The organism is Pontibacter akesuensis (assembly GCF_001611675.1).
GTDB lineage: Bacteria > Bacteroidota > Bacteroidia > Cytophagales > Hymenobacteraceae > Pontibacter > Pontibacter akesuensis.
In genome coordinates, this window is the sequence record NZ_CP014766.1 from 2,939,555 (window position 1) to 2,994,964 (window position 55,410).

The following is a 55,410-nucleotide window of genomic DNA, read 5'->3' on the forward strand; positions in this document are numbered from 1 at the left end:
TCGCTCTCCCTGAAGCAGAATCAGATGTGCGTCTAGCTTAAAATGATTACCTTATGCCTGCATTAAGCTTGTCTTTCTAACGCTGCTACTATGGTTCTTTTTGTATCTTACCTGTTCACCTTCCTGCTGGCCTTTTCGCCGGCTACCAAAGAGCAGAAACAGTTCTTCAAAGCGCTTCGCGCGAAGGAAGGCCAATCCTATACTGGTACGGCCACTGTGCATCCGCCGGGTAACACCTCCATCGCCGGAAAGGAGCTTAAGCTCTTTATCCAAAAAGTATCTGGTGATTCCATACGGGTGCCGTTCTGGGTGGGTGACAACAAATCCCGCACGTTGCTTCTGACGCTGCACAAAAAGCAGGGCCTCTCGCTCAAGCACGACCACCGCCATGCCGACGGCTCTCCGGAAACGATGACGATGTATGGCGGATTTGCAGACACGAGCGGTAACGCGCTCAGGCAAAGCTTTCCGGCCGATGCGCATACTTCGCAGCTTAGCCCCCGCAATGCCACAAGTGTGTGGACGATAGAATTCTCACCAGACAAGACGCACCTGACTTATACTTTGAGGACCAACAATGAGCTCGTATACCAGCTGGATTTTGAGCAGGATTAGTGACTTGTTTTTAAGGCTATTCTGGGTGATTGGTTACGAAATGAGTAATAAGAGGTGGGCGAGGCCATCGGCCGAACCTGATGTTTAGGTTCTGTTAGTTCTATTTTTTCATTGCATTTATCGCAAACATGGATCTAGTTTACTTTCAGTAGAAGAGATAGAAAGCTGTTTGCTCTGTGCGCCTTCTACCTTTTTACTATTTCAACTTTCCCTTCAAACTTTTCCTCAAAGAGATTAGAACTGGATATAATTATGTAGTATTCAGGTGTTACTTCAGTGATTGTATTTGTTATAATTTGGTTTGTGGGGTATCCAAAATTGTTTTCGTCCTTTATTGTTTCCAGCCAAACAAGTTTATAGGTGCAGTCATTAACCCACTCAACCTTATATTTTATTTCAAGCCCTAGTTCTTTAACCCGTTCGTACTGAAACTCTCCAGTTCTTTCAATTACTGATGTAATTGGAGCAGAGCCTTCCACTTCATTTGTCATCTTAAAAACCCCTGTTTTTAAGGAATTACATTCATCTAACCCTAATAGCCAGCTGAATGTCATGAAAACTAAAATTAATAACTTCATTAGTTAGTTATTTAGAATTGGACCTAACGGCTAGTATAAAAGGCGAACGAGGCGTAGCCAAAGTATGACTTATGTGCCTTGTTGTAGCTAGATGTCTTTCCGTTTACAGATGTCCATTATCAGTATCTGGAGACACCTCTGTTGTATGAAGTGATTACTTTGTCTTGGATACTAAATATTCGGACTTCAAATTTTTTGTCCTTGTCCCTCCAATAATTATCCCCAATCTTATCGTACAGCTTATCTGCAGTTTTTATAGCTGAATCAAAGGACTCCTTAGCCGAAAAGCATTCTACTTGATAGCTTTTGCCTCCAAAGAAGTTAAGCCGAAGTTGTACTTCATTGTTTTTGTCCTTAAAAATCAGAGTAGTTGCAAATTCATGTTCAGAGGAGTCTCTGATAACAGAATGATAGTTTCTTACTTCATCTCTTACCTGTTTTTCGGATAAGTTCAGAAGTTTATAATGTTGTCCATTAGCACTTATAGTAATGCAAAAGAACAGTACCACAAGTAATATAGCGTACTTGATATCAAAGTAAATTGATGCTGTTTTAGCAATGCCTCTGATGTTCATATAGAATATCCTATAGCAAATTTTTTGTAATGGTTTATTTACTGCTAACTACAGTATAGCAGGAGTACTACTCCTGCTATACACTATGTATGGAGTTTGCTTTGGTTCTAACTACTACTATACTCTTAAGCTAACCTATGGCTAATATAGTGACTATTCAACACGCTAAGAAAAAAATGAAATAAGTCTTATAGAAAGCAGCATTATAGAATATAAAGCTATAGCCCTGATCTTTGAGATCTAAATATCACCATTATCTGTAGCACACAAAAAAACGCCTGCCACATTGCTGCGGCAGGCGTTTCTGTAAGTATAGCTTAGCGCTGTTTATACTTAGTCAGCACGCGACATGCGGTTACGCTCGTTTTCGTCGAGGTAAATCTTGCGCATGCGGATGCTTTTCGGCGTTACTTCCAGCAATTCGTCTTTCTGGATGTATTCCATGGCTTCTTCCAGCGAGAAGTTCTTAGCCGGCGCGATCTTCACGTTGTTGTCAGAACCGGAAGCACGCATGTTCGTCAGCTTCTTGCCTTTCTGAATGTTTACCGTGATGTCGTTCTGGCGGCTGTGCTCACCAATTACCTGACCCATGTATACTTCCACACCCGGATCAACGAAGAAGAAACCACGGTCCTGCAGCTTATCGATAGAATAAGCAGTGCCTGGGCCCGTCTCCATAGAGATGATAGAACCGTTGTTACGGCCTGGGATGTTGCCCTTAAACGGCTCATAACGGCTGAAGCGGTGGTTCATGATCGCCTCACCAGCTGTTGCTGTCAACACGTTGTTACGCAGACCAATCAAACCACGCGCCGGAATGTTGAACTCCAGGTGCTGCAGGTCGCCCTTAGGCTCCATGATGGTCAGTTCACCTTTACGCTGCGTTACCAGTTCAATTACCTTACCGGCAGTTTCCTCAGGAACGTCTACTACCATGTGCTCGATTGGCTCGCAACGAACACCATCAATTTCTTTGAAAATTACCTGTGGCTGACCCACCTGTAACTCATATCCTTCGCGGCGCATTGTCTCAATCAGTACAGACAAGTGCAGGATACCACGACCGAATACCAGGAAGGTATCTTCACGATCAGTTTCCTGTACGCGCAGTGCCAGGTTTTTCTCAGTCTCTTTGAACAGACGGTCACGCAGGTGGCGTGATGTCACGAACTTACCCTCTTTACCGAAGAAAGGAGAGTTGTTGATCGTGAACAGCATGTTCATGGTTGGCTCATCGATAGAGATACGGGCCAGTGGCTCCGGGTTTTCGGCATCAGCGATGGTGTCACCGATATCGAATCCTTCAATACCCGTTACGGCGCAAATCTCACCGGCTGATACTTCAGAAACGCTCTTTCTGCCAAGTCCTTCAAACACCTGGATTTCTCCGATCTTGCCTTTCTTGGTGCTGCCATCGGCTTTGCACAAGCTGATCGGCATGCCTTCCTTCAATGTTCCACGGTGAACGCGACCAATCGCGATACGGCCCACGAAAGAAGAGTAGTCAAGCGAAGTGATCTGCATCTGCGGCGTGCCTTCACGGAACGGGGCAGCAGGAATCACGTCGATGATGGCATCCAGCAGGGGCGTGATATTATCCGTTGGCTGCTTCCAGTCGGTGCTCATCCAGCCGTGCTTCGAAGAACCGTACAGGGTCACGAAGTCAAGCTGCTCTTCGGTGGCGTCCAGGTTGAACATCAAATCGAACACCTGCTCGTGCACCTCGTCTGGGCGGCAGTTTTCTTTATCTACTTTATTTACAACAACAATCGGCTTCAGGCCAAGTTGGATGGCTTTGCCCAGTACGAAGCGTGTCTGTGGCATGGCACCTTCAAAGGCATCCACGAGCAGCAGTACGCCGTCGGCCATTTTAAGTACGCGCTCTACCTCACCGCCAAAGTCGGCGTGACCAGGGGTGTCGATGATGTTGATTTTAACGTCTTTGTAACGTACCGACACGTTTTTAGAAACGATCGTGATGCCACGCTCGCGCTCCAGGTCGTTGTTGTCCAAAATGAGGTCATCAAAGTGCTGGTGATCTGCGAACAGCTTAGAAGCATGAATGATCTTGTCCACGAGGGTTGTCTTGCCGTGGTCAACGTGTGCGATAATCGCAATATTCCGAATATTTTGCATTGAATTGAGTTTTCGAGCCGCAAAAGTACTAAAAAGCCTTCACAGTTATACTAGTTCGCTCGAAATAAACAGGTTAGGGTACTATTAATTTATTAAAAACCAAGCCTATGCCTAGTTAAGGGGCAAACATTGGGGGAGCAAAGAATGTTCAATAGGGACAAGAATTTGCATAAACCCAAAGGCCAGAGGCTTTTTAACCCGTAGGTAGAAGTATGAAGACACTATTTTTGATAGCATTTGCAAGTATAATGAGCCTGATGGGCTGCGCACAGCAGGAAACGGCCACGGATGCCGCGACCTCTACTGCGCTGGCCGGAGATGAGCCTTTAGACGACGGAACAGTATTAGAACTCAATGACCAGACGTTGCAGGACACGGTGGTGAAGACCGAGGAAGAGTGGCGACAGGTACTCACGCAAGAACAGTATTACGTACTGCGCGAGGAAGGCACCGAGCGTCCTTTCGACAACAAGTATAACAGCAACGAAAGAAAAGGTGTCTACGGCTGTGCCGCCTGTGGCAACCCGATGTTCACATCCGAAACTAAGTTTGAGTCGGGCACCGGCTGGCCAAGCTTTTACGCGCCCATCTCTGAAAAAAGAGTGAAAGAAGTGGAGGATGTAGCCCTTGGCATGGTGCGTACCGAAGTAGAGTGCGCCCGTTGCGGCTCGCATATCGGGCATGTTTTCCCGGATGGCCCGGAGCCGACAGGCCTGCGCTATTGCCTGAACTCTGCCGCGCTTAGCTTTAAGGCCAAATAAATAAGGCAAAGGAGCAGAAATAGCATGCGTAATCTGGTTAGCAGCTTTAACTATTAAAAGCAGGCTGCCGTACGTTATGTTTAAACCAAAAAGAATAAAACCATGGTAGAGCTACATTCAGAAGCAGATAATATAGAAAACACCGCACAATGCATTATAGAGGCTTTCAAACAGTTTGAGGTCCGCGAGGGAAGCACACTACATTACCAGCAGTTGTATCCCTACTTGCAGGAGCGCTACCCGCACTACAAAGACGTGCAGAAGGAGGCGGAGCATCACCTGTCAAAAGAAGGCTACGTTAACCCAGCCCCGGATGGACTGATGCTCACGCAGGTGGGCCACCAGCATGTATGGGGTAACCAGTAAGCCCTGACGCTAGCACCGGATATTTTGCGAGACGCAGGTTACTGCGTCTCTTTTTTTGTGCTTCTCACCTCCTCAACTAAATATGTTGTGCTACTTAGAACAAGGTTCGGGAGGAACAGGAAGTATAGCGCGCCGCCATTTTGAATTGTACCCGTATACTATAGTATAAGCCTTAAAGCTAAGGCAATGTACAAGTTAGAAATTTGATAAGATGAAGAAGTTTAAATATATTTTGATGGCGGAGATGGTGGCCCTGCTGGCACTGCTGGGTGCCTGTACTTCGCTGTCGGAGGGGCAGGCAAATATGCCGCCGCCGGCACGGGTAAACGAGCGGGTAACGCTCCATACCAACCACACCGAGACCCTGCGCGACCGTATGGGTGAGCAGTCCAGCGAGATAAACCGTAAGCGAAACATAGAGCAGTTCGACCGCAACAAGCCAGCCATGACACCGAATGCCCTGCGCCCACGGCAGTTGCCTTACGCTCCGATAGACTCGACCAGGCATAACATCTATTGGCCAATTTACCCGTTTGTTCAGCCCCTGCCTACAAGGCAGTAAAAAGCACGAAGGCCAGCGCTATACTTTAGCGCTGGCCTTCGTGTATAAATTAGAAGCAGTTATTTATCCTCCTTCTTCTTTTTGCCCTTGCTCACATTTATAGCTTTCTCCTCGTCGCTCAGGTGCAGTTCATCCGGCTCCAGGTTCACGTACACCTCGTTTTCTGGAGGTGTGTTTTCAGATTCACGGCCCGTTCCGCGCTGCGAAGGGTTGTCCGATACTTTCTTCTTGCTGTCCTGGTTGCCAAGGCTGTCACCGTCGCGCTTGGTGGTTCTTGCGCCATCTTTGTTTTTCATAGGAAGTATAGTTTAGTTAACGGGTGTTGAGCAAAGCAGCACAAGTATAAACGGCTGCTTTACCAAGTTTGTGCACCATCTTACGCAAAACGTAAGTATGCAGCTATACTTCCTCTTACGGGATTAGCGGCACTTAGCGGCACTTTCCGCGGGGTATTTGTATATTTGTTTTTTTTAAGACGAGACATGACGACAACACCAAAACGCTATACTGTTACGGCAGCGCTACCCTATGCCAACGGCCCGGTTCATATCGGTCACTTGGCGGGGGTATACTTGCCAGCCGATATATACGTGCGCTACCTGCGCCTGCAAAACCGCGATGTAAAATTTATCTGCGGCTCCGATGAGCATGGGGTGCCGATCACCATACGCGCCAAGAAAGAGGGCATTACGCCGCAGCAGGCCGTTGATAAGTACCATGAGCTGATCAAGCAGTCGTTCGCCGATTTCAACGTTTCGTTTGATATCTACGACCGCACATCCTCTAAAATACACGCCGAAACAGCCGGTGATTTCTTTAAGAAGCTGTACAGCGAGGGCAAGTTCATCGAGCAGACCACGCAGCAGTACTTCGATGAGCAGGCACAGCAGTTCCTGGCCGATCGCTACATTGTGGGCACCTGCCCGAAGTGCGGCAACGAGAATGCCTACGGCGACCAGTGTGAGAACTGCGGCACTTCCCTGAACGCAACAGACCTGATCAACCCAAAGAGCACCCTGAGCGGCGCCGTGCCGGTTATGCGCGAAACGAAGCACTGGTACCTGCCCCTGAACGAGTATGAGCCCTGGTTGCGCGAGTGGATTGTGGAAGGCCACAAAGCCGACTGGAAATCGAACGTGTACGGCCAGTGCAAAAGCTGGATAGACCAGGGCCTGCAGCCGCGCGCCGTAACCCGCGACCTGGACTGGGGCGTTCCGGTGCCTGTTGAAGGCGCAGAGGGCAAGGTGCTCTACGTTTGGTTCGATGCCCCGATCGGGTACATCTCGGCCACCAAAGCGCTGACGGACGATTGGGAGAAGTACTGGAAAGACGAGGAAACAAAGCTGGTGCATTTCATTGGCAAAGACAACATCGTGTTCCACTGCATCATTTTCCCAAGTATGCTGAAGGCGCACAGCGACTATATTCTGCCGGACAACGTGCCTGCCAACGAGTTCCTCAACCTGGAAGGCGACAAGATCTCCACGTCCCGCAACTGGGCCGTGTGGCTGCACGAGTACCTGCAGGAGTTCCCGGGCAAAGCCGACGTGCTCCGCTACTCCCTGGCTGCCAACATGCCGGAAACAAAAGACAATGACTTCACCTGGAGAGATTACCAGGCCCGCAACAACAACGAGCTGCTGGCCATACTTGGTAACTTCATCAACCGGGCGGTGGTGCTTACCCAAAAGTATTATGAGGGCGCTGTTCCCTCCCGCGGGGAGCTAATGGATTACGACAAAGAGGTGCTGGGGGTGCTGGAAGGCATGCCGCTGGTGATCGGTACGTATGTGGAGCGCTACCGCTTCCGCGATGCGCTGGGCGAGCTGATGAACCTGGCCCGCTTAGGCAACAAGTATCTGGCCGATACCGAGCCTTGGAAGCTGATTAAGACAGATGCAGAGCGCGTGAAAACCATCATGAACATTGCATTGCAGATTTCCGGAAGCCTGGCTATACTTATGGAGCCGTTCCTGCCGGAGTCTGCAGGTAAGCTGCGCGACATGCTGAGTATGAGCCCGGGCATGTGGGCTGATGCCGGCGCTGCAGAACTGCTGCCTGCCGGCCATGTGATCGGCACACCAGCGCTGCTGTTCGAGCGCGTGGAGGATGCTGCCGTGGATGCGCAGGTGCAGAAGCTGCTGGATACCAAGAAAGCAAACGAGGCCGCCAATGCCGTGGTAGCACCCGCTAAAGACGACATCACGTTTGATGATTTCACCAAGCTGGATATAAGAGTGGGCACCATCCTTGAAGCCGAGAAAGTTGCCAAAACCAAGAAGCTGCTGAAGCTGAAGATTGATACCGGGATCGATCAGCGCACTGTTGTGAGCGGTATTGCCGAGTTCTTCAATCCGGAGGAAATCATTGGGCAGCAGGTGAGCATACTTGTTAACCTGGCCCCGCGCGATATCAAAGGCATCACCAGCCAGGGCATGATCCTGATGGCCGAGAACGCCGATGGTTCATTAGCCTTCGTGCAGCCAAGCAAAGAAGTAAAGAACGGCGGCACGGTTTCGTAAGGAAAAGCGCTGCCTGTTAGTTTAAAGTGTTCAAAAGCCTCACCCGCCACTTAGGCGGGTGAGGCTTTTTGGTGTCGTGGTTTTAATAAAGGAGGAGTTTAAGGAAGTATAAATTATCAGTTTTAGGTAAATTCTCCAAGTAGAGGAATAGTCCGTAGATGCACCTACACCCCTGTAGTCCCCTCAAGGGGACAGTTCCCGCTGTTGCATGGCGATGGCAGTTGTGAATTGAACTGATTCCAGTCCTTGGGTGGGGGTAGGGCCCCGCTCACATAGGGCCCCTACCCCAGCCGTGAGCGCTCCAAAGCTAAAAGTGAAACATGAGGTGTTTGGGAGCTGGAGGATGGACAGTGGCTAGGAAAGATAGCCTAGTCAGATTTGCAGTAAGCAGTGGCTATGGAAGTATGGCTGAAGCAGTTTAAGGCACAAGCCGACGCTTACGCCAGAAAGTGTGACAAGTATAACCACTATGCAAGTATGGCTTTGCAAGCCAGTGAAGTTACAAACTCGGCATCATCAAAAGACGCAAGTTTGAAAACTTTCGCCAGAGTAAGTATTGAAGGTGAATTCCCTTCTCGGAGGGGCAGGGGTGGGTTAACTCCTACAGGAAAAACCCTTAGCCCCTGTCAAAAAACAGCCAGGCAACCAGGTAGCTGGCCAGCACGAGCGCAAAACCCACGGCAAACACCGTGTAGGAAAGCTTCAGCAGCCGGTACTTTCTTGATAACACCTTTCCCTGGAGGTAAATATTGTCGGCCATACTGTTGTAAAGCAGGTTGTGGTCGCGCATGATGTTTCGGATGCCCTCACGGTAGGTATCAGAGTTCAGCTGCACAAAGTCTCCGAAGAAAAGGAAGTCTATTTTGTCCTCAGGGCGGGTGGTATTTTTGATATTAGGGCGCGTGGAAAGCAGCGCGCAGATAACAGTTACCACGCACACAATCGTCAGCAGGATAGACGGCACAATCAGGTGCGGCACGCCCTCAAACTCACTGAAAAAGGAGGAAATCATAATAGAGGCGATGATGGCGTTTACCGAGATCATCATGTTGGCTTTGCTGTCGGCGATAACGCTTAGCTGCAGGTGGCTTGCCATGGTGGTTCGGAACATGGTTTCGATGCCCTTGCTTACCTTCTGCTCCTTCTCCTTCTTCAGGTCCTTTTTCAGGTCCACGTTCTCCTCCCAAAGCGCCTCCAGTTCTACGTTGTCCTTTTTCAGGTCCTTTCGCTTTTGCTTCAGTAGGTTCAGGTTGGCTTCCTTGCCGTTCGAGAAAGCGCGTTTGGCATATTTGGTAAAGTAGTAGTGCTTCTTCAGCAATGCCCGCTGTCGGTCAATCCAGTCGAACTGCCCTATTTTGGTGGGCGCAACATCCTTTGCTCTCTTCTCGGCCTGCTCCAGGTAATCGTCGGAAGCAAAAAAGCTTGATACAGCGTCACAGAGCGCCTCCTCCAGCGCATCCTTTGGTTGCTGCGGGTACTGTGTCGCAGCGATGCTCTGCTTTATTTTAGTTATCTCAGGCTTTGACAGGCCGCTGCTCTCTAAAAACTCCGTCACGGGCAGAATCTTGCTGTCGTCCAGCAATTCTCCAGACTCGCCGTAGCACAGGTCGTGGAGCCAGGCCGCCAGCAGCAGGATGCGCATGTCGTCCTCATTGAAATCGCAGAACCGGCCGATTACCTCAGCCACGGCCACCAGCGTGCGCGTGTGCTCCAGATCAAATCCGGCAGTCTCACTAACGCCGTCCATAGGTAACTGGCGCTCTACGTAAACGTGCGCCCTTTGCAGTATATCATCTTCCATCATGGCTAACCAGGCTTAAACTTTCCGAAGATCGCTCTCTTGAACATTCCAGTCATTATTAAGAATTGGTTTATGCCCCAAAGAATGAACTGATGCATGAAAATAATGTATAAAACAATAAATTCCTACTATATTTATAGTATTGAACAGGTTGTAAGGAGGCGAAAGTGTCAGGTTTTTAGGTACTTGTGGGGATTATAGGGTAAACGGAGGTATTGAAGGTGTGGGGGCCGCCCTATCGGAGCTAAAAAATATTGCCCTTCTAGCTGTTTTTCAAATTCAGGGCAACTTGCCAATTGCGGCCCAGGCATTACCAGGCAAAGCTCAAAACCTGCTAAAACAATGTATAACACCAGATTATTCGTTTTTTTTCCGTTACCGTAAATGTAAAAGATAACGTATTGCTATTGAATTAATTTAAATATTTCGTCTTAAGCTCATATCATGAGTCATCACCGACAGCTTGCAGCCATCATGTTCACCGATATTGAGGGGTACAGTGCTACCATGCAGTACAGTGAACAGCAGGCTATATTTCTGAAGAACCGGCACCGCGAAGTGCTGCAACAAGAGCATGAGCGGTACAATGGGCGCATCGTGCAGTATTATGGCGACGGCACTCTCAGTATTTTCCAGAGTGCCGTGGAGGCGGTGGAGTGCGCGCTAGCCATGCAGCTCGCTTTCCGGCAGGAGCCCCATGTACCTGTGCGGATGGGCCTGCATATGGGCGATGTGATCTTTGACGACGACCAGCTGTTCGGGGATGGCGTTAACCTGGCCTCCCGCATCGAGACGCTTGGCGTGGCTGGCAGCGTGCTCATTTCTGATAAGATCAACGATGAGATACTGAATCATCCTGAATTTAAGACAAGATCGGTTGGAACCTACCAATTCAAGAACATTGAGCGGAAGGTGGAGGTATTTGCGCTGGACCATGAGGGGCTGGTGAAGCCGGAGCCCAATACACTGCACGGAAAAACGGCGGAACCAAAGAAGAAGGGGTTACGGACTTCTAAAAAAGTACCTTCCAAAAGTATAGCCGTGCTGCCCCTTGTCAACATGAGCAACGATCCGGAGCAGCAGTACTTCGGCGACGGCGTGGCAGAGGAAATCATCAACTCCCTGTCTAGCCTGAAGGACCTGAAGGTGGCTGGGCGCACCTCTTCGTTTAAGTTTGACAGGAAAAATGTGGACCTGCGTGAGGTAGGGGAGAAACTGGGCGTGAGCACCGTGCTGGAGGGCAGCGTGCGCAAGCAGGGCAACCGCCTGCGCATTACGGTGCAGCTGATAAAGGTGGATGATGGCTTCCACATCTGGTCGCAGCGGTACGATAGAAGCATGGATGATATTTTTGCCATTCAGGATGAGATTGCGCTGGCCATTACCGAGAAAATGAAGGTGACGCTGTTGGAAAAGGGGCGCAGCAAAATCAGCAAGAACACCACCCAAAACACAGAAGCGTACGAGCTGTACCTGAAAGGCCGCTTTTATGTGAACAGGCGCGGTGCCTCCATCCTCACCGGCATCGACTACTTTCAGAAGGCCATTGAGCTGGACCCGAACTTTGCCCTGGCGCACACCGGCTACGCAGATGCGAACCTGATGGCCGGCCTCTACGGCTTGCTGCCCCCCAGGAAAGTGATGCTAAAGGCAAAAAACTCGGCTGAGAAGGCGCTGCAGCTTGACCCGACGCTGTGTGAGCCTTATTGCTCGCTGGGGCTATACCACTGCTATGAGTGGAACAAGAAGGAAGCGGAGAAGTATTTCCGAAAATCGCTGGAGATTAACCCGCGGTATGCGCAGACGCATGTGTGGTACGGCCTTAACTACCTGACCTGGATGAAAGGTGATTTCGCGAAGGCAGAAGAGCACGGTAGAATCGCCATCAAACTGGAGCCGCTCAGCGCCATCTGCTTTGGGATTTACGCCCAGATATTGCACGCGGGTGGCAAGTATAAGGAAGCCTTGGCCGCCTGCGAAACGGGCTTGGAACTGGATTCAGGGTCGTTCCTGTGCCACCTGTACCTAGCCTACTCCTACCTTTTCCTGGGCAGGCTCGAGGAGGCACACACGGTATTGGAGCGGCTGATGAAGTTCTCTAACAAGCATAGCCTGGTGCAGGGCGCGCTGATCATGACGCTGTGCAAAATGGAGAAGTATGACGAGGCAAAAGCGCTGCTCAACGACCTGAAGGAAAGGGCGAAGCGGGAGTTTATCATCTGTACCGTTATCGGGGTGGCCGCCGGCTGGCTGAGCCAGGATCTGGACGATGCCTTCTATTACTTTGAGAAAGGCTACGAGGAGCACGACCCGCTGCTGCTTTCGCTAAAGCACGAAAGCTGGGTGGCACCCGCAGTCCGCAACGACCCCCGCTACCAAAAACTGCTTGACAAAATGAGCACCCCGAACAAACTGACAGTGTAGTAGGCATATGCCAGTTGAAAGTACAGGCGTTAAGCTGCTTTATACTTCCGCGGGCAGTTGGCACTGTTTTCTTGTTCTAATGCAGCGGCAAGTTTCCAGCCTGTACTTCAACTTTAAGCAGCCGCTACGGTAACTTTTTGCATTCGCTCCCGCTCCATGTGCTGCACCACGAAATAAATGCCTACCGCCGTAACAGCCGACAAGCCGCCAGTGCACCACCAGAGCGTGTTAAAACCATACTTGGCGGCCAGGGTGGTGCCTAAGTAAGGGGCAATTACATGGGCAGCGGCATACGAGATGGTATACAAACCCATGTACGCGCCGCGATTAGTAGGGCCGGAGCGTTCTGCGGTGATGGTGGCCATAAAGGGCATGGCCAGAATTTCGGCTATGCTTAGCAGCAGCATGGCTGCGTACAGCACGCTTAGGTGCTGTGTCAGGTTGAGCAGAACAAAGGAGAGGCCCAGCACCAGCGTACCGCCCACAATCAGCAACGACTTCCGCGCGCGCTCGCCCAGCAGGTAAACCACAATCATCTCCAGCAGAAACACGATCAAACCGTTCAGGGCCAGCAAACCACCGATCTTACTTTCGGGCAGTGCATATACCTGGCGATAGTATAGGGGCAACGTGGAAATAAGCTGAAAAAACATCACGGCAAAAAAGCAGCAAAACACAGCGAACAACAGAAAGTAGCCGTCGCGGTACGGAGATCGCGCGTTGGCTGGCGGCGCGGCATCCGTCGTTTCTTGCTGCTGGTGCCCCTGCTTGTTGCGAAAGTAGAAAAAGAAGAACAGCCCCGCCATGATACAGGTAGTGCCATCAGCAATAAAAAGCCATTGGTAGGAAACAGCGGCCAGCAAGCCACCAAGCGCCGGGCCAATGGAGAAGCCCAGGTTAATGGCCATGCGGTTAAGGGAGAAGGCACGCGTCACGTTTTCGGGGCGGGCGTAAGAGGCGATGGAGGAGGAGTTGGCCGGGCGAAGCGTGTCATTCACCAGGCTAAGTATAAACACGCCGGCTGCCAGCGCCTCAAAACTCCGCAGGCTCAGCAGCACAAAGTATAAACTGCCGCCTATCGTCAGGCTAAAGAACTGCACCTTGAAGTGCCCCACCTTATCGGTCAGCCAGCCGCCCAGAAAAGAGCCGCAAACGGAGCCAAGGCCATAGGTGCTAAGGATGATCCCGGCATCGCGTAAAGTATAACCCAGCACCTCCGTCAAGTACACGCCCAGAAACGGCGTTACCATGGCCCCGCTGCGGTTTATCAGCATCACCAGCGACATCATCCAGGCAGGGCGGGAGAGGCCTCCAAAGGCGTTGCGGTAGAGCAGCAGTACTTTTTTCATAGCCGTGGCAGGTGCGTTGTGGCAAATGTAAGTTTTTGGCCTGAAAATTTAGCGCTGACTATCAAAAAGCCTCACCCATTTATACTTGGGTGAGGCTTTATAGTGGATTGGAACGAACATAGCGTCGCCGGCACTACTTCGTGTTAAACTGGTTCATGGTGCGCTCCAGGCCAATGGTTCCGAAGGCGATGGCTGATTCGGCGGCCTTCTCAATCAGCGTCTGCAGTTCGGCCTGCTCGTCGGCGCTGAACTTGCTGAGCACGTAGTCTACCTGCTTGCCCTTGGAGTAGTCGTCGCCCACACCGAAGCGCAGGCGCGGGTAGTTTCCGTGGCCCAGCGTTTGCTCAATGTGTTTGAGTCCATTGTGTCCACCCGGGCTGCCTTTGGCGCGTATGCGCAGCTTGCCAAACGGAATGGAGATGTCGTCGGTGATCACCATCATCTGCTCGGGCGGCAGTTTCAGGCTGTTGAGGTAGTGCCCCACGGCTTTGCCGCTCAGGTTCATGTAAGTTGTCGGCTTTACCAGCACATAGGTGCGGCCTTTCGTTTTGATCTCTGTCACAAAAGAATGGCGGCTCACCTCAAAATTGCCCTCGTACTTTTTAGCCAGGTAATCCAACACCATAAAACCGATGTTGTGTCGGGTTTCAGCATATTCCGGGCCAATGTTTCCGAGACCCACGATCAGGTATTTCATACTTGTATCTTCATCAGGAGCGGCTTCAGGCGATAGCCCCAGCCACTGTTTTATACTTTTGAATGAGATGTTAGACATAAGACGCTAGATGTAAGACTTTCAGTGAAAGCAGGAATACGGTTTAAATACGTCGGCAACCACAAATACGGATGGTTAGAGGCCTCCATATGTAAAATCCTTGTGTCTTACGCTTTTCTACAGCATTCGTAGTTAAAAAAAATCCTGCCCCGCTTGGAAGCAGGGCAGGATTTGAATGTATTCCGAGCCTTGGCTCAAATTACTTTTTGCCACGAGACTCTTCAGCCTGTGCGCTCTTAAGAGCACGCGGAATAGTTACTGTAGCGATTGGAGCGCTTGGGTTAGTCAGGATTTCGTAGTTATCAGGTGTGATCTTCGAAACCTTGATAGACTTGCCAAGCTCCAGACCAGAGATGTCTACCATCACGTAGTCAGGTAGGTTAGCAGGAAGCGCCTTCAACTTGATCGTGCGCAGCTTAGTTACCAACTTACCACCAGCCATTACACCAGGAGAGTTGCCAACGTACTTAACAGGCACGTCTACTTTTACCACCTTGTTATCGTTCAGCTCCAAGAAGTCAACGTGCAGCAGCATGTCGTTTACCGGGTGGAACTGAGAGGCCTGCAATACAGCTCTGTAGTGTGTGCCTTCGATGTTCAGGTCTACCTCGTGTACTTCTGGCGTGTAGATAAGCTCACGGAAAAGGATAGCAGGGGCATAGAAATGAACTTGCTCCTGGCCACCGTAAAGTACGCCCGGTACAAAAGACTCATTACGCAGTTCTTTCGACTGCTGCTTGCCGAGATTTGCTCTTTTAAACCCTATAATCTCTAACGTTTTCATAAAAATGTTTTGTTAAAATATATATCGCTACAAAAGTATAGCCGTTTTCGTTGATCGTTAGTCGTCTATCGTTGTTCGTCATTCACCAGGCGAATAACGGGCAACGGAAAACGAATAACTAAATAAAAAGTGAGCTGATCGATTCGTGTGTGACCACGTTGTTGATCGCCCGGGCAAAAAGGTCTGCAAAAGACAGCACCTTGATTTTAGAACTCTCATGCTTCAGCGGTATCGTGTCAGACACCACCAGTTCTTCCAGCACAGAGTTCTCGATGCGCTCGTAAGCCGGCCCCGAAAGCACTGGGTGCGTGGCAATGGCGCGAACTGTTTTCGCTCCTTTTGCTTTCAGCAGTTCAGCGGCTTTGGTAATGGTACCGGCGGTATCCACCATGTCATCCACCAACACCACGTCCATTCCTTCCACATCACCGATCACCTGCATGGATGCGATCTCGTTGGCGCGTTTACGGTGTTTGTCGCAAACAACCATTTCGGCGCCAAAGTTCTTGGCAAACGCCCTTGTCCGAACCACACCGCCTACATCTGGCGATGCGAAGATCAGATCGGCGCCCAGTTCCAGCTTGCGCAGGTAAGGGACAAAGATGGCGGAGCCATCCAGGTGGTCCACCGGGATATCAAAGAATCCCTGTATCTGTCCGGCATGCAGGTCGCAGGTCATCAGGCGGTCTGCGCCGCAAGACTGTATGGCGTTGGCCACCACCTTGGAGCCAATGGCCACGCGAGGCTTGTCTTTGCGGTCTTGGCGGGCATAGCCGTAGTACGGCATCACCACGATCACTTTGTGGGCCGATGCGCGCTTGGCTGCATCCACCAGCAGCATCAGTTCCATCAGGTTATCAGCCGGCGGAAACGTAGACAAAACGATGAACACCTCTGCGCCACGCACTGACTCATTGTAGTGCACACCAATCTCGCCGTCGCTAAAGCGGGAGATGGTCAGGTCGCCGAGGTTAGTGCCATAAGCGGCAGCTATTTTCTCGGCCAGGTAACGGGATGCTGAACCAGAGAATATTTTAACGTGTGGCATAATGGTGCTAAAAAACTAACGTGTTTGGGTTGTAGGTTTTTTGATTATGCCAGCAAAGCTACCAAAATTACTGATGGCAGGCATCAAATATTTCTGATTTTTAATTAGTTACGTTCCCCTGAAAGCAAAAAAGAACAACACTTAAAGCAAGTGTTGTTCTTTTTCCTGTGTTGTCCGACCAGGGCTCGAACCTGGACTCTTCTGAACCAAAATCAGACGTGTTGCCGGTTACACCATCGGACAAGTTACCTCCCAGCTAAGGGTGGAAGCCCCGTCGCTGTTTGGTGATGCAAAGATAGAGAGACGATTTTAAACTGCAAACATTTGCTGCAAAATATTTCAGAAAATTTTAGTCTAAAATCTGCTCCAGCGCCGTGTCATAGTGCTTTTTGGCTACGGTAATGCCACCAAAAAGCTCACCGTCGATATGGCAGTCGTGGGCTGTTACGGTTCCTAATTTCGTGAAATTCACGCCTTTATTTTGCAGTGCCTGCTCAAACGCCTGCTGTTTCTCCGGGTTAACCGAAACTACCACGCGGCTCTGGCTCTCGCCGAATAAATAAGCGTCTTTTCTGAAATCTTTATTTGTCTCGATGTCGAAGCCCAGCTCCTTCGGCATAGCAGACTCCAGTAGCGCAATGTATAAACCACCGTCTGCCACGTCGTGCGCCGACTGGATAAGCTTCTGCTCGATTACTTCCTTCACGGCCGCCTGCAGCTTCAGTTCCTCGTCCAGGTTGAAGTATGGGGCAGGGGAGAGCTTCACTTTATGATAGGAGTACACATACTCAGAAGAGGCAATGTCATTCTGCGCATCGCCCAGCATATAGATAGCGTCGCCTGCGTTCTGGAAGGCCAGTGTCATCTTGTTGGCCTTGTTCTCCAGGATGCCCAACATACCGATGGTAGGCGTAGGGAACACCGGACCCTCATCAGACGATTGATTGTAGAAACTCACGTTGCCACCCGTTACCGGTGTGCCAAGCGCCTCACAGGCCGTGCTCATGCCTTTGATGGCACCCACGAAGTGCCAGTACACTTCCGGCACGTAGGGGTTGCCAAAGTTCAGGCAGTTGGTGATGGCCACCGGCTCTGCCCCGGAGCACACAATATTGCGGGCTGCCTCGGCTACGGCAATGGATGTTCCCACTTCCGGATCAGCGTACACGTAGCGGCTGTTGCAGTCTACAGTTACAGCAATTGACTTATCTGTGCCTTTTACTTTAACAATCGCTGCGTCAGATGGCGAATTAGTCGTCATGGTGGCGGTGCCTACCATGGAGTCGTACTGGCGGTACACCCAGCGCTTAGAGGCGATGTTCGGGTGCGTAGTCAGGAAGCCGGCCACAGCCTGATAATCCTCTGGCTCCTGCACCTGGTCTATGTTGAATTTCTTGGCTTCCTGGAAATAGGCAGGTTCGCGGTACTCACGGTGGTACACCGGCGCGCCGCCACCCAATACGAGGTCTTCGGCAGGTACTTCGGCTGCCAGTTCACCGTGCATGTAGTAGCGCAGTGTGCCGCCTTCGGTTACCACCCCAATCTGCTCGCAATACAGGTCCCACTTATCGCAGATGGCGTTGATCGTCTCCTCCGAGCCCTTCTTCATCACGATCAGCATACGCTCTTGGCTCTCTGACAGCAAAATCTCAAACGGCACCATGTTCTTCTGGCGCATCGGCACTTTTTCGAGCCAGATGTCCATGCCGTGCTCGCCTTTGGCGCTCATTTCCGAGGTGGAGCAGGTAATACCGGCAGCACCCATGTCCTGCATGCCAATTACCTCACCCGACTGTATGATCTCCAGCGTCGCCTCCAGCAGTAGCTTTTCCTGGAAAGGATCTCCTACCTGAACTGATGGCAAGTCGTTAGCCGAGTCTTCGGTAATGTCTTTAGAGGCGAAAGCCGCGCCGCCCATACCGTCTTTGCCGGTGGCAGAGCCCACAATGAATACCGGGTTGCCTACGCCGTAAGAAGTGGCAGAGGCTGTTTCGCCCACTTTCACGATACCTGCCGAGAAGGCGTTTACCAGTGGGTTAATGTTGTAGCACTCGTCAAAGAACAATTCGCCACCCACGGTAGGTATACCAAAGGCATTGCCGTAGTCGCCGATGCCTTTCACCACACCGCGCAACAGGCGCTGCGTTTTCTCTGATTTCGGGTTGCCGAAGCGAAGCGAGTTCAGCTGCGCAATCGGGCGGGCACCCATCGTGAAAATATCTCTGTTGATACCGCCCACGCCTGTAGCTGCGCCCTGATAAGGCTCAATGGCGGATGGGTGGTTGTGTGATTCAATCTTGAAGCTGCAGGCGTAGCCGTCGCCGATATCCACTAGTCCGGCGTTCTCCTCGCCGGCCTTGGCCAGCATGCGCGGAGAGTCTTTCGGTAGTTTCTTGAGCCAGACAATGGAGTTTTTGTATGAGCAGTGCTCCGACCACATCACCGAAAATATACTTAGCTCAGTGAAGTTAGGCGTGCGGCCCAGAATCTCCTTTATGCGCTCATATTCCTCTTCCAGAAGGCCAAGCTTCTGTGCTGTTTCTACTGTTGTGAGTTGTTGTTCCACGTTTTGTCTGGCTTATGTAACGGATTAACAAAAGTAGGAAACTATACTTTAACACCACAGCAGAACATGCGGCTTTTTGCAAACCCGCCCTGAGGGAGGGTGAATTTTAAGAGTGTTTTGTATTAAAGAGGTATGATTTTGCAACCTCTCCGGATCGCGAAAAATACTTAGTTTTTTCTATGTTGAATCTGTCACCCGCCGGAAGTTTATGCGTACAAAAAATTCGCCGTACATCTTACCGTATTCCAACCTATGACAGTAACGAATCCCGACCTGATTGTGACAACCTGTGGCCGCGCCCTCGACCTAAGCAACACCGAACTGGTTATAGAGCGGTCCAACAGCCTTTTCAGCTACAACATACACAAGCTAAAGTCGGGGGAGTATGTGATTGCTGAGAAGTTTTACGCCAACCCCTTCAACAACCGCTACATTCTGCTGAACGACGACCAGATAGAGCTGCTGAAAAACCTGTAAGTAAGTGTTATCCTGCAATTGTATTGGTTGCTAGTGTGTTATGTTGTACCTTGATGCCTTGTGCTGCTTATACCGGGTATAAGCAGCACGTCATACTTCAACCAAATAAGGCAGAAAGACTGCTGCGGTGCCTGCACAACGAAATATAGCATCACTTGTTCAGGCAAAAGAGTGGCCCCTCTGCTTTGTCAAATCCGGAAGGCCTACGCTTTTTTAGTTTTAAGCTGGTATACTATAAGGAAAAGAGCTGAAACTTTTTGGGGTCCTTGCATGGATTTCAGAGTTTTATCCATTAGTTTTGCAGCCTGAAATAACACCGTACACTAGTTAATCCATATAATAAAGTCAAATGGCGAATATTGGCAGAATTACCCAGGTTATCGGTCCAGTTGTGGACGTTAGCTTTGTTGGGGAAAACAATAAGCTACCAAATATTTTGGATGCCCTTCAGGTGACGAAAGACAACGGCCAGATTATCGTGCTGGAAGTGCAGAACCACCTTGGTGAGGATCGTGTTCGTACCATCGCGATGGACTCGACAGAAGGTCTTTCCCGTGGCATTGAAGTGACCGATTTGGGCGGCCCAATCAAAATGCCGACAGGCGAAAGCATCAAAGGCCGTCTTTTCAACGTGATCGGCGAAGCCATTGACGGTATCCCTCAGCCTATCAGCACGGGTGGTCTGCCAATTCACAGAGCCGCTCCGCGCTTCGAAGACCTGGCTACCTCTTCCGAAATCCTTTACACAGGTATCAAAGTAATCGACCTGATCGAGCCTTATGCAAAAGGTGGTAAGATCGGATTGTTCGGTGGTGCCGGTGTGGGTAAAACGGTATTGATTCAGGAACTGATCAACAACATCGCGAAGGCACACGGTGGTCTTTCTGTATTTGCCGGTGTAGGTGAGCGTACGCGTGAGGGTAACGACTTACTTCGTGAAATGATTGAGGCAGGTATCGTGCGTTACGGCGCCGAATTCCTGGAGTCGCTGGAGCACGGCGGCTGGGACCTTTCTAAAGTAGACTTAGAGGAACTGAAGGAGTCTAAGGCTACCTTCGTGTTCGGACAGATGAACGAGCCTCCTGGGGCGCGTGCACGTGTGGCCCTTTCTGGACTTACGATGGCGGAGTACTACCGCGATGGTGAGCCGGGTTCAAGCGATGCCGGTCGTGACATCCTGTTCTTCGTAGATAACATTTTCCGTTTCACTCAGGCGGGTTCAGAAGTGTCAGCACTTCTTGGTCGTATGCCATCAGCAGTAGGTTACCAGCCAACGCTGGCCACTGAAATGGGTGCCATGCAAGAGCGTATCACGTCTACTAAGCGTGGTTCCATTACATCGGTACAGGCCGTTTACGTACCTGCGGATGACTTGACTGACCCGGCCCCGGCAACAACGTTTGCCCACCTGGACGCAACAACCGTACTTTCCCGTAAGATCTCCGAGCTTGGTATTTACCCTGCCGTGGATCCACTGGATTCTACATCGCGTATCCTGACGCCGGATGTAGTAGGTGCAGAGCACTACGATACCGCGCAGCGCGTGAAAGAGATTCTGCAGCGTTACAAGGAACTTCAGGATATCATCGCCATCCTTGGTATGGACGAACTTTCTGACGAGGATAAATTGGTTGTACACAGAGCGCGCCGTGTGCAGCGTTTCCTGTCGCAGCCGTTCCACGTGGCAGAGCAGTTCACAGGCCTGAAGGGTGTGTTGGTTGATATCAAAGACACCATCCGTGGCTTTAACGAGATTATGGACGGCAAGCATGACCACCTTCCTGAATCAGCCTTCAACCTGGTAGGAACTATTGAAGACGCTGTTGCCAAAGGTGAGAAAATGATGGCCGAAGCAAAATAATTTGAATTAGTTACGAGTTACGAATTCCGGGTTACGAGTTAGCTTACTGCTACTTTTAACTCGGAACTCGGAACTCAAGACTCATAACTAATAAAGATGTATTTAGAGATAATCACACCTGATAAAAAGGTATACGCCGGCGAGGTAGTGTCTGCCAAGTTCCCGGGAGCCAATGGCTCTTTCGAGGTGCTGGACCTGCACGCTCCCCTTATCAGTACGCTGGAGAAAGGAAGCATCCGTATCACTACCAACACAGGGCAAGAGTTCTTTACGGTAGACGGTGGTGTGGTAGAAGTGCTAAACAACAAGATCATCGTACTCGCTGAATCTGTGATAGCGTAACCTTCGCTTCTAAACAAGTATAAAACAACGCCTCCTGTTCTTCGTGAGCAGGAGGCGTTGTTGTTTTTGAAGATTGTCTAGCAACAGCAGGGGCAGCACAAGCAAGGGTTGGAGCAAGTGTGGATGCTTCTTAAACCTGATAATAAATTATTGCTGCTGATTGATTCCGGCTCCTCCTAAAATCTCCAGTTCCTGCCCCTTCTCCGGCATGCCAGCAAGCAAGGGCATAGCTTGGGCAATAAGCTCTCTCACGCCTGCCACTGCTAACGAATTGTCGTGGTCTTCTTTGCTGTCCCATACTTCCGTTACCCAAACCGCGTCAGGCGTGTTTTTATCCTTGCTGACCAAGTATAAATGACATCCTTTGGCTGTAGAAACAAGTTTCGAGGCTTTCAGTAGAATGGCAGCTAGTTTGTCTCCGTTACCAGCTGTTGCGCTTAGTTTGCCGTGTAGGCCGTACTTTTTCATGTCAAGAGTTGTGCTGTTGAAGGCAGTGTTGATTACACAAAATCTTTAAAGCCAATTAATCTTTGTTTAAAACATTGCTGCATCAAATCTTTCAGATAGCAGACTGTCAAGTTGCTTGATGTCCGACATCAAGTCCATATGGAGTTGCATGAATGACGGTTCAGACTTGTTTTTCTGCAACCACGTATTCAACTCGACCATTTTAAAGTAAAATGATTTGGATTGCAGCGTAAGCTGTAGTAGCGCTAGCTTTTCCTCAATAGCGGCTTTCTTTTGTTTTACCGCATGAATGGTTTCAACAGCCGAATCAAACTCTATTTCCCTTTGCTCGACGGACTTTAAAAGACCGCACTTGTAAAGCCCGCATTGTTTAGGTCTTTGAGAGTAAATGCCACACCCATCACAGTAGTTAATGCAAGGTTGAAGGAAAAAACCATCACCATTTGCCTCCTCAATCGCCAACACGTCTCTCAATGCAGGCAGTTCTTCCCGTTCGAGCTGTACAAAACCGATCAGGGTACCGTCACAACACAACCCACAAGCCAAACAGATATTCCCCGGATCATGCATGTATTTCTTAATTTATATATTTCTTTGGCGTACTCTTCAAAAGTACATACTTCAATTGGCGCTAACGTCTCTGCTATAAGGTGGCGCAGCTACCTTATAGCTTTTGTTGTGTGGTCGACTTTCTTTTTTAGTCTATTGGTATCCATTTTCCTTTTCTGAAAAATACATTATAAAATTCTGGCGAACTGAATACCAAATAAAAACTCCAGGCACTTCTGTATGTTGTCGGATTACTTGTCATGATATGGTGTGTCGGTTTATCCATTTGGATAATCAGTCTGTCCGAGCGGTAGTTTCCAGGGTCGGTCGTTTTGATCGTTCCACGATAAGTATTCAATATTTTCTCTTTGTCCGTGACGTGAAAAAAGATTGAGTCTTGGTCAGTTATTTCAAAACGAAAATGATTGTATTGCCAATCTGTTTGTCTTCCCTTGAAGTAGTCTCTGTTTACCACATATTCTCCGTAGTAATCGTCTTTTTCTAATTCTGTTTTTGAAGTCAACCAACGTAAAATGCCTGACAACAAGACTAGTCCAAAAACCCCGAGCCAAATAATTCCAAGTATTTTTCCTATTAAGAGCTTTCTCGATAAGAGCCAAGCAATCAAAAGTATTCCTGTGGATGGGACAAGAATCAAAATGAAGAATAAGTTAAACCCAAATCCCATTTTTATTGCTTGGTTGTTCTTTTAGCTGCCGTACAACTTTCGTGTAGCAGGAGTAATACTCCAGCTTTCTGCACTAGGTGTGAAGCTATCCTGCCTTAGGGTACAAAAAACCGTACCTCTTCCCCCACATCTTTACAATATACCAAAAACCTCCTTAACTTGAGGCAAACTTTAAACTACCCATGCCGCACATACATCCCAAAACCACGCCTATCTACCAAACTTCCGTTTTTGCCTTTGAGGACCTGAATGCGCTAGAGCAATATTTTGGGCAACCGGGGCAAAGCTACATGTACACCCGTTACGGAAACCCCAACACGGATGAACTGGCGCAGCAGGTGAACAAGTTGGAAGGTGGGGCAGGAGCAGTGGCAACCTCTTCGGGTATGTCCGCGATTCTGGCGGCTGTTTTGGCAGTATGTAAGGCAGGAGACCATGTGCTGTGTGCCGAGGATATTTACGGCGGCTCGTCGGCGCTGCTCTCGCAGGAACTGACGCGCATCGGCATCAGCGTTTCGTTTGTGCCCTCAGCAGACATTTACACTTTAAAAGACTACCTGCAGCCAAACACGCGTCTGCTGTTGCTCGAAACCATGAGCAACCCGCTGCTGGAGGTGTTTGACATGGCAAGGCTGGCGCAGGAAACAAAGCAGCACAACATCCTGCTGGTGGTAGACAACACCTTTGCCACGCCCGTACTTACCAAACCATTGGAACTGGGCGCAGATATAGTAATGCACAGCGTCACGAAGTACCTATCAGGCCACAGCGACGTGACAGCCGGTGTGGTAGTATGCAAAGAGGAAGCCGTGCTGCAGCGGGTGCAGAAGGTAATGATGGTCTATGGCCTGAACCTAAGCCCGTTTGAGGCCTGGCTGGCAGCCCGGGGCCTGAAAACACTGCGCCTGCGCATGCGACAGCACTGCAGTAATGCCGTGGCCGTAGCTAAATACCTGCAGCAGCACCCGAAGGTAGAGAAAGTATGGTATCCGGGCCTGGAGGAACACCCGCAGTATGCGCTGGCAAAGCAGCAGGGGCAGGGCCTGTTCGGGGGCATGATGAGCTTCAAGATACAGGACGACAAAGAGGCTGTAAACCGCTTTATGCAGGCTTTGCCTACTATTCCGTTTGCGCCCTCACTGGCAGGTGTGACTACGTCCATCTCTTACCCCTTGGGCGCATCGCACCGCTCCTTAACATCGGAGCAACAGCAGGAGATGAGCATCACGGCAGGCGTTATTCGCCTGTCGGTGGGGATAGAGGAACCGGAGGAACTGATTGCAGAACTGGAAGCAGGTTTGGCGGCAGTGTAAGTATAAGCATAAATCTGGCGTCAGATCAGCTAGGCTCCAGCAGGCGCTTCAGCACTTTGCTCACCTTCTCCAGTTCCTCTTCATAGAGGCTGCTGCCGCTGGGCAGGCACAGGCCCCGGTTGTAGAGCCTTTCACTTAGGCCATCGCCAAAGTAGGGGCTGTTCTGGAACAGCGGCTGCAGGTGCAGAGGCTTGCAGAGCAAACGGGTTTCAATGTTTTCTTCCTCCAGCGCCTGCTTTATACTTGCTGGCTGGTGCTCTCCCGGGAGCAGGATAATGGTAAGCCAGCGGTTAGAAAAGCACACTTTTGATTCTGCCTGAAACGCCAGGTTTTCGATGGGTGCCAGCTGCTGCTCGTAGTACGCAAAAATATTCCGGCGCTGCTTTACACGCATTTCCAGCAACTCCATTTGGCCGCGGCCAATGCCAGCGCTGATGTTGCTCAAACGATAATTATAGCCCACCTGGTCGTACTGTGGATTTTCGGCTGCATCGTTTGCCTGTGCCGCTAAGGTGCGCGCTTCATTAGCCAGGTGCTCATATCCGGTAATCAGAGCGCCGCCGCCGGAGGTAGTTACAATCTTGTTTCCATCAAAGGAAAAGACACCCGCCTGCCCGAACGTACCAACCTGATGGCCACTGTAGCGGGAACCCAATGCGTGCGCCGCATCCTCTACCACCGGAATTTCAAATTCCTCTGCCACCTGCATAATTTCCTTTAGGTTGGCAGGCATGCCGAAGAGGTGCACTAACATTATGGCCGCTATCTTTTTACCTTGCTTTTGCCGCGTGGTAATGGCCTCACGCAAAGCACCCGGGCACATGTTCCAGGTTTCAGGCTCACTGTCTATCAACACGGGCGTGGCTCCCACATATAAGATGGGGTTAGCTGTGGCAACGTGCGTAAGCGTAGGGCACAGCACGTCATCACCCGCCTTCACCCCGAGCGTGCGCAGCGCCAGGTGCAGGCCGGCCGTTCCCGACGAAAGGGCAACAGCATGACGTGCGTTGGTGTGCTGGCAGATATCGTGCTCCAGGCCCGCCAGGTTCGGTCCAGCAGTGGTTACCCAGTTATCCTCAATCGCCTTGAGTACATAGTTTTTCTCGTGCCCGCCCATGTGCGGTGCTGAAAGGAAGATCCGTCCTGGCCTGTAGTTCATACTGTGTGGTCAAGTGGCTGATGGGTGAAACCAACAAAACTGGTTGTGAATTTGTTAAACGGCGCAGGCAGTTTTTGGCTGCGTAGCACCGGTAAAGATACGTGGCTGGCAGGCGCCGTGGTTTTAGCGCCCACCGTTGCAGTTACAGTACGTACAAGGCAGAGAAAGGAGACAGTGATGGCCACCTTTTCAGCACATTTTCATAGCTTGCAACCCTAACAAAGTATAGTGCACACCATGCTCGACTTCCCGAACGCGAAAATCAACCTTGGCCTTTACCTTACCGAAAAGCGGCCTGACGGCTTTCATAACCTGCAGTCGTGCTTTTACCCGGTGCAGTGGAGTGATGCGTTGGAGATATTGCCCTCTGAGCGGGAACAGTTTGATATGAGTGGATTACCGGTGCCTGGAAGCGCCGAGAGCAACCTGTGCCTAAAGGCATATAAACTGCTGCAGCAGGATTACAGTCTGCCGCCCGTGCACATGCACCTGCACAAGGTAATCCCGATGGGAGCCGGTTTAGGCGGTGGCTCTGCCGACGCGGCCTTCACGCTGCGTATTCTGAACAAGCTGTTTGAGCTGAACCTGAGCGCAGATACGCTGGAGAACTATGCCCGCCAACTGGGCTCCGACTGCGCTTTCTTTGTGCGGAACAAGCCGGTGGTCGCCACCCAGCGGGGCGATGTGTTTGAGCCGGCAACGGTAGACCTGAAAGGCTATACTTGTGTGGTGGTGTATCCGGGCATCCACATCACCACAGCCGAGGCCTACGGCAGCATCAAACCAAAGCTACCCACCTGCGACATGCACATGCTGCTGAAGCAGGACGTAGAAGTATGGCGCAGTGTGCTGCACAACGATTTTGAGGAAGCGCTGTTTCCCAAATACCCGGAGCTGCAGCAGGTAAAAAACAAGCTCTACGAGGCAGGCGCCACCTATGCTTCTATGACGGGTTCCGGCTCGGCAGTTTACGGCCTTTTTAAGGAGAAGGCGCCTGGTGAGTTAGTCTTTCCGGGACACTACGCTGTCTGGAAAGGCCTGCTTTAATTTTCGCTTGCGGCGCTTGTCGATAGAGTCGAGCACGGGGTAAATAAACACGCTGAGCAGAATAACCGACGCGCCCAGGTAAAAGCCTGATGAAAGTTTCTCGGTCTCCGGGAAAATAATCAGCGCCAGTATAATACCGTACACCGGCTCCAGGTTCACCGTCAGGTTCATGGTGTAGGCAGAGAAAAGCTGCATCAGGCGCACACCCGCTGTATAGGCATACACGGTACACGCCAGCGTCAGCACCATCAGATACACCCAATCCATCATCTCCAGACCAAAGTTCAGGGTACCATCCGCTGCAAAATACGCCTCATAAATTGGCAGGAACAGCACGGTGCCGAGGCAGGCGCCTGCCATCTCGTAGCATGTAATGGTGGTGGAAGGGATTTTCTTTACAAGGTTGGCATTGATGATGGTGAAGATGGAGGCCAGGAAGGCAGAGCCCACCGCCATACTTATCCCCAGTATGCTATCAAAGCTGGTTTCGTGCTGAAAGATAATGTAAAGGCCCAGAATAATGAGCAGCGCCAGCAGAATCTCGTGCGGCTTCACCTTGCTTTTGGATACAAGCGGCTCCAGGAAAGCCGTCCAGAGGCTGGCGGTGGCCATTCCCACCAGGCAGATTGAAACCGACGATACCCGCGCCGCAGCGAAAAAGAGGATCCAGTGCGCCGCGATAATGAAGCCTACGCCCAGAATCTTCAGCGCCATGGCCCGGCCCATCCAGAACGGCGTGCCGCGCTGGTAGATGATGGCTCCCAGGGCAAGTGCTGTAATAAACGTGCGCAGCGCCACCAGTTCAACGGCGGGTATGCTGATGAGCTTGCCAAGTATGGCCGTGAAGCCCCACAGGAAAATGACGAAGTGAAGCTCCAGGTAATTCTTTAAACGTGGCATTTAACGCGGAACGTAACGGTACAACAGCAGGCCGATGCCTGTAAAAATAACACTCGGAATCCAGGCGGCTATTTGCGGGGCAATATCGCCGACCTGAGCCAGACTACGGCTCGTAATCACGAAGACAATAAATATAAAGGCGAGCAGAAATCCCAGCGCTATTTGGAAGCCCACGCCGCCACGTGCCTTTCTGGCACTCACAATCACCCCGATTATGGTAAGTATAATGATGGCAAACGGGTAGCTGAAGCGCTCATACTTCTCGATCAGGTAAATCTCAATGTCATCTGCGCCACGATCTCTCTTCTCCTGGATGTAATCGTTCAGTTGGGGGAGGGTAAGGGTTTGTTCCAGCTTGTAGGTGCTCTCAAAGTCCTTGGGCCTTAAGTTCAGGGTGGTGTCCAGGTTTTCGCCTTTGTAGATGGTTTCTTTTTCGCCGTTGAAGGTGCGCAACGTGTAGCGGTCTATGTGCCACTTTTCTTTTTCCGCGTTCCAGGAGATGCTGTTGGTCGAAAGCTTCTGCTTCAGTATGGTGCCTTCCACATTCTCCATTGCAAAGTTGTAGCCCACATGCGCATTAACGTTGTAGCTCTCCATGTACACATAGGTTTCGGGGCCTATCTTGATGTGGATGTTGCGGCTGTCGTAGGTAAAGGGGCTCTTGATGTATTTTACCTGGAACGCCACGCTTTCCTTATTGGCATTCGGAATTACCCAGCCGATCAGCACAAAAATAGTTGCTGCAATAAGTGTAGCGCCCATTATGTAAGGCACCAGCAAACGCCTGAAGCTAACCCCGCTGCTCAGGATAGCCACAATCTCGGTATGTGAGGCCAGTTTCGCCGTCACAAACACAGTGGCGATAAACACAGTGATGGGGCTGAGGGTGTTCGCCCAGAATGGGATCAGGTTAAGGTAATAATCGAAGATGATCTCCTTAATGCTCGGGTTGGTCTTGATAAAATCGTCGTTCTTCTCGGTGAAGTCAATCACCAGAATCACCGCCACCAGTATCAGCACCGTGAACACATACGTGGTCAGGAACTTCTTAAGTATGTATTTGTCGAGGAGCTTCATCTACCTTCAATTATGAATTAGAAATTATAAATTATGAATTATGTGTTCGTTCAGCGACAGCCTCTAGTCATTCATAATTCAGCATTCATAATTCATAACTCTTACAATCGTGTCATTAATTTCTTTACCATCACATCTTTCCAGTCTCGGAAAGTTCCATCTATAATGCGTTGCCGGGCCTGCTTTACCAACCACAGGTAAAAAGTAAGGTTCTGGATGCTCGCTATCTGGCCGGCCAGGTACTCAGTGCTATGGATCAGGTGGCGCAGGTACGCTTTGGAGTAAAAGGTGCTCACGTAGCCGCCCAGCTCGGCATCAATCGGGCTGAAGTCGTCGGCCCATTTCTTGTTGCGGATGTTGATGATGCCCTGCGTGGTGAAAAGCATGCCGTTGCGGGCATTGCGGGTGGGCAGTACGCAATCGAACATATCCACGCCCAGTGCAATGTTCTCGAGGATGTTGGCTGGCGTGCCCACACCCATCAGGTAACGCGGCTTGTCCTTGGGAAGTATGTCGCACACCAGGTCCGTCATCTCATACATCATCTCGGCTGGCTCACCCACCGATAAACCACCAATGGCATTGCCCTCGCGGCCAAAGCTGGCAATGGTATCCGCAGACTGCACGCGCAGGTCTTTGTAGGTGCTGCCCTGCACAATCGGGAAGAGGGTTTGGCTGTAGCCATACTTGGGCTCGGTGCTGTCGAAGCGGTCGACGCAGCGCTGCAGCCAGCGGTGCGTGCGCTCCATGGAATTGCGGGCATAGCCGTAATCGCACGGGTAAGGAGTGCACTCATCAAAGGCCATGATAATGTCGGCACCAATGATGCGCTGCGTGTCCATCACGTTCTCGGGGGTAAAATCAAGCGAAGAGCCGTCGATGTGAGATCGAAACTTAACGCCCTCTTCCTTGATCTTGCGGGTGCCGGCCAGCGAGAAAACCTGGTAGCCGCCGCTATCAGTGAGCAGGGGGCGGTCCCAGCCGTTGAACTTGTGCAGGCCGCCTGCCTGCTCCAGCACATCAAGGCCCGGGCGCAAGTATAAATGGTAGGTGTTGCCAAGTATAATTTCGGCTTTTATGTCTTCTTTCAGCTCGCGCTGGTGCACGGCCTTCACGGTGCCTGCTGTGCCTACGGGCATAAAGATCGGTGTCTCGATGGTGCCGTGGTCAGTTTGGATTACACCGGCGCGTGCTTTTGATTGCGCGTCTGTCGCTACTAAGTTAAACTGCATGGTTGTATCGGTGCTGGCGCCTTGTCTTGCAAAAGCAATGCGCAAAGCCAGCCTGCCCAAGGGCTTCTATTTCTTTAAGTTCCGGTAATTTTATCAACCGGCAAAGATACAAACTACCGCTGCACAAACCATAGCCCACTTTAAAATTAGAACCCGTTTCGGAAATGCCCATACTTTGCCTACTTTTGAAGAAGAATGGTGCGGGGAAACACGAATCACTCTGCCATCAATCCTGATCCGTCATTCTTAATTCGTAATTCATACTTGATCACTCTTATACTTCTCGGAGCACTGGCCCTCTGTGTGCTGGTGCAGCTATGGTTTGTTTTATTCAGGTTTCTGCCGCTCTCCAAGCACCAGGACCCGGAGCCGGATGTGCAGCGGCCGGTGTCGGTGATTGTGGCGGCCCACGACGAGCTGGAGAACCTGGTGGAGTTGCTGCCGCAGCTGCTGGACCAGGACTACCCCGAGTTTGAAGTGCTGCTGGTGAATGACCGCTCCGAAGACGACACCGAGTTCTACACCTTTGAGCTGGAGCGGCAGTTTCCGAACTTCCGGGTGGTGACCATCAAGAAAACGCCCGATTACCTGAACCCGAAGAAGTACGCGCTCGCGCTCGGCATTCGCGCGGCTAAGTACGAGCACCTGCTTTTTACCGATGCCGACTGCCGCCCCTGCAGCAAAAACTGGATACAAAAGATGCAAAGCGGCTACAGCACGGGAGCCGAAGTGGTACTGGGCTATGCTCCGTATGCACAATTAAAAGGATTTCTGAATCGCCTGATCCGATATGAAACCTTGCTGACCGGAATCCAGTATTTGTCTCAGGCAAACCGGGGTCGGGCCTACATGGGCGTGGGCCGAAACTTATCGTACACCAAAGCGTGTTTCTTTAAGAACAAAGGCTTTGCTTCACATATCAAGCAAATGGGCGGCGACGATGACCTCTTTGTCCGCGATGCCGCCCGAAATAGTAAAGTTAGTGTTGTTATCGACAAGGAAGCACAGACGCTCAGCGTGCCCAAAAACAATTACCGGGAATGGGTTGTTCAAAAGCGTAGGCACCTGTCGGTTGGGGGCCAGTACAAAGCAGCGGACAGAAGAAGAATCGGAGTATTTGTTGTATCGAACATACTTTTTTACCTACTTTTCGTTATTCTTGTGGTTTCAAATAGCCATTTCGCTATATTAAGCGTATTGGTTATAGTCCGTTACCTGGCAGTATTTCCTGTTTACCTTGCGGTGGCCCGCAGACTGGATGATGAAATTCCCTTGTTGCTGATGCCTGTGCTGGATGTGGTTTACTTTGTAAACTACCTGTTCCTTGGGATATCTGTGTTACTGTATAAAAAATTCAGATGGAAGTAAATAAGCAATTCTCTGCTAAAGCTAAGCATGACTTTAAGTTAATTCAGGCGGCAGTTGAAGAAAAAGATGAGAAGGCGTATGCCGAGCTCATGAGTATCTACAAAAAGCCGGTTTACCACGTGGTGCTGAAAATGGTGCGAAACGCCGACGACGCAGAGGACCTCACCATAGAGGCTTTCGCAAAGGCCTTCCGCAACCTGCACAAGTTCAACCCCGAGTACGCTTTCAGTACCTGGTTGTTCCGCATCGCCACCAACAACTGCATCGACTTTATCCGCAAGAACAGGATAAAGACCATGAGCATCGACTCGGCGATCAAAATCGACAACGGCGATGAGATCACGATCGATTTCAAGGACAAGAACCTGAACCCGCAGGAAGAGGCGATCAAAAACCAGAAAATCGAAATCATGCAGTACGTGGTGGCCAAGCTACCCGAAAAATACCAGCGCCTGGTTACACTGCGCTACTTTAACGAGCTGAGCTACGAGGAGATCGCCACTGAGCTGAATGCGCCGCTTGGCACTGTGAAAGCCCAGTTGCACCGCGCCCGCGAGTTGCTCTACGACATGGTGAAAAACAAAAAGCACCTCATTTAAGCGAATAAATTAAGGTTAATATATTGATTACGTTGAAAGCCCCTGTTGCCTTGTGCAGCCGGGGCTTTTTACTTTCAAGTTATTTCCATACTTGTTTCGTACTTTTGTTTTGAGACACAAGTAGCAAGACACACGACCTGTACTTGTGCAAGTATACCGATGATGCCCACTACTATCGATATCATACTTTCAAGTATAGGAAAGCAGTATTTATACTTGCGCTTGCGCAGCCAAGAGCGGGTAGTGCGCGAGCTTGAGCTGAAGTATGAGGGCAAGTATAAAAATGCCGGACTCTCACTACTCTTCGACCTGCTGATGGCCCTAGCCGTGGTAGTCGTAGTAAGTGTAGTTGCAGCCATACTTTACTTCTTTGTCTCCTAAAACCAATTCATAATTCTTAATTCCTCATTCCTAATTAAAATGACCGCCATCCGTATTTTGCTTTCCGGCTACTTTCCGGAACTCACCGAAGACCAGCTGCAGAAGTATGAGCAGATGGGAGAGCTGTACCAGGAGTGGAACCAGAAGATAAACGTGATTTCGCGCAAGGACATGGACATGCTGGGCGTGCACCATATCCTGCACTCGCTGGGCATTGCCAAGGTGGTTGCTTTTCCGGAGCATACGGCGGTGCTGGATGTGGGTACCGGCGGCGGCTTGCCCGGTTTACCGCTGGCTGTGATGTTTCCGGAGGTGCGCTTCCACCTGGTAGATTCAATCGGTAAAAAGATACACGTAGTGAATGAGATTGCCCGCGAGTTGCACCTGCACAACGTGACCGCCACCCACACCCGTGCCGAGCAGGTGCGCGACAAGTATGACTTTGTGGTGAGCCGCGCCGTTACGCGCCTTGCCTCGTTCTGGCCCTGGATTATGAACAGCTTTAAGAAAACCGGCCTGGAAACGGAGGGCCTATACTACCTGAAAGGCGGCGACCTGCAGGAGGAGCTGGCAGAATCCGGCCTCATTACCCGCACGTTCGAGCTGAAGGATTATTTCAACGAGGAGTTTTTTGAGACGAAGAAAGTGGTGTACGTGCCGCTGAAGTAGGGGTAGGAAAATTTAATCTACAGAATTGGCTCAAGCGTCCGCTTGTGCCTCACGATGGCAGAACTATACTTGTCTTGCTTAATCTCCTTTGACATCAACCATACTACTCCTAATATTGTCATCTCGACGGAAGGAGAGATCTCTACGCTTTCCAGATAGATTTCTCACGCTGTTCGAAATGACAGTAGTGGAGCAATGTGCTTTAGCAGGCTTGTTCCTGCGCGTCGGCACAAGCGGACGCTTGTGCCAGGTAGTTCTGTTTTTGGATTAGACCTAGCCTTCCAGCAGAAACTGCACGGCCCGTTCTTCGGCATAGTTACGCTTCCGGCGGAAGCCTACGGCAAAGCCCACATGGCCCCCCTGCTCGGGCATTTCGAGGTAAAAGTTCGGATTCGCCTCGGCCTCCTGTATTGGGTAGCAGCTCGGCGAAAGGAAGGGATCGTTTTTAGCGTTTACCAGCAGCGTCGGGATGCGGATGTTCTTCAGAAACTGCTTTGAGCTGACGCGGGCGTAGTAATCTTCGGCGTTCTTGAAACCATGGATAGGCGCCGTGTAGCGATCGTCGAACTCGGGAAACGACCACTGCAGGCTGTACCCGCTCAGGTCCAGCTGGTCGGGGTACATCTGCTGTTTCTGCTCCAGCTTCTTGCCCAGCGTTCGAAGGAAGCGCTGCGTGTAAATACGCGATATCTTCTGCGCAGAGCCTTTCAGGTCAACCGGAGTGGAGAAAACAGCCACACGTTTCACCTGCGCCGGTACCTGCTCCGCGGCTTCTCCCAGGTACTTCAGGGTGATATTGCCTCCGGCGCTGAAGCCAGTCAGGAACACGGTGGAATACTGCTTTTTTGCCAGCGCGTGGTGCAGGACCGTGTGCAGATCTTCGGTGGCGCCGAGGTGGTAGGAACGGAGCAGTTTGTTCGGCTCCCCGCTGCAGCTGCGGTAGTTCCAGGCCAACGCATCTACCCCGCGGGCATTAAAGGCTTTCACCATGCCCATCATGTACGGCCGCGCCGTGTCTCCCTCCAGGCCGTGCGAGAGCACGATCAGGGAATCTGAACCCACGCAGGACCAGTCGATGTCTAGGAAGTCCTGGTCAGGCGTTAACAGGCGCTCCCGCTTGTACTGCACCCCCTCCACCTGCCGGAATAAGCTGGGGACAACGGTTTGCAGGTGTCCGTTAAAAAGATAAAAAGGGGCTTTGTGGGAGGATGGAACAAGTGGCATGAGGGTACGCTGTAAGTATGAATTGTGCTCTAGTACAGCAAAAATAGCATAGAAAGCACTAAGAGCAGATCATTATAAGGGTATTTGTCGTATGTAACAGGCAACAACATACTCTAGAACTATGAAATTGATAGCAAAGTTTAAAACGATAGCATTAGCGGTTACCATGGGAAGTTTCCTGGTGGCCTGCGACCAAAATACAGGAACTGAAACACCAATTGGCGTGCCAGAGGAAGAGAGAGGCCTGGTACAGGAAGGGGGAGAAGTACAAAACGCAAGCACAACAACTTACGACGACACCCGAAATTGGGTAACCACCAACACCGCCCGTGCCGATGAAGTGACAGAGGACGAGTTCAAGCGAATGCGTTCTGAGTACCAGCGCCGTGAAGCCGAGTTGGATCAGCAAAAAGTAAACTGGGATGACGATACCCGCGAGAAATGGGAGAGAACGAAGCAGGAGTGGAGTGGTTTCGAAAACAGCGTGCAGCAGCGACTGGGGAACATTGATGTGGATGCGGATATAGATGTACAGCGCGAGAATAACTAATATTCCACTCGTAACTCTACCAGATAATTATACAGCAAGAGCCGCTGCAATATTCTTTGCAGCGGCTCTTGCCATTTAGGCAGTTCTAGCTAAACTTACCTGAATGTTTCCTTGAAGAGATTATAGAGCATAGTTTATACTTGCTAAAAGGGCAGGGGCAGACGCGATTGGTAGGAGAGGATATTCCTTGCGAGCAGCGTTGGTTGTGGAGCAGCCGTAGGTTAAGCGGACTTATTTCCCTATCTTTGTGAAAGAGGAGCGCTTCACATATTTTTGTGAGGAGTGCTTTGGAAATTAATTGTAAAGGATATACCTTTGCAGACTAATTCAGGAAACGGAATCAAAAGATTTAATATTATAGAATAACATGGCTAACCATAAGTCGGCATTAAAAAGAATCAGAGCGAACAACGCTAAACGTCTTCGTAACAAGTACCAGGCGAAAACTACCCGTACTTTTATCAAGAAGCTAAGAAGCACTACTGACCAGACCGAGGCGCAGGAACTGTACAAAACTGTTTCTTCAATGCTTGACCGTCTGGCTAAGAAAAACATCATCCACAAAAACAAAGCAGCGAACAACAAGTCTAAACTGGCTAAGTTCGTAAATAGCCTGGCAACAGCAGCTTAATTTTTGCTGGTATCTTATCAGAAGCCTTACACGCCATGTGTAAGGCTTTTTGTGTTTAAGGTGAATAAGTGGAATCTATACCTTCCGTTGTAAACCCACCCCTGCCCCTCAGAGGAGGGGAATAGTCAGCAGTAGAAGCGTCAATGTTTCGTAATAGTAGAACACCCCTATAGTCCCCTCAAGGGGACAGCTATACTTGTTGCATGGCTACTGCTGTAGCTATATGAAATGATTCCAATCCTTGGGTTGAGCGCCTTGTGCATGTTGCGGTGCCCTGCAGGGGCAGCCCGCAGCGGAGCGAGGAGCAGCTTCAATACACAGCGCGATGCCCGAGGACGGGGCCTCGCGGCCGTGAGCGCTCCAAAGCTTGAAGCGAAGCGTTTAGGGTTTGGGAGCTGGAGGATAAGCGGCAGCTAGAAAGAATAGCTTGGCTGAAGTTGCGTTAATCACTTGATCTCTACAGAATTTTAGATAGATCTCTCATTACATTCGAGATGACAATAGCGGCAACCGGAATGATAAGCCAAAAACAAAGAGGGCCTGAAGCTACTGCTTCAGGCCCTCTCTTATAAAGTATAAAAGAGTATACTTACGCTACACTCAGCTTAATCATGTTCGTGCGCTTCTGCTCGTTGATCGGCATACTGGCCGTGTTGATGAACACATCGCCTTTCTTGATGAAGCCGCTGTCCAGCAGCGTCTGCTTGATGTCCTGAATGGTGCCGTCAGTTGACTCAAATTTATCGTAGTAGAAGCCGCGAACGCCCCACACCAGGTTCAGCGTGTTCAGGAGCTGCTTGTTCTCAGTAAAGATAAAAATGTTGGCCTTCGGGCGGTACTTTGCCAGTTGGAAAGCCGTGTATCCTGACTTGGTCATGCCGATAACGGCGCTGGCTTTGGTGTCGCGGGCTAAGTAGCAGGCGCTGGCCACCAGGCTGTCGTTGAAGAAGGTGGATGACGTAGGATCTAACTGAAAGTTGCTTCTGTAAAAGATGCCTTCGTGCTGCTCCTCCACCATCTGGATGGTAAGGTTCATGCTGCGGATTGTCTCGAGTGGCCACGCGCCAACAGCAGTTTCGGCACTAAGCATCAGGCAGTGGGCCCCGTCAATTACCGCGTTGGCTACGTCGTTGGTTTCTGCGCGGGTAGGGCGTGGGTTCACGATCATACTTTCCATCATCTGGGTAGCCACAATCACCGGCTTGCCCGCTTGGTTAGCCTTATCGATGAGCATCTTCTGCATCATCGGTACTTTCTCCATACCTACTTCCACACCCAAATCGCCACGGGCCACCATCAGGGCGTCCGCTTCGCGCAGAATGTCATCAATATTCTCGATGGCCTCGGGCTTTTCGATCTTGGCAATAACGCGGGTGTCCTTTCCGCGCTCTTTTATGATGCGTTTGATCTCCAGTATGTCTTTGCCTGTGCGCACAAAAGAAAGCGCCACCCACTCCACATCGTTGTCGAGGCCGAAGAGGAGGTCTTCCATGTCTTTCTCGGTAAGCGACGGAGCCGATACCTTTGTGTTAGGCAGGTTAATGCCTTTGCGGGGCTTCACGATGCCGCCATACTTTACTTTCGCCTCTACCTCCTGGTCCTTGTCGGTTTTCGTAACGATCACCTCCAACTTGCCATCGTCGATAAGTATAGAGTCGCCCACGTTCACGTCTCTGGCCAGTTCGGTGTAGCTGGTGGCCAAATGGTCGCTGCTGCTCACCGAGCCGTCGCTCCTTAGTTTGATGATCTCTCCCTCACGTATCTCCACACCGCCGTTCTCTATCTCGCCCATGCGGATCTTCGGGCCCTGCAAGTCCTGCACCAGGGCAATGTAGGTGCCGTGCTCTTTGTTGATGCGGCGCACGTGGTCAATCACCTTCTGATGCTCCGCATGCTCGCCGTGCGAGAAGTTCAGGCGAAACGCATCCACACCCTCCTTTACAAGCTCAACCAAGCGCTCGTAGGAGTTACTGGCTGGGCCTACGGTGGCCAGCACTTTTGTCTTATTAAATGAAATGTCCATACTTTAGAAGATCAGGTTCTCTTTGAATTTAAGTGTGAGAGGGTCAAAACGTTTAACATACTGCACCAGCGGAACCCGCAGCAGGTTTTTCAGCAGCTCCTGCGGGTACAGTTGCTGCATTGCCCCGCTTATTTGCAGCACGTAATCATACTCTTTTATATCGGGCAGCAGAAACGGCTTTTTAAAGCCTGTGCCGCCTAAAGCTCTGTTCCTGAACAAACGCACCTCGCTGTGTTCTGTTTCATACTGAAAATTGGAGATCAGCATACTTGCCTCGCCCGTGTGGTCGTAGCAAATGTCTTTTCGCCGGGTCAGGTGCAGTTGCAGCACCTTGTTCAGCACCCACGCCAGCTTGTAGTCCTTTACAGGCGAGGCAAGCCCGTACAGGTCGAAGCTATAATCGTACGCTATCTGCAGGCGGTGAACTTTCATGGGTGGCTTTGAAATGCTAAAGTAAGAACCTCTGCCTGTAAATCGGAATATTAGCCCATAAAACTTTTGCTACTTCTCCACATCCCGTAATTTTTTTTGACATTGTAAGTGTATTTCCATTTCTTTGCACAGTGTTTTAATTAACTATAAAATAAAATGTCAGAAATCGCAGAAAAAGTAAAAGCTATCATCATCGATAAGCTTGGTGTTGAAGAGGCAGAGGTTACACCAGAGGCAAGCTTCACAAATGACCTGGGTGCCGATTCACTAGATACTGTTGAGCTTATCATGGAATTCGAAAAAGAATTCAATGTGTCTATTCCGGATGATCAGGCTGAAAACATCTCTACTGTAGGTCAGGCGGTAAGCTACCTGGAAGAGCACGCGAAGTAATACATCCTCCCCTTTCTATAAAAGTTTTTTCTACTGTCTATCCTCTACTAACAGCTTATGGAGCTTAAGAGAGTCGTAGTTACTGGGTTAGGCGCACTCACGCCAATTGGTAATACTGTTTCAGAGTACTGGAACGGCCTGATCAATGGCGTGAGTGGCGCTGCGCCCATTACACGTTTCGACGCAAGTAAGTTTAAAACGCAGTTCGCCTGCGAAATTAAAGGATACGATCCGGAGAAATACTTTGATCGTAAGGAAGCCCGCAAAATGGACTTGTTTACGCAGTTTGCACTTGTGGTGGCCGAGGAGGCCGTGCAGGATGCTAAACTGATGGAGGGGAACATTGACCCTGACCGTATCGGGGTAATCTGGGGCTCTGGAATTGGCGGCCTGCGCACGTTTCAGGAAGAGTGCGTGAACTTTGCCAACGGCGACGGAACACCACGCTTCAACCCGTTTTTCATACCGAAGATGATCGCCGACATCAGTGCCGGCCACATCTCCATCAAGTATGGCTTCCGTGGGCCAAACTTCGTTACTGTTTCTGCCTGCGCCTCGGCAACAAACGCCCTGATCGACTCCTTCAACTACATCCGTTTGGGTATGGCTGATGTGATCGTGAGTGGTGGCTCAGAGGCCGCTGTAACAGAGGCTGGTATCGGTGGTTTTAATGCCATGAAAGCTCTTTCTGAGCGAAACGACTCTCCGGAAACCGCTTCCCGTCCGTTTGATGCAGGTCGTGATGGCTTTGTATTAGGCGAGGGTGCCGGTGCCTTAATTCTGGAGGAGTACGAGCACGCCAAAGCGCGCGGCGCTAAAATTTACGCCGAGATCATCGGTGGCGGCATGTCTGCTGACGCACACCATATCACCGCTCCGCATCCGGAAGGATTGGGTGCTCTGAACGTGATGAAGAACGTGCTGCGTGATGCAGGCATCAAGCCCGAGGAGGTAGATTACATCAACGTACACGGAACCTCCACACCGCTTGGCGATATCAGTGAAACCAAGGCCATCAAAACTGTTTTTGGTGACCAGGCTTACAAGCTGAACATCAGCTCCACCAAATCCATGACAGGCCACCTGCTGGGTGCCGCCGGTGCCATCGAGGCCATTGCCTCTATCCTGGCCGTGCAGCACAACGTGGTGCCACCCACCATCAACCACTTCACCGACGATGAAAACATCGACAACCGCCTGAACTTCACGTTCAACAAGGCGCAGGAGCGGGAAGTTAAAGTTGCACTAAGCAACACCTTCGGTTTTGGGGGCCACAACACCTCCGTTATTTTCCGTCAATACAAGGACTAATTAGTGTTTGGACCCATTAAACCAGTTCGGCGCATTTACCATAGGTTATTCAATAAAGATAGAGCCTTAGTACGTGCACTTGCTGGCATTATTGGCAGCACACCTGATAACATCCGACTGTACAAACTCTCGCTCACCCATACTTCGTTTGCGCGCCAAAGCGCGGCAGGCAAGCATGAGACCAACGAGCGCATGGAGTTTTTAGGCGATGCCATACTTGGCGCCGTGGTGGCAGAGCTTTTGTTCAGGAAGTTTCCGTACGAAGACGAGGGTTTTCTGACAGAGATCCGCTCGCGCATCGTTAACCGCGAGTCGCTGAACCTGATTGCCATGAAAATTGGGTTGAACCTGCTGGTGAAGGTAGATACAACCAGTAACTCCATGCGTCACAAATCGGTAAACGGTAACGCACTAGAGGCGTTAGTGGGTGCCATTTACCTGGACAAGGGCTACAACACCACACGCGACTTTATACTTGGCAAGCTCATCAAACCGCACATCGACCTGCATAACCTGGTTAACACCACGGCCAACTTCAAGAGCAAGCTCATTGAGTGGGCGCAAAGCCAGAACCTTGACATCCGCTTTGAGATTGTGAAGCGGAAGCAGCAGGGAAACACCACCGAGTTTACCTCCGAGGTATACATCGACGACAAACCTATTGCCACAGGCGTAGGCCTCTCCAAGAAAAAAGCCGATCAGGCAGCCGCTGAAAAGGGGCTCACCTTCCTGAAGATCAGCTAAGCCTGCCATAGAGTACAGCTGCATTTCATTGACTGAATAGGTGTGCCTGTTAGGGCCTGATGCTGTTCGCCAAATCTCCTTTCAGACTGGAATCATTCCGTTTCACAGCACTCGAATATCCTAAATTGAAATCCTGCGCTTAACTTGCCTTTGCATACTTGCGTTATATAACCCTATGGAAGAAACGAGACTCGTACTGGCTGCCGCAGCCCTCAACCAAACCCCTATGGACTGGGACGGCAACCTGAAAAACATTCAAGACGCCATTACCAAGGCGAAAAATAACAACGCTGATATTCTGCTGCTCCCCGAACTGGCTGTTTCCGGCTATGGCTGCGAAGACATGTTCCTGAGCCCCTGGCTCTCGGAGATGGCCTTTGAGCACCTGCTGCAGCTAAAGGAGTGGTGCGATGGCATAACGGTAGCGGTGGGCGTATCGGTGTTCTACAAGCTGAAAGTGTACAACACAGCCTGCGTAATCAAGAACAAAGAGATTGTGGGCTTCACGGCAAAGCAATTTTTGGCAAACGATGGCGTGCACTACGAGCCGCGCTGGTTTACGCCCTGGCCTGCCGATGTAGTAGAAGAATTTGAAGTAAACGGACAGCGCTATCCTATAGGCGACATCATTTACGAAGAGAAGGGTGTGAAGTATGCCTTTGAGATTTGTGAAGATGCCTGGCGACCGAACCGCCCCGCAGAGCGCCACATGCCAAAAGGTGTGCAGCTTATACTTAACCCCAGCGCCAGCCACTTTGCCCTAAGCAAAACAGACGTGCGCCACAGGCTGGTGGTGGATGCCTCTAAGAAATACCAGTGCGCCTACATGTACGCCAACCTGCTGGGCAACGAGGCGGGCCGCATGATCTATGACGGCGAGGTGCTGATTGCGCAGAACGGTAAACTGATTCGCCGCAACGAGCTGCTTTGCTTTAAGGATGTGGATTTGGAGTGCGCGGAAGTATGCTTCTCCAGGAATCCAACTATTGAAGAAGTGATTGAGTACCTGCCGCCGATTGATGAGAACAAGGAACTGATGGCGGCCCTTAGTCTGGCCCTGTTCGATTACATGCGCAAGAGCCGCAGCCGTGGTTTTGTGCTGTCGCTTAGCGGTGGCGCCGACTCGTCAGCGTGTGCTGTGGCTGTGGCCGAGGTAGCACGTCGTGGCGTGGAAAGTTTGGGTCTGGAACCCTTCATGAAGAAAGCACTGCTTTTCTCGCCAGCGGAAATAGCGGAAGTCTCCGCGCTGCCAGAGGAACAGGCCCAGAAAGCGCTCGTAAAGAAACTGCTGACAACCGCTTACCAGGGCACCGTGAACTCTTCGGATGATACCTACCAGTCAGCGAAGGAACTGGCTGCTTCCATCGGAGCGAAGTTCTATAACTGGACGATTGACGAAGTGGTGCGCAATTATACTTCCACAATAGAGGAAGTACTGGGCCGCGACCTGACATGGGAGCAGGACGACGTGACGCTGCAGAACATACAAGCCCGCGTGCGTGCCCCCGGCATCTGGATGCTGGCGAATATCCAGAACGGCTTGCTGATGGCCACCTCTAACCGCAGCGAGGCCTCTGTTGGCTATGCTACGATGGATGGTGACACAGCCGGCGGTATTTCGCCTATCGCCGGGATCGATAAGGCTTTTATCCGGCAGTTTCTGATTTGGGCGCAGCAGGAGTTGGGCTACATTGGCCTGCAGTACGTGAACAACCTGCAGCCAAGTGCTGAGCTTCGGCCTGCAGAAGAGGAGCAGACGGATGAGAAGGACCTGATGCCGTACGAGGTGCTGAACCAGATTGAGCGACTGGCCTTCCACGACCGCTACTCGCCGCTGGAAGTATACGACATTCTGCTGAAGGACGGTGTGGCAGACGGCGCAACGCTGAAGGGCTGGATCACGAAATACTACAGCCTGTGGTCCCGAAACCAGTGGAAGCGCGATCGCTACGCGCCATCGTTCCACCTCGACGATTACAACCTGGACCCCCGCAGCTGGCTGCGCTTCCCGATTCTGAGCGGAGGCTTCCGGGAAGAGCTGCAACTGCTCAAAGACAGATAGCACAAGCGGCGCTGCCATCCCGGCAGCGCCGCTTTTTATATTGCGCATCCTGCTGCTTACCACTTGCCATACTTGCGCTTCAGGTGCTCGTTTGTGAGCACAATACTGCCCATTAGTAGCACCAGCATCAGCGCCACCACCAGCAGTATCCCAAGCTTTGGCGGAACGAAAAGGTAGCTAAGACCTCCGGCAAGTGTGGCTATCATGCCAATGCCGATGAGCAGCGTGGGGTGGTAGCGGTTTGCCTCGTCCCAGTTTGGCTGGTCGCGCATGGAGTAGTGCGTGCGGAAGCCGTATAGCCAGTTAATTTGTTTTGGTGGCCATGTCCGGAAGATGATGCCGGCGATAAACAGGAGCAGGCCGGGGAGGAGGTGCAGCAGGAGCATACGCATACATAGCAGGTTCTCGTTATATAACACGCGCCGCAGGTTGCTTTCGTTTTTTCCGTGGCCGATTTATCTTAACTTTGCCAGCTAAGCATCTCGCATTATGAGCATTTTGAACTACATTACCTGGAACGTTGATCCGGAGATTTTCAGCATCGGCCCGTTGAGCATCCGTTGGTACGGCCTGCTTTTCGCGCTGGGCTTTGTGATTGGCCAGCGCATCCTGACGAAAATATACGTGGCCGAGGGTCGCACTGAAGGCGACGTGGACGTGATTACCATTTACATGATCATCGGTACGGTGGTGGGAGCGCGTTTGGGCCACACACTGTTCTACTCTCCGGAGTACTATCTAAGCAACCCCATCGAGATACTGAAAATCTGGGAGGGCGGGCTGGCCAGCCACGGTGCCACCATTGGTATACTTTTCGCGCTTTGGCTGTTTAGCCGCAACCAGAAGTTTGATTACCTGTGGGTGCTGGACCGCATTGTAATTGTAGTGGCACTGGGCGGTGCCTTAATCCGTTTGGGCAACCTGATGAATTCGGAGATTATCGGTCACCCAACTACCGTGCCCTGGGCGTTTGAGTTTGTGCGCCTGGGCGAGAACCCCGTGGTGCCGCGCCACCCCACACAGCTGTACGAGTCGCTAAGTGTGTTCCTGCTGTTTGTGGTGCTGTACTGGCTTTGGAGCAAGTACAAGGGAGCACTGCCCAAGGGCTTGCTCTTCGGCATTTTTGTAACAGCGCTGTTCTCGTTCCGTTTCCTGGTGGAGTTCCTCAAAGAAGACCAGGTAGCAAAGGAGGCAACCATGACGCTGAACCTGGGCCAATGGCTAAGTATCCCGCTGATCATCATTGGCATTGCCATACTTGTTTGGGTATGGCTGCGGCCTACGCAAGCCCTTCCTGGAGGCAGGCTTCCTGAAAGCAGCAACGCGTAGTACTGATTTTTTATAAAACGAAGAAGCCCTTTTGCCACCATGGCAAAAGGGCTTCTTCGTTTTCAGCAGGTATGAATTTCTACAAAGTATAGCGGTACAGGTTGCCACCTTCGCTCGTGATTACGAGTTCCTCGTCATTCATAAAATCCAGCGCCTCTGTTTGGCCGGCATTTTTTAGCTGGCGCTTCTCATAGGTGCCTTCGTAGAATTTGTCGGCGCTGCTGAAGTCGCTGAACAGGTGCAGGGCACTTTCGCTCACAAGCGCTACCATTTTCCCGTTAGGGCTGATGGCGGCACCTGTTATCTCGGCCTTCAGTTGGTGGCTCCCAACCACTTTGGCCTGGTGCGTTCCGGGCTGGTCGGGCAGTTGGTATACTTTGGCGGTAGCGCCCTGGCCACGGTCTTTAGAGATCAGGTATAAACTGCCATCACTCCAGAAAATGGCTTCGCTGTCGAAGTTGCGGTCTTTTTTCTTGGGCGGATATTCTTTCTGGTCCTCGTAGGTGTAGCGGATGGCCTGCACCTGCTCCGGCTGTGCCAGGTTTACCTTATACACAGCCAACTCGCGGCGTGAATTGTTGTTGTTGCCCGAGTCGGCAATATAGATGTTGCCTTCGTCGTCCTTTGCCAGATCCTCCCAATCCACGTTGGGCAGGTTAAGCTTAAAAGTTGCCTGCAGCTTGCCCTGCGCATCCAACTGGTACAGGTGTGGCTTGTTGCCAGCATCGTTGTGGGTAAGGTAGTTTCCATCAGGCAATACAATCAGGCCCGAGCTCTCTTCCACCTCATTTGGCAGCGAAGCCACCTGTTGCAGCTCACCGGCAGCAGCGGCGGTGGACGTGGCAGCGGTCGGGCGCTCTTCAAAAAGCGTGTCCCGGAGGAAGAAAGTTATAAGGCCCACAAGGCCCAGCATGATTACAGCAATCTTTATCATCAGTTTCATGTACGTTATTTAGTGACGGCCTATTATTAACGAGAAGTTTAGGCAGACGTTAACATAACCGAAGTATAAACTTTAAAATAGGCTGACAGCACACTTGCTTAACAGCCAAGAACCTGCAGACATGGAGATAAAGAAAATAAAGGAGACCTGCCTGTATGTGGCAGACCTGGAAAGGAGCAAGGCCTTCTACCACGGCAAACTAGGCTTTGCGCTGATAGGGGAAGTGCAGAACAGGCATGTGTTTTTCAGGGCCGGGGGATCGGTGTTGTTGTGCTTTCTGGCAGAGGTTTCGAAGGAATCCAAAAAATTGCCGCCTCATTTCGGCTCAGGCGAGCTGCACCTGGCCTTCGAGGTGGAGCGGGAGCAGTATGCGCCTTGGAAACAGAAAGTAGAGGAATTGGGCATTGCCATAGAGCAGGAGTATGACTGGGGCGGCGGCTTCCTGTCGTTCTACTTCCGCGACCCGGACCGGCACCTGCTGGAGGTGGTAATGGGGGGCATGTGGGAGCGGTGAAGGAGCAGCTGTGTTAGTAAATTTATAACGGCTTTGCTATGAGGTGGCGAAGCTACCTTATAGGTTTTGTTGTGCGGAGTATCTTTTTGCCCTTTTATAATTTTGATACTCCTAAATTAACCTTAGATTCTAATATTGTTTCTAAAACTATTAAGCTATTTGGCAGGAGCGTTAATTTTATCAAAAGAGACTTCAATAGCAGCACTACTGTTTAACTCGTACAGTTGAATGTGTTTTTGGTCTATGATGCCATTGTCATACAAGCTATCTGCAAATCCCCTGAAATCAGAAGTTTCCCTGTTTTTTAAATGGTCATATATTCTAGGGTTGCCATAATCTCGGAACCATAGAGTTGAATTAGCAATGATGAATATATTATAAGACCCTTTCGAAGGTATCTTTATCTTTTGTGTTATTGAGTCTTCTAAAATCACTTCTACTATTCTTTCAGTATCTTTCGGGGCCTTCGTTCTGAAAATACTGTAATTTTCTTCTACTGCATTATCAGCCAATTCCATCTCAATTATTGGCTCTTGGTTTAAGAATACATTTAACTGCCTATCATTCTCACCATCTCTACTCTTTATATAGAAATTCAATTCATCCTGCTTACCCATACAGCCAGATATAACTGTAAGCAGAATAATGGTAAGAAATGCTTTCATGAGTTTAGGTGCTTGATAGGGAATTAGTATTCATGAATTATGTGTATTTAATTCTATTTATACATTCTTGTTGCGCACAACTAGAGTATAAACGGGATTATAATATAGCTAGATAAACGGAATCGGACTAACGAATATACTATATAGAGGCTACAATATAAATCTAACAGTCAGTAGCGCTATAATTGCAGTAGCTGCTTAGTCTTCAATAACTTTTAGTAGGAAGCTGTAGTGAAAGTTTACATCACATGCAACTGCTCGTTCACCAGTGCCAATGTGGCTGCATCTATGCTGTGGCCGCCCTCAAACGTATAAACCTGCGAATTTATACCGAGCTGATGCATGAGTTGCTGCTTGTTCGCAAGTGCTTCGGGGGTGATAAACTCATCCTGCATGCCATACACCACGGCGACAGGAAGGTTGGCAAAGGCTGCCTTGCCGGAGGAGAAGTCGATGTCTTCGGGGAAGGAGGCGGCCCAGAGAATGAGGCGGTGCACGGGCACGTTTTGCGTAGCCAGCCAGCGGCTAACCGTGGCGCCACCCTGCGAGAAGCCAAGTACGGTAATGCGCACATCCTGCGGTAGCTGCTGCAGTTGCTCACGCAGGAGCAGGTTCAGGTAGCTGGCCTGGTCCTCTATTTCGGACAGGCGGTCTTCCTTCGTCATCCAGGTGGCACCGATGCGGCCGGAAAAGCGCTCCAGGTAAAACCTAGACAATGCCTCGGGTGCCACAACAAGCGTTTGCCCGTTATCCAGCGCAGAAAAATGACGCAAAAAGTAGCGCGCCAGCTGGCCGTACCCGTGGCACACAATCCAAAGGTCTTTTATACTTGCCGAAGGCGTGCCCAAGGTATAATAACGGGCAGTGCGGGGTACCGTAAGGCTATGTTCGTTCATATGGTTATACTGATGAGCAGCCTCAATTCATCATTCCTAATCCTTAATTCATAATTAAATTAAAGGTGTTCTGGAGTAAACTGGAAAGGCAGTAAGTCAGACACATTTCTGAAGCGGTAGAACTTTCCATCGGCAGCCTGCAGCAGCACGGGGATCGGCTCCTTTTGCTTAAACTCATACTCCGACATTACCTGCCGACAGGCGCCGCAAGGCATGGCGGGCAAATGGTGCTGCTCGTGGCGGCGGCGTGCGGTTACGGCCAAAAGCTTTATTTTAGCCTTGGGATGATGAGCGCTTAGGGCAAAAAGGGCGGTGCGCTCGGCGCAGAGACCGGAGGGATAAGCGGCGTTTTCCTGGTTGCTGCCTTCAAAGATGGTGCCGTCTTCCAGCACCAGGGCAGCGCCCACCAAAAAGTTTGAGTAGGGTGCATAGGCATCGTTGGCGGCCTCCTGGGCCAGTTGCATGGCCTGCTGCTCCTGTGCCGTCAGTTCCTGCGGCTCCAACACCGCTACACTTATTTGTACGTTCAGTTCACTTGCCATTTTGTCACAAGTAGGTTCAAATATTAGAAAAGGGCTATAAAATTACCCTTTATATCTGACAAAACCATAATAATTTGGCCATGGCTCGGGTAATTTCTATCTTCAAGCTGAACCCAACAGCACGCTATGAAAAAAATATTGCTTCTCGGAGCTGGTCGCTCGGCCTCTTCCCTCATCAGCTATTTACTCGATAATGCCCCTGCCGAAAACTGGGAGGTTGCGATCGGCGACATCAACGTGGCGCACCTGCAGCCCCTGGTGGAGCCGCTCGCTTTTGCCAAAACCATTACCTTTGATGTGCATGATACGGAGCAGCGCGCGCAGGAAGTAAACGCTGCCGACCTGGTAATTTCGCTGTTGCCGGCTGTCTTTCACATTGAGGTGGCCAAAGAGTGCCTGGCGCAGGAGAAGCACCTGATCACGGCCAGTTATGTGTCGGCGGCTTTCCTGGCGCTGCACGAGGAGGCACAGCAGAAGAACCTCACCATTCTGATGGAGTCTGGCCTCGATCCCGGTATTGACCACATGTCGGCCATGCGGGTGATCCGAAGTATAAAGGCGGCGGGCGGCAAGCTTACCACGTTCAAATCGTACACGGGCGGGCTGGTGGCACCCGAATCAGACAACAACCCCTGGAACTACAAGTTTACCTGGAACCCGCGCAACGTGGTGCTGGCCGGTCAGGGCACGGCAAAGTACATCAAGAAGGGACAGTACAAGTATATTCCGTACCATAAGCTGTTTAAGCGCACCGATACCTTTTATGTGGAGGGCTACGGCCATTTTGAGGGCTATGCCAACCGCGATTCGCTCAGTTACCGCGAGCCATACGAGCTGCTCGATATCCCGACGATGCTGCGCGGTACGCTGCGCCGGCAGGGCTACTGTGAAGCGTGGGATGTGTTTGTGCAACTCGGCCTCACCGACGACAGCTATGACCTGGACGGCTCCGACCAGATGACGTACCGCACGTTTGTGGAAGCCTTTCTGCCTCCTGCCAGTGCGGCCACGCAAAGTATGGCCGAGCGCATCAGCTTATACTTAGGCATCCCTGCCGATGGCGACGTGATGCAGAAGCTGGAGTGGCTTGGTTTGTTTGAAGAAACGCCTGTGGCACTGGCTGCCGCTACGCCGGCGCAGATTCTGGAGAAGATCCTGAAGGAGAAATGGACACTGGCGCCCGGCGATAAAGACATGATTGTGATGCAGCACCAGTTCGGGTATACCCTGAACGGAGAGCAGCGCGAGGTGACGTCTACATTGGTGGCCAAAGGCGACGATGAGGTGCAGACGGCCATGGCGAAAACAGTGGGTTTGCCTGTGGGCATACTTGCCAAGCTGTTGCTACAGGGCAAAATTACGCGCCGCGGCGTGGTGATTCCGATTTTCCCGGAGCTGTACGAGCCGGTATTGGATGAGCTGGAGGCGTACGGGATCAGATTTGTAGAGAAAGAGGTAGTGGGGGAGAAGGCAGGATAACATTTAGGAGAATGGGAAAGTAAAACAGAGCAGGTGAGGCAGGGTGTCTCGCCTGCTCTGTTTTATAGCAATCCCATGAATCAGGAAGAGCGCAAACGGCAAATAATACAGAACTACATCCAAGCCTACAATGCTTTTGATGTAGCGGGCATGATCCAGGATTTGCATCCCAACGTCATCTTCGAGAATAGAGCAGGCGGTGAGGTGACTTTTAGAACGGAAGGAATCAGTGCCTTCAGAAAGCAGGCAGAGCAGGCCAAAACTTACTTCACAGAAAGGAAGCAGCAACTGGAAAGTATAGACTTTCGTGGCGATGTTGTTGAAGCAAGTATAAATTACTGTGGCGTGTTGGCAGCAGACCTTCCCAACGGCATGAAAGCAGGCGATGAACTAACCTTGCAGGGCAAATCAATTTTCTATTTTAAGGATGGCAAGATCATTAAACTGCAGGACATCAGCTAAGTCAGTTCAGTAGCCATACTTGCAGGAAGATGATAAAAAGATATTCTGTGCCATGGAAAGCGATTGTAAGACCTCGCAGCATGCGCTGCTCCTGTGAGCGTCTGGGGCAAGCTCAAAAGGCCAGATAGTATTCCCGCAGCAGTTTTACAAAATCGTGTGTGTACGTCACCTTATCCTCCTCCCGAATAAAGAAATCCTGAATAGTGGGAGAGGCGGGAACCTTGAAAGTATAAGTTTGGATATGACGGATGCATTTGCCGCCGTGGTAGGTGTGAATTTGCAGTGTATCAGACAAGTATAAACCCGAGGCTTGGGCCAATTTGGCAAAATAAACAGCCTCGGCTGGAGGCAGCAGCAAGTATAAGTTCCCGCTTTCTGAAAGACGTTCGCGGGTAAAGATTACGATGTCCTCAAAAAGCAGTTCTCCGGTATGGCGGGCGGTATTATGGGCTGCGTCCGGCGACTTAAGGGAGGACAGGAAGAAGGGTGGGTTCGACAGGATGACGTCATACTTCGGCTGCTCCTCTTTGCTGAATTCCTGTAGGGAAACCGGGTGCAGGTGCAGCCGTTCTGCCCAGGGGCTGGCGGCAAAATTCTGCTTCGCCTGTTGCTGCGCCTCGGGGTTAATCTCCACAGCCTCTATACGTGCGTTACTCCGCTGCGCCACCATCAACGAGAGCAAACCCGTACCCGCGCCAATGTCCAGTATGCACTTCGCTTCAGCCACTTCCACAAAAGCCCCAAACACGCACGAGTCTGTGCACACTTTCATGGCGCACTTGTCCTGCTCTACCCGGAACTGCTTAAACTGGAAGTATGAATTGCGCACTGGTTAATTTTGAATGATTGAATAACTGAATGAGTGAATGCGTGAATTTATACTTTGACTTTCTTCTTTTGTCATCCTGTAAGGATCCTGTGGGCGAGCTGCAACTGCTTTTGCACTCCGCCACCAAGATCTTTCCAAGATGACAATTTATGCTTTGTCATACTTGTTTCACTCTCTCTCTGTCATTTCGAGCAGGGCGAGAAATCTATCTGGATTGTTAAGAAGACCTCTCCTATCGTCGACATGACAGGGAACGCAACATGTTGGGATAACCTAGCAGTGAATCAATCATGCTGAATTCAATTATTCAAAAGTCAGTTATTCAAAATTGAACTCAAACTCCCGCCCCGTTATACATGCCCGATTCAAAGCCTTCGTCGATGAGCAGGTTAGAGGACATGGCGCTGGCAACGGCGAGTTGGTCGCAACGCTCGTTTTCAGGGTGGCCGGCGTGGCCGCGTATCCAGACAAACCGCACGTTGTGCTTGGCATAGATGCGGAGGAAGCGCGCCCACAGGTCGCCATTGGCTTTGCCTTTGAAGCCTTTCTTCTGCCAGCCAAATACCCAACGCTTCTCCACGGCATCCACCACATACTTGGAATCGGAGTAAACGGTAACGGGCATGCCGGGCTTGGTGATGGCCTCCAGCCCCTTAATCACGGCCAGCAATTCCATCCGGTTGTTGGTGGTTTTTCGAAAGCCTTCGGACAGCTCCTTTTCGTGCTGTTTCCAGCGCAAAATGGTGCCGTAGCCGCCAGGACCAGGGTTGCCGCGTGAAGAACCGTCTGTGTATAGTTCGATCATAGTATAAGTGGTGAATGAGTGGTTGAGTGAATGAGAGAATAGATTATACTCACTCATTCACTCAACCACTCATTCAAAATTATAAATTCGTCTTAAAAAGTTTAATGGCGATGGCCAGCAGGATGATACCGAATACCTTGCGCAGTACGTTGGCGCCAGCCTTGCCGAGTTTGCGCTCAATCCAACTGCTGCCCTTCAGTACCAGGTATACGAACACCAGGTTTAGCACAATACCTACCAACACGTTTGGCAGCGAGTAAGCGGCACGCAGCGAAAGCAGCGTTGTCATGGTGCCGGCGCCTACGATGAGCGGGAAAGCCAGCGGTACAATGGAGCCGCTCTGCGACTCAGGGTCAGAATGGAAAAAGTCTTTTCCCAGGATCATCTCCAAACCGATCAGGAAAATGATAATGGCACCTGCCATGGCAAATGACTCGAAATCAATGCCGAAAAGCTTTAGGATGGACTGGCCCAGAAACAGAAATGCAATCATCAGCACACCCGAAATAACAGTGGCCTTCTCTGACTCTATTTTGCCTTCGCGTTTGCGGAGGTCAATGATGATGGGGATGGAGCCGACAATATCAATCACGGCAAACAGCGTGAGTGTAACCGACGCGATCTCTTTTAAACTGAACACTTTTTCGAATTATGAATGATGAATTAAGAATTATGAATGGGCGGGAAGCGTAAAATGGCTGCAAGCGGATACGCCCGCGTAGACACAGGTCAAGCGTAATAGTGCAGGAAGAAGCGTTTCAGCTCTTCGTACTCTTCGTCCTGTATGGCTGGGAAGTTGGCAATGCGCACGGTATTTCTGGCCCACTGGCCGTAGCCGTTTCCAAGGCGGATGTTGTGGTGCAGCGCCCGCTTTTTAATATCCTCTATCAGCCTGTCGTTGGCTTGCAGCGTGACTACGGTTTTAGAGCGCACCTCCTCGTTCTCCACCAGCAGCTTGATGTCGGTGAACTGTTCGAAGAAAGTATAGAGGTCCAGTGCCCGGTCGGTCAGGTGCTGATCAATGCCTTTGATAAACGGGCGGTCTTCGAGCATGCGCTTGAGCAAGTAAATGCTCAGCTCATTTGGCGTGTGCGTGGTCTGGTAATTGAGCATTTTCTCATGCATCGTTACCAGGCTGTTGTAATGCGCGCGCTCCCCCATGCGCTTGGCCCGAAGTATAGCGCGCGGAGAGCAGGCCATTACGGCAAGCCCCGGCGGCAGGCCGAAACACTTCTGCACTGATCCGTACCAGATGTCTGCCTTAATCAGTTTTAGGTTTAAGCCAGCCATGGAGGAGGTAGCATCCACAGCGATCAGCGTGTCGCGGTAGCGGTTGTGCAGGTTCAGGATGGTAGTAGGGCCTACCTGCGTACCGTTGGAAGTCTCGTTCTGCGTAAAGCAGATCAGTTCCGTGTCCGGGCTTACCTGCAGGTCGCTCACCGGCATGGGCTCGTTCACATCAAATTGAAAACCCTCAGAAGCCGGGCGCAGCTTTTGCGCGTACTGAAACCATTTCTCCCCGAAAGAGCCGTTGTAGATGTGCGAGCTTTTGTGCTTGGTCAGGCTCTGAATCAGGATTTCCCAGATCTCGGTGGCCGAGGAGGCATAAAAGATGTGGTAGTCCTGCGGGATGTTGAGCTTGCGCTTCATAGAGCCAACCACCGTACGCGAGAGCTGCACGAACTGCTCGCCCCGGTGCGGCGTGCTCAGAACACCCTCATCATAAGCGTCCACCATGTACTGGCGCACCTCAGGGTATACTTTAGACGGACCGGGATAGAAGTTAAGCATAGGAAGCAAGTTAATATAGTTTCATGACTATATTTTAAAATAATGTTAGTTTGACGAAAGTATAACGGCGCAAGTTTCAGATATCATACCCGAAAGCCCACTTGTTTTGGTTTCATCCGCTCAAAGTGCAGTAAAGCAAGCCGGTAACTTTCCAAACCGAAGCCGATGATGCTGCCAGCACAATGCGGGGCAATCATACTTTTGTGGCGAAAAGCCTCCCGCGCATACACATTCGAAATGTGCACTTCAATTACAGGTGTATCAATGGCCTTCACAGCGTCTGACAGCGCCACCGACGTATGGGTATAGGCTCCAGCGTTAAACACGATGCCCTTGTAGCTGAAACCCACCTCGTGCAGCTTATCAATCAGCGTGCCTTCGGTGTTCGACTGAAAGGTTGAAAGTTCCAGCCCCGGAAAAGCTTCCTCCAGCTCTTTGTAGTAATCTTCGAAGGAACGGCTACCGTACACCGACTTCTCGCGCGTGCCCAGCAGGTTCAGGTTCGGGCCGTTCAGGATGAGTATTTTCATTTCAGACTTCTCGCAAATTTCAGAAGCTACAAAGGTAAGGATTAACTACCTTTGCTCTATTCTTTAGAGGAATAAATTAGGGGCGGCCTGAGTGTGAAGCGTTCGTTTTGTGCTCCCATTCATAATTCCTAATTCATCATTCATAATTCAGAAAGTGAACTGGCGCATCAGCATAAAGCAATTCGAGGAGTACCTGAAACTGGAGAAATCGCTTTCGCGGCACTCAGTGGAGGCTTACGTGCGTGATGTGCGCAAGCTGATCGATTTCCTGGATCTGAAGGGAATGCAGGTGAGCCCTGAGGAGGTGTCGCCGGCCATACTTCGGGAGTTTCTGCAGTGGGTGAATGAACTGGGCATGACACCGCATTCACAGGCCCGCACGCTGTCGGGTATCCGCGCTTATTACAAGTTCCTCATCATGGAAGACATGATGCAGACTGACCCCACCGACACAATTGAAGCCCCCAAACTAAGCCGTAAACTCCCCGATACGCTTGCCTTCCACGAGATTGAGCAACTGCTGGCCGCCATCGATCTGTCTACGCCGGAGGGCGTGCGCAACCGCGCCATGCTCGAAACACTTTACAGCTCCGGACTGCGTGTGTCTGAGTTACTCGATTTGCGCATCAGTAATTTGTATGCCGATGCTGGCTTCCTCAAAATTGCCGGTAAAGGCGAGAAGGAGCGCCTGGTACCGATTGGCCGCGATGCGCTGAAGCATATCAACCTGTACCGCGAGGGCATTCGCTGCCACCTCACTATTAAAAAAGGACACGAAGATATCCTGTTCCTGAACCGGAGGGGCACCAGCATGTCGCGCATCATGGTGTTCACCATCATCAAAGACTTGGTGGCCAAAGCCGGCATCCAGAAAACAGTGAGCCCCCACACGTTCCGCCATTCCTTTGCCACCCACCTGATAGAGGGCGGCGCTGACCTGCGCGCCGTGCAGGAAATGCTGGGCCACGAGAGCATCACCACCACCGAGATCTACACCCACCTCGACCGAGACTACCTGAAGCAGGTGATCAAAGACTTCCACCCGCGGAGCTAAATGCCTTGTCGGGCTAGGTTTGTATTGTAAAGATTCTATATTTGTAAGTACAGCAAGTATAAATGCTGGGCATTCTGTGCCGGCATAACTTTAACAACCAAACAAACTTAAATTCCATGGAAGTAGTCTCTTCTCCTTCGGCCAAGGTACCCCCTCCCAAGCCCGCTCCTGATTTAGCATTAAGCCTGAGCGGCACCTGGTTACCGGGTGTAGTTCCTGCTCATCATAATACTTTTTTTTAGGGATAAGGAAGGGGTGATAGCCGAGATATTCAGACTGCTTGCCATCATCATGATATCCTGGCTACTAGGGTTATTGATGGCAGATTTTTTGAGGCGCCGCCAGTATTACGGTATAGCCAACTTTCGGATTATAGGCAGCAATACCAGGTACTCATTTATAGGAATAGGTGCATTTAAGTGGATTGTAACCAAAACTTTTTATCGCCACCTGAATCAGAATATAAAGTTAAGCGCCACGCCCACTTTGGATGAATGTACTGAGGTGCGAAAGGCGATGACGCATTCTGAGTGGTTGCATAGGATAGCCTTTTGGCTGGTTGTTACAATTGGTATTCCTATAACACTGGTGCAGGGGCTATATAGACAGGTGGTGCCGCTGCTGCTGCTCAATGTTATACTTAACCTCTATCCCGTTTTACTGCAGCAGTACAATAAGCGAAGGTTGGATAAAGTCATTCTCGGTGTAAAGAAACATCAGTTAGCCGCACTAAGGTAGTGTAAGCCACCTTATACTTTCAAATTAACATCTCTACTAATCATGTAGTTTTGGTTCTATTCGCATTGCATTAGCAGTATTGTCACCTGTAAGTATAATTCAGGAGTTAATTACTAGTGATGAATGGTAGTTTTTGAAATTATATAAATAAAAATTATAAGTATTTATTGAAGCTTCTACTGAATATTCCTCATAAATTAGGTCTGTGATGTACCTTTTCTCTCTTAACAATGAATAAGAATTTAAGTCATTTATTTGAAATAATTAATAAGGAAAAACGAACTATCATAGGCCTTATGTCTGGCACTTCACTGGATGGCCTTGACATTGCGCTGTGTGAATTCAGCGGACATGGATTGGAAACCAAGGTTGTTGTTCGAGCCTTCGAAACCATGGCTTACGGAAGTGAATTCAAAGAAAGTATAAAATCCATATTTGCTAAGCGGCAGGTAGACCTAGAAAGAGTTTGCC

General features: G+C 50.6%; 58 protein-coding genes and 1 tRNA gene (1 of these 59 running past the window's edge). 28 read left to right on the forward strand and 31 right to left on the reverse strand.

The features are described 5' to 3' along the window. Nucleotides 1-90: 90 nt before the first annotated feature. Nucleotides 91-615: a hypothetical protein gene (locus tag A0W33_RS12560; RefSeq protein WP_082815222.1), complete on the forward strand. Its 525-nt coding sequence runs from the start codon at nt 91-93 to the stop codon at nt 613-615. A gap of 185 nt (nt 616-800) precedes the next feature. Here A0W33_RS12560 and A0W33_RS12565 read toward each other — a convergent pair whose 3' ends face one another. The 3 genes from A0W33_RS12565 to typA form a co-directional block, all read right to left on the reverse strand. Further along, nucleotides 801-1,193: a hypothetical protein gene (locus A0W33_RS12565; protein ID WP_068838453.1), complete on the reverse strand. Its 393-nt coding sequence runs from the start codon at nt 1,191-1,193 to the stop codon at nt 801-803. Between the two features lie 119 nt (nt 1,194-1,312). Further along, a complete protein-coding gene (locus tag A0W33_RS12570) occupies nt 1,313-1,768 on the reverse strand; it encodes a hypothetical protein (RefSeq protein ID WP_068838454.1) in 456 nt (151 codons plus the stop codon). Nucleotides 1,769-2,101: 333 nt separating this feature from the next. Next, nucleotides 2,102-3,904 (reverse strand): translational GTPase TypA, encoded by a 1,803-nt coding sequence (typA, locus tag A0W33_RS12575; protein WP_068838455.1) that lies wholly within the window; start codon nt 3,902-3,904, stop codon nt 2,102-2,104. Nucleotides 3,905-4,116: 212 nt separating this feature from the next. Here typA and msrB point away from each other — a divergent pair, with 212 nt between their 5' ends. The 3 genes from msrB (at nt 4,117) to A0W33_RS12590 (ending at nt 5,593) form a co-directional block, all read left to right on the forward strand. After that, nucleotides 4,117-4,665, forward strand: coding sequence for a peptide-methionine (R)-S-oxide reductase MsrB (msrB, locus tag A0W33_RS12580; RefSeq protein ID WP_229802174.1), 549 nt, complete (start codon nt 4,117-4,119; stop codon nt 4,663-4,665). 102 nt (nt 4,666-4,767) lie between these two features. After that, the gene (locus tag A0W33_RS12585) at nt 4,768-5,031 is read left to right on the forward strand and encodes a hypothetical protein (protein WP_229802176.1); all 264 of its coding nucleotides are present in this window, start codon (nt 4,768-4,770) and stop codon (nt 5,029-5,031) included. Between the two features lie 211 nt (nt 5,032-5,242). Then, nucleotides 5,243-5,593, forward strand: coding sequence for a hypothetical protein (locus A0W33_RS12590; RefSeq protein WP_068838457.1), 351 nt, complete (start codon nt 5,243-5,245; stop codon nt 5,591-5,593). A gap of 59 nt (nt 5,594-5,652) precedes the next feature. On the opposite strand, the gene A0W33_RS12595 is transcribed toward A0W33_RS12590, so the two are convergent. Next, a complete protein-coding gene (locus tag A0W33_RS12595; RefSeq protein WP_068838458.1) occupies nt 5,653-5,889 on the reverse strand; it encodes a hypothetical protein in 237 nt (78 codons plus the stop codon). 186 nt (nt 5,890-6,075) lie between these two features. Here A0W33_RS12595 and metG point away from each other — a divergent pair, with 186 nt between their 5' ends. Then, complete coding sequence (gene metG / locus A0W33_RS12600) at nt 6,076-8,115, forward strand: methionine--tRNA ligase (RefSeq protein ID WP_068838459.1); 2,040 nt, start codon at nt 6,076-6,078, stop codon at nt 8,113-8,115. A gap of 616 nt (nt 8,116-8,731) precedes the next feature. Here the strand turns inward: metG and A0W33_RS12605 are convergent. Further along, nucleotides 8,732-9,919: a Pycsar system effector family protein gene (locus A0W33_RS12605; RefSeq protein WP_068838460.1), complete on the reverse strand. Its 1,188-nt coding sequence runs from the start codon at nt 9,917-9,919 to the stop codon at nt 8,732-8,734. Between the two features lie 441 nt (nt 9,920-10,360). Between A0W33_RS12605 and A0W33_RS12610 the strand changes: the two genes are divergently transcribed. After that, nucleotides 10,361-12,340: an adenylate/guanylate cyclase domain-containing protein gene (locus tag A0W33_RS12610; RefSeq protein WP_082815223.1), complete on the forward strand. Its 1,980-nt coding sequence runs from the start codon at nt 10,361-10,363 to the stop codon at nt 12,338-12,340. A gap of 113 nt (nt 12,341-12,453) precedes the next feature. Here A0W33_RS12610 and A0W33_RS12615 read toward each other — a convergent pair whose 3' ends face one another. The 6 genes from A0W33_RS12615 to purL all read right to left on the reverse strand — a co-directional run bounded on the left by A0W33_RS12615 (nt 12,454) and on the right by purL (nt 18,862). Next, complete coding sequence (locus tag A0W33_RS12615) at nt 12,454-13,689, reverse strand: MFS transporter (RefSeq protein ID WP_068838462.1); 1,236 nt, start codon at nt 13,687-13,689, stop codon at nt 12,454-12,456. 133 nt (nt 13,690-13,822) lie between these two features. Beyond that, on the reverse strand, nt 13,823-14,386 hold the full coding sequence (gene pth / locus A0W33_RS12620; RefSeq protein ID WP_068840112.1) for an aminoacyl-tRNA hydrolase: 564 nt from the start codon (nt 14,384-14,386) through the stop codon (nt 13,823-13,825). A 277-nt stretch (nt 14,387-14,663) separates the two neighbouring features. Beyond that, nucleotides 14,664-15,248, reverse strand: a complete 585-nt coding sequence (locus A0W33_RS12625) for a 50S ribosomal protein L25/general stress protein Ctc (protein ID WP_068838463.1) — start codon at nt 15,246-15,248, stop codon at nt 14,664-14,666. A 118-nt stretch (nt 15,249-15,366) separates the two neighbouring features. After that, nucleotides 15,367-16,296, reverse strand: coding sequence for a ribose-phosphate pyrophosphokinase (locus A0W33_RS12630; protein ID WP_068838464.1), 930 nt, complete (start codon nt 16,294-16,296; stop codon nt 15,367-15,369). 170 nt (nt 16,297-16,466) lie between these two features. After that, nucleotides 16,467-16,539 (reverse strand) — tRNA-Gln (locus A0W33_RS12635). Between the two features lie 106 nt (nt 16,540-16,645). Then, nucleotides 16,646-18,862 (reverse strand): phosphoribosylformylglycinamidine synthase subunit PurL, encoded by a 2,217-nt coding sequence (gene purL / locus A0W33_RS12640; protein ID WP_068838465.1) that lies wholly within the window; start codon nt 18,860-18,862, stop codon nt 16,646-16,648. A 252-nt stretch (nt 18,863-19,114) separates the two neighbouring features. Between purL and A0W33_RS12645 the strand changes: the two genes are divergently transcribed. The 3 genes from A0W33_RS12645 (at nt 19,115) to atpC (ending at nt 21,542) form a co-directional block, all read left to right on the forward strand. Then, entirely contained in the window at nt 19,115-19,339 is a 225-nt protein-coding gene (locus A0W33_RS12645) for a hypothetical protein (RefSeq protein ID WP_068838466.1), read from the forward strand. Between the two features lie 349 nt (nt 19,340-19,688). After that, nucleotides 19,689-21,200: a F0F1 ATP synthase subunit beta gene (gene atpD, locus A0W33_RS12650; RefSeq protein ID WP_068838467.1), complete on the forward strand. Its 1,512-nt coding sequence runs from the start codon at nt 19,689-19,691 to the stop codon at nt 21,198-21,200. Nucleotides 21,201-21,296: 96 nt separating this feature from the next. After that, nucleotides 21,297-21,542 carry an ATP synthase F1 subunit epsilon gene (gene atpC / locus A0W33_RS12655; protein ID WP_068838468.1) on the forward strand — a complete coding sequence of 82 codons (246 nt, stop codon included), beginning with the start codon at nt 21,297-21,299 and terminating at the stop codon, nt 21,540-21,542. 147 nt (nt 21,543-21,689) lie between these two features. On the opposite strand, the gene A0W33_RS12660 is transcribed toward atpC, so the two are convergent. The 3 genes from A0W33_RS12660 to A0W33_RS12670 form a co-directional block, all read right to left on the reverse strand. Then, complete coding sequence (locus tag A0W33_RS12660; protein WP_068838469.1) at nt 21,690-22,010, reverse strand: putative quinol monooxygenase; 321 nt, start codon at nt 22,008-22,010, stop codon at nt 21,690-21,692. 66 nt (nt 22,011-22,076) lie between these two features. Beyond that, a complete protein-coding gene (locus A0W33_RS12665) occupies nt 22,077-22,580 on the reverse strand; it encodes a YkgJ family cysteine cluster protein (RefSeq protein WP_068838471.1) in 504 nt (167 codons plus the stop codon). 127 nt (nt 22,581-22,707) lie between these two features. After that, on the reverse strand, nt 22,708-23,247 hold the full coding sequence (locus A0W33_RS12670; RefSeq protein WP_068838473.1) for a hypothetical protein: 540 nt from the start codon (nt 23,245-23,247) through the stop codon (nt 22,708-22,710). Between the two features lie 182 nt (nt 23,248-23,429). On the opposite strand from A0W33_RS12670, the gene A0W33_RS12675 reads away from it, so the two are divergent. Continuing rightward, the gene (locus A0W33_RS12675; RefSeq protein WP_068838475.1) at nt 23,430-24,560 is read left to right on the forward strand and encodes a trans-sulfuration enzyme family protein; all 1,131 of its coding nucleotides are present in this window, start codon (nt 23,430-23,432) and stop codon (nt 24,558-24,560) included. A 25-nt stretch (nt 24,561-24,585) separates the two neighbouring features. Here A0W33_RS12675 and A0W33_RS12680 read toward each other — a convergent pair whose 3' ends face one another. After that, nucleotides 24,586-25,719, reverse strand: coding sequence for a DegT/DnrJ/EryC1/StrS family aminotransferase (locus tag A0W33_RS12680; protein ID WP_068838477.1), 1,134 nt, complete (start codon nt 25,717-25,719; stop codon nt 24,586-24,588). A gap of 237 nt (nt 25,720-25,956) precedes the next feature. Here A0W33_RS12680 and ispE point away from each other — a divergent pair, with 237 nt between their 5' ends. Further along, nucleotides 25,957-26,766 carry a 4-(cytidine 5'-diphospho)-2-C-methyl-D-erythritol kinase gene (gene ispE / locus A0W33_RS12685; protein WP_068838478.1) on the forward strand — a complete coding sequence of 270 codons (810 nt, stop codon included), beginning with the start codon at nt 25,957-25,959 and terminating at the stop codon, nt 26,764-26,766. Here the strand turns inward: ispE and A0W33_RS12690 are convergent. The 3 genes from A0W33_RS12690 to tgt all read right to left on the reverse strand — a co-directional run bounded on the left by A0W33_RS12690 (nt 26,722) and on the right by tgt (nt 29,975). Continuing rightward, complete coding sequence (locus tag A0W33_RS12690) at nt 26,722-27,666, reverse strand: DMT family transporter (RefSeq protein WP_068838480.1); 945 nt, start codon at nt 27,664-27,666, stop codon at nt 26,722-26,724. The two genes, ispE and A0W33_RS12690, sit on opposite strands and share 45 nt — an antisense overlap. After that, a complete protein-coding gene (locus A0W33_RS12695; protein ID WP_068838482.1) occupies nt 27,667-28,743 on the reverse strand; it encodes an LptF/LptG family permease in 1,077 nt (358 codons plus the stop codon). 101 nt (nt 28,744-28,844) lie between these two features. After that, nucleotides 28,845-29,975: a tRNA guanosine(34) transglycosylase Tgt gene (gene tgt, locus A0W33_RS12700; protein WP_068838484.1), complete on the reverse strand. Its 1,131-nt coding sequence runs from the start codon at nt 29,973-29,975 to the stop codon at nt 28,845-28,847. 264 nt (nt 29,976-30,239) lie between these two features. Here tgt and A0W33_RS12705 point away from each other — a divergent pair, with 264 nt between their 5' ends. The 4 genes from A0W33_RS12705 (at nt 30,240) to rsmG (ending at nt 32,992) form a co-directional block, all read left to right on the forward strand. Then, entirely contained in the window at nt 30,240-31,343 is a 1,104-nt protein-coding gene (locus A0W33_RS12705; protein WP_172798116.1) for a glycosyltransferase, read from the forward strand. Then, nucleotides 31,334-31,942 carry an RNA polymerase sigma factor gene (locus A0W33_RS12710; protein ID WP_068838486.1) on the forward strand — a complete coding sequence of 203 codons (609 nt, stop codon included), beginning with the start codon at nt 31,334-31,336 and terminating at the stop codon, nt 31,940-31,942. Before A0W33_RS12705 ends, A0W33_RS12710 begins: the two co-directional genes overlap by 10 nt. Nucleotides 31,943-32,101: 159 nt before the next feature. Continuing rightward, entirely contained in the window at nt 32,102-32,323 is a 222-nt protein-coding gene (locus A0W33_RS12715; RefSeq protein ID WP_068838488.1) for a hypothetical protein, read from the forward strand. 39 nt (nt 32,324-32,362) lie between these two features. Continuing rightward, the gene (gene rsmG / locus A0W33_RS12720) at nt 32,363-32,992 is read left to right on the forward strand and encodes a 16S rRNA (guanine(527)-N(7))-methyltransferase RsmG (RefSeq protein WP_068838489.1); all 630 of its coding nucleotides are present in this window, start codon (nt 32,363-32,365) and stop codon (nt 32,990-32,992) included. 273 nt (nt 32,993-33,265) lie between these two features. Here the strand turns inward: rsmG and A0W33_RS12725 are convergent, their stop codons facing one another. Continuing rightward, nucleotides 33,266-34,216 (reverse strand): YheT family hydrolase, encoded by a 951-nt coding sequence (locus tag A0W33_RS12725; RefSeq protein ID WP_068838491.1) that lies wholly within the window; start codon nt 34,214-34,216, stop codon nt 33,266-33,268. A 121-nt stretch (nt 34,217-34,337) separates the two neighbouring features. Between A0W33_RS12725 and A0W33_RS12730 the strand changes: the two genes are divergently transcribed. Next, nucleotides 34,338-34,766 carry a hypothetical protein gene (locus tag A0W33_RS12730; protein ID WP_068838493.1) on the forward strand — a complete coding sequence of 143 codons (429 nt, stop codon included), beginning with the start codon at nt 34,338-34,340 and terminating at the stop codon, nt 34,764-34,766. 367 nt (nt 34,767-35,133) lie between these two features. Then, nucleotides 35,134-35,397, forward strand: coding sequence for a 30S ribosomal protein S20 (rpsT, locus tag A0W33_RS12735; RefSeq protein WP_068838494.1), 264 nt, complete (start codon nt 35,134-35,136; stop codon nt 35,395-35,397). Nucleotides 35,398-35,986: 589 nt separating this feature from the next. Here the strand turns inward: rpsT and pyk are convergent. Then, on the reverse strand, nt 35,987-37,420 hold the full coding sequence (gene pyk / locus A0W33_RS12740; RefSeq protein WP_068838496.1) for a pyruvate kinase: 1,434 nt from the start codon (nt 37,418-37,420) through the stop codon (nt 35,987-35,989). 3 nt (nt 37,421-37,423) lie between these two features. Continuing rightward, nucleotides 37,424-37,852, reverse strand: a complete 429-nt coding sequence (locus tag A0W33_RS12745) for an IPExxxVDY family protein (protein ID WP_068838499.1) — start codon at nt 37,850-37,852, stop codon at nt 37,424-37,426. A gap of 156 nt (nt 37,853-38,008) precedes the next feature. On the opposite strand from A0W33_RS12745, the gene A0W33_RS12750 reads away from it, so the two are divergent. The 4 genes from A0W33_RS12750 (at nt 38,009) to nadE (ending at nt 42,362) form a co-directional block, all read left to right on the forward strand. Beyond that, complete coding sequence (locus tag A0W33_RS12750) at nt 38,009-38,245, forward strand: acyl carrier protein (RefSeq protein ID WP_068838501.1); 237 nt, start codon at nt 38,009-38,011, stop codon at nt 38,243-38,245. 57 nt (nt 38,246-38,302) lie between these two features. Next, complete coding sequence (gene fabF, locus A0W33_RS12755) at nt 38,303-39,556, forward strand: beta-ketoacyl-ACP synthase II (RefSeq protein ID WP_068838503.1); 1,254 nt, start codon at nt 38,303-38,305, stop codon at nt 39,554-39,556. 3 nt (nt 39,557-39,559) lie between these two features. Next, nucleotides 39,560-40,300: a ribonuclease III gene (rnc, locus tag A0W33_RS12760; protein ID WP_068838505.1), complete on the forward strand. Its 741-nt coding sequence runs from the start codon at nt 39,560-39,562 to the stop codon at nt 40,298-40,300. A gap of 175 nt (nt 40,301-40,475) precedes the next feature. After that, entirely contained in the window at nt 40,476-42,362 is a 1,887-nt protein-coding gene (gene nadE, locus A0W33_RS12765; protein ID WP_068838507.1) for an NAD(+) synthase, read from the forward strand. Between the two features lie 56 nt (nt 42,363-42,418). Here the strand turns inward: nadE and A0W33_RS12770 are convergent, their stop codons facing one another. Continuing rightward, on the reverse strand, nt 42,419-42,748 hold the full coding sequence (locus A0W33_RS12770; RefSeq protein WP_068838509.1) for an SdpI family protein: 330 nt from the start codon (nt 42,746-42,748) through the stop codon (nt 42,419-42,421). 103 nt (nt 42,749-42,851) lie between these two features. Between A0W33_RS12770 and lgt the strand changes: the two genes are divergently transcribed. Further along, nucleotides 42,852-43,691 carry a prolipoprotein diacylglyceryl transferase gene (lgt, locus tag A0W33_RS12775; protein WP_068838511.1) on the forward strand — a complete coding sequence of 280 codons (840 nt, stop codon included), beginning with the start codon at nt 42,852-42,854 and terminating at the stop codon, nt 43,689-43,691. Between the two features lie 79 nt (nt 43,692-43,770). On the opposite strand, the gene A0W33_RS12780 is transcribed toward lgt, so the two are convergent. Continuing rightward, complete coding sequence (locus A0W33_RS12780) at nt 43,771-44,634, reverse strand: hypothetical protein (RefSeq protein ID WP_068838513.1); 864 nt, start codon at nt 44,632-44,634, stop codon at nt 43,771-43,773. Between the two features lie 121 nt (nt 44,635-44,755). On the opposite strand from A0W33_RS12780, the gene A0W33_RS12785 reads away from it, so the two are divergent. Beyond that, nucleotides 44,756-45,148 carry a VOC family protein gene (locus tag A0W33_RS12785; protein ID WP_068840114.1) on the forward strand — a complete coding sequence of 131 codons (393 nt, stop codon included), beginning with the start codon at nt 44,756-44,758 and terminating at the stop codon, nt 45,146-45,148. Between the two features lie 155 nt (nt 45,149-45,303). Here A0W33_RS12785 and A0W33_RS12790 read toward each other — a convergent pair whose 3' ends face one another. The 3 genes from A0W33_RS12790 to cdd form a co-directional block, all read right to left on the reverse strand. Continuing rightward, a complete protein-coding gene (locus A0W33_RS12790) occupies nt 45,304-45,813 on the reverse strand; it encodes a hypothetical protein (RefSeq protein ID WP_074937222.1) in 510 nt (169 codons plus the stop codon). Between the two features lie 239 nt (nt 45,814-46,052). Next, a complete protein-coding gene (locus A0W33_RS12795) occupies nt 46,053-46,709 on the reverse strand; it encodes an alpha/beta hydrolase (protein WP_068838517.1) in 657 nt (218 codons plus the stop codon). 59 nt (nt 46,710-46,768) lie between these two features. Further along, nucleotides 46,769-47,251, reverse strand: coding sequence for a cytidine deaminase (gene cdd, locus A0W33_RS12800; RefSeq protein ID WP_068838519.1), 483 nt, complete (start codon nt 47,249-47,251; stop codon nt 46,769-46,771). 126 nt (nt 47,252-47,377) lie between these two features. Here cdd and A0W33_RS12805 point away from each other — a divergent pair, with 126 nt between their 5' ends. Both A0W33_RS12805 and A0W33_RS12810 read left to right on the forward strand, forming a co-directional pair. After that, nucleotides 47,378-48,730 (forward strand): saccharopine dehydrogenase C-terminal domain-containing protein, encoded by a 1,353-nt coding sequence (locus tag A0W33_RS12805; RefSeq protein WP_068838521.1) that lies wholly within the window; start codon nt 47,378-47,380, stop codon nt 48,728-48,730. Between the two features lie 75 nt (nt 48,731-48,805). Then, on the forward strand, nt 48,806-49,192 hold the full coding sequence (locus tag A0W33_RS12810; protein ID WP_068838523.1) for a nuclear transport factor 2 family protein: 387 nt from the start codon (nt 48,806-48,808) through the stop codon (nt 49,190-49,192). A 112-nt stretch (nt 49,193-49,304) separates the two neighbouring features. Here A0W33_RS12810 and A0W33_RS12815 read toward each other — a convergent pair whose 3' ends face one another. From A0W33_RS12815 to aroQ, 5 genes are all read right to left on the reverse strand, one after another. After that, nucleotides 49,305-50,021 carry a tRNA1(Val) (adenine(37)-N6)-methyltransferase gene (locus A0W33_RS12815; RefSeq protein ID WP_082815228.1) on the reverse strand — a complete coding sequence of 239 codons (717 nt, stop codon included), beginning with the start codon at nt 50,019-50,021 and terminating at the stop codon, nt 49,305-49,307. Between the two features lie 334 nt (nt 50,022-50,355). After that, entirely contained in the window at nt 50,356-50,826 is a 471-nt protein-coding gene (gene rnhA, locus A0W33_RS12820) for a ribonuclease HI (protein ID WP_068838524.1), read from the reverse strand. A gap of 79 nt (nt 50,827-50,905) precedes the next feature. Further along, the gene (locus A0W33_RS12825; protein WP_068838526.1) at nt 50,906-51,466 is read right to left on the reverse strand and encodes a MarC family protein; all 561 of its coding nucleotides are present in this window, start codon (nt 51,464-51,466) and stop codon (nt 50,906-50,908) included. Between the two features lie 89 nt (nt 51,467-51,555). Beyond that, nucleotides 51,556-52,617 (reverse strand): aminotransferase class V-fold PLP-dependent enzyme, encoded by a 1,062-nt coding sequence (locus tag A0W33_RS12830; protein ID WP_068838528.1) that lies wholly within the window; start codon nt 52,615-52,617, stop codon nt 51,556-51,558. 83 nt (nt 52,618-52,700) lie between these two features. Next, nucleotides 52,701-53,147, reverse strand: coding sequence for a type II 3-dehydroquinate dehydratase (gene aroQ, locus A0W33_RS12835; protein WP_068838530.1), 447 nt, complete (start codon nt 53,145-53,147; stop codon nt 52,701-52,703). Nucleotides 53,148-53,301: 154 nt separating this feature from the next. Between aroQ and xerD the strand changes: the two genes are divergently transcribed. The 3 genes from xerD to A0W33_RS12850 form a co-directional block, all read left to right on the forward strand. Beyond that, a complete protein-coding gene (xerD, locus tag A0W33_RS12840) occupies nt 53,302-54,201 on the forward strand; it encodes a site-specific tyrosine recombinase XerD (protein ID WP_068838533.1) in 900 nt (299 codons plus the stop codon). 291 nt (nt 54,202-54,492) lie between these two features. After that, nucleotides 54,493-54,939, forward strand: coding sequence for a glycosyl-4,4'-diaponeurosporenoate acyltransferase CrtO family protein (locus A0W33_RS12845; RefSeq protein ID WP_139237169.1), 447 nt, complete (start codon nt 54,493-54,495; stop codon nt 54,937-54,939). A 230-nt stretch (nt 54,940-55,169) separates the two neighbouring features. After that, nucleotides 55,170-55,410 carry the start of an anhydro-N-acetylmuramic acid kinase gene (locus tag A0W33_RS12850; protein WP_068838537.1) on the forward strand. 959 nt of this gene lie beyond the right edge of the window, so the window shows 241 of its 1,200 coding nt (coding positions 1-241); it begins with the start codon at nt 55,170-55,172; the stop codon falls past the right edge of the window.

What these genes read in the sequence shown, in the direction of transcription:
- A0W33_RS12665 (WP_068838471.1), bottom strand. Translation starts at nt 22,580, where the DNA reads ATGCATGATCCGGGGAATATCTGTTTGGCTTGTGGGTTGTGTTGTGAC.
- A0W33_RS12725 (WP_068838491.1), bottom strand. Translation starts at nt 34,216, where the DNA reads ATGCCACTTGTTCCATCCTCCCACAAAGCCCCTTTTTATCTTTTTAAC.
- rsmG (WP_068838489.1), top strand. Translation starts at nt 32,363, where the DNA reads ATGACCGCCATCCGTATTTTGCTTTCCGGCTACTTTCCGGAACTCACC.
- rpsT (WP_068838494.1), top strand. Translation starts at nt 35,134, where the DNA reads ATGGCTAACCATAAGTCGGCATTAAAAAGAATCAGAGCGAACAACGCT.
- A0W33_RS12690 (WP_068838480.1), bottom strand. Translation starts at nt 27,666, where the DNA reads ATGCCACGTTTAAAGAATTACCTGGAGCTTCACTTCGTCATTTTCCTG.
- lgt (WP_068838511.1), top strand. Translation starts at nt 42,852, where the DNA reads ATGAGCATTTTGAACTACATTACCTGGAACGTTGATCCGGAGATTTTC.
- A0W33_RS12745 (WP_068838499.1), bottom strand. Translation starts at nt 37,852, where the DNA reads ATGAAAGTTCACCGCCTGCAGATAGCGTACGATTATAGCTTCGACCTG.
- A0W33_RS12615 (WP_068838462.1), bottom strand. Translation starts at nt 13,689, where the DNA reads ATGAAAAAAGTACTGCTGCTCTACCGCAACGCCTTTGGAGGCCTCTCC.
- A0W33_RS12590 (WP_068838457.1), top strand. Translation starts at nt 5,243, where the DNA reads ATGAAGAAGTTTAAATATATTTTGATGGCGGAGATGGTGGCCCTGCTG.
- rnhA (WP_068838524.1), bottom strand. Translation starts at nt 50,826, where the DNA reads ATGATCGAACTATACACAGACGGTTCTTCACGCGGCAACCCTGGTCCT.
- pth (WP_068840112.1), bottom strand. Translation starts at nt 14,386, where the DNA reads ATGAAATACCTGATCGTGGGTCTCGGAAACATTGGCCCGGAATATGCT.
- msrB (WP_229802174.1), top strand. Translation starts at nt 4,117, where the DNA reads ATGAAGACACTATTTTTGATAGCATTTGCAAGTATAATGAGCCTGATG.
- nadE (WP_068838507.1), top strand. Translation starts at nt 40,476, where the DNA reads ATGGAAGAAACGAGACTCGTACTGGCTGCCGCAGCCCTCAACCAAACC.
- A0W33_RS12795 (WP_068838517.1), bottom strand. Translation starts at nt 46,709, where the DNA reads ATGAACGAACATAGCCTTACGGTACCCCGCACTGCCCGTTATTATACC.
- A0W33_RS12605 (WP_068838460.1), bottom strand. Translation starts at nt 9,919, where the DNA reads ATGATGGAAGATGATATACTGCAAAGGGCGCACGTTTACGTAGAGCGC.
- A0W33_RS12785 (WP_068840114.1), top strand. Translation starts at nt 44,756, where the DNA reads ATGGAGATAAAGAAAATAAAGGAGACCTGCCTGTATGTGGCAGACCTG.
- fabF (WP_068838503.1), top strand. Translation starts at nt 38,303, where the DNA reads ATGGAGCTTAAGAGAGTCGTAGTTACTGGGTTAGGCGCACTCACGCCA.
- A0W33_RS12780 (WP_068838513.1), bottom strand. Translation starts at nt 44,634, where the DNA reads ATGAAACTGATGATAAAGATTGCTGTAATCATGCTGGGCCTTGTGGGC.
- A0W33_RS12715 (WP_068838488.1), top strand. Translation starts at nt 32,102, where the DNA reads ATGATGCCCACTACTATCGATATCATACTTTCAAGTATAGGAAAGCAG.
- A0W33_RS12630 (WP_068838464.1), bottom strand. Translation starts at nt 16,296, where the DNA reads ATGCCACACGTTAAAATATTCTCTGGTTCAGCATCCCGTTACCTGGCC.
- A0W33_RS12810 (WP_068838523.1), top strand. Translation starts at nt 48,806, where the DNA reads ATGAATCAGGAAGAGCGCAAACGGCAAATAATACAGAACTACATCCAA.
- A0W33_RS12680 (WP_068838477.1), bottom strand. Translation starts at nt 25,719, where the DNA reads ATGAACTACAGGCCAGGACGGATCTTCCTTTCAGCACCGCACATGGGC.
- A0W33_RS12670 (WP_068838473.1), bottom strand. Translation starts at nt 23,247, where the DNA reads ATGGGATTTGGGTTTAACTTATTCTTCATTTTGATTCTTGTCCCATCC.
- A0W33_RS12585 (WP_229802176.1), top strand. Translation starts at nt 4,768, where the DNA reads ATGGTAGAGCTACATTCAGAAGCAGATAATATAGAAAACACCGCACAA.
- atpD (WP_068838467.1), top strand. Translation starts at nt 19,689, where the DNA reads ATGGCGAATATTGGCAGAATTACCCAGGTTATCGGTCCAGTTGTGGAC.
- ispE (WP_068838478.1), top strand. Translation starts at nt 25,957, where the DNA reads ATGCTCGACTTCCCGAACGCGAAAATCAACCTTGGCCTTTACCTTACC.
- A0W33_RS12570 (WP_068838454.1), bottom strand. Translation starts at nt 1,768, where the DNA reads ATGAACATCAGAGGCATTGCTAAAACAGCATCAATTTACTTTGATATC.
- typA (WP_068838455.1), bottom strand. Translation starts at nt 3,904, where the DNA reads ATGCAAAATATTCGGAATATTGCGATTATCGCACACGTTGACCACGGC.
- A0W33_RS12805 (WP_068838521.1), top strand. Translation starts at nt 47,378, where the DNA reads ATGAAAAAAATATTGCTTCTCGGAGCTGGTCGCTCGGCCTCTTCCCTC.
- aroQ (WP_068838530.1), bottom strand. Translation starts at nt 53,147, where the DNA reads ATGAAAATACTCATCCTGAACGGCCCGAACCTGAACCTGCTGGGCACG.
- A0W33_RS12695 (WP_068838482.1), bottom strand. Translation starts at nt 28,743, where the DNA reads ATGAAGCTCCTCGACAAATACATACTTAAGAAGTTCCTGACCACGTAT.
- cdd (WP_068838519.1), bottom strand. Translation starts at nt 47,251, where the DNA reads ATGGCAAGTGAACTGAACGTACAAATAAGTGTAGCGGTGTTGGAGCCG.
- tgt (WP_068838484.1), bottom strand. Translation starts at nt 29,975, where the DNA reads ATGCAGTTTAACTTAGTAGCGACAGACGCGCAATCAAAAGCACGCGCC.
- A0W33_RS12660 (WP_068838469.1), bottom strand. Translation starts at nt 22,010, where the DNA reads ATGAAAAAGTACGGCCTACACGGCAAACTAAGCGCAACAGCTGGTAAC.
- A0W33_RS12770 (WP_068838509.1), bottom strand. Translation starts at nt 42,748, where the DNA reads ATGCTCCTGCTGCACCTCCTCCCCGGCCTGCTCCTGTTTATCGCCGGC.
- metG (WP_068838459.1), top strand. Translation starts at nt 6,076, where the DNA reads ATGACGACAACACCAAAACGCTATACTGTTACGGCAGCGCTACCCTAT.
- A0W33_RS12790 (WP_074937222.1), bottom strand. Translation starts at nt 45,813, where the DNA reads ATGAAAGCATTTCTTACCATTATTCTGCTTACAGTTATATCTGGCTGT.
- A0W33_RS12610 (WP_082815223.1), top strand. Translation starts at nt 10,361, where the DNA reads ATGAGTCATCACCGACAGCTTGCAGCCATCATGTTCACCGATATTGAG.
- A0W33_RS12750 (WP_068838501.1), top strand. Translation starts at nt 38,009, where the DNA reads ATGTCAGAAATCGCAGAAAAAGTAAAAGCTATCATCATCGATAAGCTT.
- pyk (WP_068838496.1), bottom strand. Translation starts at nt 37,420, where the DNA reads ATGGACATTTCATTTAATAAGACAAAAGTGCTGGCCACCGTAGGCCCA.
- A0W33_RS12830 (WP_068838528.1), bottom strand. Translation starts at nt 52,617, where the DNA reads ATGCTTAACTTCTATCCCGGTCCGTCTAAAGTATACCCTGAGGTGCGC.
- A0W33_RS12560 (WP_082815222.1), top strand. Translation starts at nt 91, where the DNA reads ATGGTTCTTTTTGTATCTTACCTGTTCACCTTCCTGCTGGCCTTTTCG.
- A0W33_RS12565 (WP_068838453.1), bottom strand. Translation starts at nt 1,193, where the DNA reads ATGAAGTTATTAATTTTAGTTTTCATGACATTCAGCTGGCTATTAGGG.
- A0W33_RS12710 (WP_068838486.1), top strand. Translation starts at nt 31,334, where the DNA reads ATGGAAGTAAATAAGCAATTCTCTGCTAAAGCTAAGCATGACTTTAAG.
- A0W33_RS12595 (WP_068838458.1), bottom strand. Translation starts at nt 5,889, where the DNA reads ATGAAAAACAAAGATGGCGCAAGAACCACCAAGCGCGACGGTGACAGC.
- atpC (WP_068838468.1), top strand. Translation starts at nt 21,297, where the DNA reads ATGTATTTAGAGATAATCACACCTGATAAAAAGGTATACGCCGGCGAG.
- A0W33_RS12645 (WP_068838466.1), top strand. Translation starts at nt 19,115, where the DNA reads ATGACAGTAACGAATCCCGACCTGATTGTGACAACCTGTGGCCGCGCC.
- A0W33_RS12625 (WP_068838463.1), bottom strand. Translation starts at nt 15,248, where the DNA reads ATGAAAACGTTAGAGATTATAGGGTTTAAAAGAGCAAATCTCGGCAAG.
- A0W33_RS12730 (WP_068838493.1), top strand. Translation starts at nt 34,338, where the DNA reads ATGAAATTGATAGCAAAGTTTAAAACGATAGCATTAGCGGTTACCATG.
- A0W33_RS12845 (WP_139237169.1), top strand. Translation starts at nt 54,493, where the DNA reads ATGATATCCTGGCTACTAGGGTTATTGATGGCAGATTTTTTGAGGCGC.
- A0W33_RS12675 (WP_068838475.1), top strand. Translation starts at nt 23,430, where the DNA reads ATGCCGCACATACATCCCAAAACCACGCCTATCTACCAAACTTCCGTT.